General features: G+C 40.8%; 50 protein-coding genes, 3 tRNA genes and 3 rRNA genes (2 of these 56 cut by a window edge). 29 read left to right on the top strand and 27 right to left on the bottom strand.

Annotated features, from left to right (window positions below):
- The 11 genes from bamA to tilS form a co-directional block, all read left to right on the top strand.
- On the top strand, positions 1–1,953 hold the 3' portion of the coding sequence (gene bamA, locus ABE954_RS16820) for an outer membrane protein assembly factor BamA (RefSeq protein WP_042848980.1). Its footprint begins 462 nt before the window's first position; only the last 1,953 of its 2,415 coding nucleotides appear in the window; its start codon lies beyond the left edge, outside the window; it ends in the stop codon at positions 1,951–1,953.
- Positions 1,954–2,042: 89 nt separating this feature from the next.
- Positions 2,043–2,537 (top strand): molecular chaperone Skp, encoded by a 495-nt coding sequence (gene skp, locus ABE954_RS16815; RefSeq protein ID WP_042848979.1) that lies wholly within the window; start codon positions 2,043–2,045, stop codon positions 2,535–2,537.
- A gap of 3 nt (positions 2,538–2,540) precedes the next feature.
- Positions 2,541–3,578, top strand: coding sequence for a UDP-3-O-(3-hydroxymyristoyl)glucosamine N-acyltransferase (gene lpxD, locus ABE954_RS16810; protein ID WP_042848978.1), 1,038 nt, complete (start codon positions 2,541–2,543; stop codon positions 3,576–3,578).
- 128 nt (positions 3,579–3,706) lie between these two features.
- Positions 3,707–4,159: a 3-hydroxyacyl-ACP dehydratase FabZ gene (gene fabZ / locus ABE954_RS16805; protein ID WP_042848977.1), complete on the top strand. Its 453-nt coding sequence runs from the start codon at positions 3,707–3,709 to the stop codon at positions 4,157–4,159.
- 1 nt (position 4,160) lies between these two features.
- The gene (lpxA, locus tag ABE954_RS16800; RefSeq protein WP_042848976.1) at positions 4,161–4,958 is read left to right on the top strand and encodes an acyl-ACP--UDP-N-acetylglucosamine O-acyltransferase; all 798 of its coding nucleotides are present in this window, start codon (positions 4,161–4,163) and stop codon (positions 4,956–4,958) included.
- A 45-nt stretch (positions 4,959–5,003) separates the two neighbouring features.
- Positions 5,004–6,161 carry a lipid-A-disaccharide synthase gene (lpxB, locus tag ABE954_RS16795; protein WP_042848975.1) on the top strand — a complete coding sequence of 386 codons (1,158 nt, stop codon included), beginning with the start codon at positions 5,004–5,006 and terminating at the stop codon, positions 6,159–6,161.
- Positions 6,161–6,754 (top strand): ribonuclease HII, encoded by a 594-nt coding sequence (rnhB, locus tag ABE954_RS16790; protein ID WP_042848974.1) that lies wholly within the window; start codon positions 6,161–6,163, stop codon positions 6,752–6,754. The genes lpxB and rnhB overlap by 1 nt, the downstream gene beginning before the upstream one ends.
- Before the next feature lie 11 nt (positions 6,755–6,765).
- A complete protein-coding gene (gene dnaE, locus ABE954_RS16785; protein ID WP_166687072.1) occupies positions 6,766–10,248 on the top strand; it encodes a DNA polymerase III subunit alpha in 3,483 nt (1,160 codons plus the stop codon).
- Positions 10,249–10,260: 12 nt separating this feature from the next.
- Positions 10,261–11,220 carry an acetyl-CoA carboxylase carboxyl transferase subunit alpha gene (gene accA / locus ABE954_RS16780; RefSeq protein WP_042848972.1) on the top strand — a complete coding sequence of 320 codons (960 nt, stop codon included), beginning with the start codon at positions 10,261–10,263 and terminating at the stop codon, positions 11,218–11,220.
- Positions 11,221–11,359: 139 nt separating this feature from the next.
- Entirely contained in the window at positions 11,360–12,250 is an 891-nt protein-coding gene (locus tag ABE954_RS16775; RefSeq protein ID WP_042848971.1) for a DMT family transporter, read from the top strand.
- A gap of 13 nt (positions 12,251–12,263) precedes the next feature.
- Positions 12,264–13,613 carry a tRNA lysidine(34) synthetase TilS gene (gene tilS, locus ABE954_RS16770; protein ID WP_048606322.1) on the top strand — a complete coding sequence of 450 codons (1,350 nt, stop codon included), beginning with the start codon at positions 12,264–12,266 and terminating at the stop codon, positions 13,611–13,613.
- A gap of 63 nt (positions 13,614–13,676) precedes the next feature.
- Here tilS and rof read toward each other — a convergent pair whose 3' ends face one another.
- On the bottom strand, positions 13,677–13,940 hold the full coding sequence (gene rof / locus ABE954_RS16765) for a Rho-binding antiterminator (protein WP_042848970.1): 264 nt from the start codon (positions 13,938–13,940) through the stop codon (positions 13,677–13,679).
- A gap of 271 nt (positions 13,941–14,211) precedes the next feature.
- Between rof and nlpE the strand changes: the two genes are divergently transcribed.
- The 7 genes from nlpE (at position 14,212) to chbG (ending at position 20,553) form a co-directional block, all read left to right on the top strand.
- On the top strand, positions 14,212–14,868 hold the full coding sequence (gene nlpE / locus ABE954_RS16760) for an envelope stress response activation lipoprotein NlpE (protein ID WP_048606323.1): 657 nt from the start codon (positions 14,212–14,214) through the stop codon (positions 14,866–14,868).
- Positions 14,869–15,243: 375 nt separating this feature from the next.
- Positions 15,244–15,564 carry a PTS sugar transporter subunit IIB gene (locus ABE954_RS16755; protein WP_042848968.1) on the top strand — a complete coding sequence of 107 codons (321 nt, stop codon included), beginning with the start codon at positions 15,244–15,246 and terminating at the stop codon, positions 15,562–15,564.
- Positions 15,565–15,677: 113 nt separating this feature from the next.
- Positions 15,678–17,036 (top strand): PTS N,N'-diacetylchitobiose transporter subunit IIC, encoded by a 1,359-nt coding sequence (chbC, locus tag ABE954_RS16750; RefSeq protein ID WP_042849009.1) that lies wholly within the window; start codon positions 15,678–15,680, stop codon positions 17,034–17,036.
- A 44-nt stretch (positions 17,037–17,080) separates the two neighbouring features.
- Entirely contained in the window at positions 17,081–17,425 is a 345-nt protein-coding gene (gene chbA, locus ABE954_RS16745; RefSeq protein ID WP_048606324.1) for a PTS N,N'-diacetylchitobiose transporter subunit IIA, read from the top strand.
- A gap of 10 nt (positions 17,426–17,435) precedes the next feature.
- A complete protein-coding gene (gene chbR / locus ABE954_RS16740; RefSeq protein WP_080750946.1) occupies positions 17,436–18,302 on the top strand; it encodes a transcriptional regulator ChbR in 867 nt (288 codons plus the stop codon).
- A 108-nt stretch (positions 18,303–18,410) separates the two neighbouring features.
- Positions 18,411–19,766, top strand: a complete 1,356-nt coding sequence (locus tag ABE954_RS16735) for a 6-phospho-beta-glucosidase (protein WP_042848966.1) — start codon at positions 18,411–18,413, stop codon at positions 19,764–19,766.
- Positions 19,767–19,797: 31 nt separating this feature from the next.
- On the top strand, positions 19,798–20,553 hold the full coding sequence (chbG, locus tag ABE954_RS16730; RefSeq protein WP_048606326.1) for a chitin disaccharide deacetylase: 756 nt from the start codon (positions 19,798–19,800) through the stop codon (positions 20,551–20,553).
- Positions 20,554–20,607: 54 nt separating this feature from the next.
- Here chbG and proS read toward each other — a convergent pair whose 3' ends face one another.
- From proS to metN, 6 genes are all read right to left on the bottom strand, one after another.
- On the bottom strand, positions 20,608–22,338 hold the full coding sequence (proS, locus tag ABE954_RS16725) for a proline--tRNA ligase (protein WP_048606330.1): 1,731 nt from the start codon (positions 22,336–22,338) through the stop codon (positions 20,608–20,610).
- Positions 22,339–22,437: 99 nt separating this feature from the next.
- Complete coding sequence (tsaA, locus tag ABE954_RS16720; RefSeq protein ID WP_042848962.1) at positions 22,438–23,157, bottom strand: tRNA (N6-threonylcarbamoyladenosine(37)-N6)-methyltransferase TrmO; 720 nt, start codon at positions 23,155–23,157, stop codon at positions 22,438–22,440.
- A 7-nt stretch (positions 23,158–23,164) separates the two neighbouring features.
- Positions 23,165–23,566, bottom strand: a complete 402-nt coding sequence (rcsF, locus tag ABE954_RS16715; RefSeq protein WP_042848961.1) for an Rcs stress response system protein RcsF — start codon at positions 23,564–23,566, stop codon at positions 23,165–23,167.
- A 127-nt stretch (positions 23,567–23,693) separates the two neighbouring features.
- Complete coding sequence (locus tag ABE954_RS16710; RefSeq protein WP_048606331.1) at positions 23,694–24,515, bottom strand: MetQ/NlpA family lipoprotein; 822 nt, start codon at positions 24,513–24,515, stop codon at positions 23,694–23,696.
- A gap of 59 nt (positions 24,516–24,574) precedes the next feature.
- Positions 24,575–25,228: a methionine ABC transporter permease MetI gene (gene metI, locus ABE954_RS16705; protein ID WP_042848959.1), complete on the bottom strand. Its 654-nt coding sequence runs from the start codon at positions 25,226–25,228 to the stop codon at positions 24,575–24,577.
- A complete protein-coding gene (gene metN / locus ABE954_RS16700) occupies positions 25,221–26,252 on the bottom strand; it encodes a methionine ABC transporter ATP-binding protein MetN (protein WP_042848958.1) in 1,032 nt (343 codons plus the stop codon). Before metN ends, metI begins: the two co-directional genes overlap by 8 nt.
- A 171-nt stretch (positions 26,253–26,423) precedes the next feature.
- Here metN and gmhB point away from each other — a divergent pair, with 171 nt between their 5' ends.
- The 7 genes from gmhB to ABE954_RS16665 all read left to right on the top strand — a co-directional run bounded on the left by gmhB (position 26,424) and on the right by ABE954_RS16665 (position 33,056).
- Positions 26,424–26,990 carry a D-glycero-beta-D-manno-heptose 1,7-bisphosphate 7-phosphatase gene (gmhB, locus tag ABE954_RS16695; RefSeq protein WP_129466371.1) on the top strand — a complete coding sequence of 189 codons (567 nt, stop codon included), beginning with the start codon at positions 26,424–26,426 and terminating at the stop codon, positions 26,988–26,990.
- 529 nt (positions 26,991–27,519) lie between these two features.
- Positions 27,520–29,061: ribosomal RNA gene (locus ABE954_RS16690) — 16S ribosomal RNA — on the top strand.
- A 65-nt stretch (positions 29,062–29,126) separates the two neighbouring features.
- A tRNA-Ile gene (locus ABE954_RS16685) sits at positions 29,127–29,203 on the top strand.
- A 155-nt stretch (positions 29,204–29,358) separates the two neighbouring features.
- A tRNA-Ala gene (locus tag ABE954_RS16680) sits at positions 29,359–29,434 on the top strand.
- A 315-nt stretch (positions 29,435–29,749) separates the two neighbouring features.
- Positions 29,750–32,655 (top strand): 23S ribosomal RNA (locus tag ABE954_RS16675).
- Positions 32,656–32,801: 146 nt separating this feature from the next.
- Positions 32,802–32,917, top strand: a 5S ribosomal RNA gene (gene rrf, locus ABE954_RS16670).
- Together the 16S, 23S and 5S rRNA genes with 3 tRNA genes alongside form the textbook arrangement of a ribosomal RNA operon.
- Positions 32,918–32,979: 62 nt before the next feature.
- A tRNA-Asp gene (locus ABE954_RS16665) sits at positions 32,980–33,056 on the top strand.
- An 82-nt stretch (positions 33,057–33,138) separates the two neighbouring features.
- Here the strand turns inward: ABE954_RS16665 and ABE954_RS16660 are convergent.
- The 7 genes from ABE954_RS16660 to ABE954_RS16630 all read right to left on the bottom strand — a co-directional run bounded on the left by ABE954_RS16660 (position 33,139) and on the right by ABE954_RS16630 (position 40,187).
- The gene (locus tag ABE954_RS16660) at positions 33,139–33,849 is read right to left on the bottom strand and encodes an ArsR/SmtB family transcription factor (protein WP_371025592.1); all 711 of its coding nucleotides are present in this window, start codon (positions 33,847–33,849) and stop codon (positions 33,139–33,141) included.
- Complete coding sequence (locus ABE954_RS16655) at positions 33,809–34,234, bottom strand: amino acid-binding protein (protein WP_042848415.1); 426 nt, start codon at positions 34,232–34,234, stop codon at positions 33,809–33,811. Before ABE954_RS16655 ends, ABE954_RS16660 begins: the two co-directional genes overlap by 41 nt.
- Before the next feature lie 5 nt (positions 34,235–34,239).
- Positions 34,240–34,551 carry an antibiotic biosynthesis monooxygenase gene (locus ABE954_RS16650; protein ID WP_371025591.1) on the bottom strand — a complete coding sequence of 104 codons (312 nt, stop codon included), beginning with the start codon at positions 34,549–34,551 and terminating at the stop codon, positions 34,240–34,242.
- Between the two features lie 145 nt (positions 34,552–34,696).
- A complete protein-coding gene (locus ABE954_RS16645) occupies positions 34,697–34,996 on the bottom strand; it encodes a YfiM family lipoprotein (protein WP_371025590.1) in 300 nt (99 codons plus the stop codon).
- A 101-nt stretch (positions 34,997–35,097) separates the two neighbouring features.
- Positions 35,098–36,453 (bottom strand): CDP-diacylglycerol--serine O-phosphatidyltransferase, encoded by a 1,356-nt coding sequence (pssA, locus tag ABE954_RS16640; RefSeq protein ID WP_339871125.1) that lies wholly within the window; start codon positions 36,451–36,453, stop codon positions 35,098–35,100.
- A gap of 159 nt (positions 36,454–36,612) precedes the next feature.
- A complete protein-coding gene (locus tag ABE954_RS16635) occupies positions 36,613–39,258 on the bottom strand; it encodes a bifunctional acetate--CoA ligase family protein/GNAT family N-acetyltransferase (protein WP_048606336.1) in 2,646 nt (881 codons plus the stop codon).
- Between the two features lie 227 nt (positions 39,259–39,485).
- Positions 39,486–40,187 carry a tRNA-uridine aminocarboxypropyltransferase gene (locus tag ABE954_RS16630; RefSeq protein WP_042848409.1) on the bottom strand — a complete coding sequence of 234 codons (702 nt, stop codon included), beginning with the start codon at positions 40,185–40,187 and terminating at the stop codon, positions 39,486–39,488.
- 171 nt (positions 40,188–40,358) lie between these two features.
- Between ABE954_RS16630 and ABE954_RS16625 the strand changes: the two genes are divergently transcribed.
- The gene (locus ABE954_RS16625) at positions 40,359–41,444 is read left to right on the top strand and encodes a tRNA/rRNA methyltransferase (protein ID WP_131680476.1); all 1,086 of its coding nucleotides are present in this window, start codon (positions 40,359–40,361) and stop codon (positions 41,442–41,444) included.
- Between the two features lie 89 nt (positions 41,445–41,533).
- Here ABE954_RS16625 and ABE954_RS16620 read toward each other — a convergent pair whose 3' ends face one another.
- Entirely contained in the window at positions 41,534–42,097 is a 564-nt protein-coding gene (locus ABE954_RS16620; RefSeq protein WP_129466800.1) for an NAD(P)H-dependent oxidoreductase, read from the bottom strand.
- Positions 42,098–42,200: 103 nt separating this feature from the next.
- Here ABE954_RS16620 and ABE954_RS16615 point away from each other — a divergent pair, with 103 nt between their 5' ends.
- Positions 42,201–42,563: a winged helix-turn-helix transcriptional regulator gene (locus ABE954_RS16615; protein ID WP_371025589.1), complete on the top strand. Its 363-nt coding sequence runs from the start codon at positions 42,201–42,203 to the stop codon at positions 42,561–42,563.
- A gap of 150 nt (positions 42,564–42,713) precedes the next feature.
- Here ABE954_RS16615 and ABE954_RS16610 read toward each other — a convergent pair whose 3' ends face one another.
- The 12 genes from ABE954_RS16610 to nrdH form a co-directional block, all read right to left on the bottom strand.
- Positions 42,714–43,136 (bottom strand): hypothetical protein, encoded by a 423-nt coding sequence (locus tag ABE954_RS16610; RefSeq protein WP_208292086.1) that lies wholly within the window; start codon positions 43,134–43,136, stop codon positions 42,714–42,716.
- Positions 43,137–43,245: 109 nt separating this feature from the next.
- Positions 43,246–44,742 carry a multidrug efflux MFS transporter permease subunit EmrB gene (gene emrB / locus ABE954_RS16605; RefSeq protein ID WP_241105375.1) on the bottom strand — a complete coding sequence of 499 codons (1,497 nt, stop codon included), beginning with the start codon at positions 44,740–44,742 and terminating at the stop codon, positions 43,246–43,248.
- 53 nt (positions 44,743–44,795) lie between these two features.
- The gene (gene emrA / locus ABE954_RS16600) at positions 44,796–45,977 is read right to left on the bottom strand and encodes a multidrug efflux MFS transporter periplasmic adaptor subunit EmrA (RefSeq protein ID WP_042848400.1); all 1,182 of its coding nucleotides are present in this window, start codon (positions 45,975–45,977) and stop codon (positions 44,796–44,798) included.
- 216 nt (positions 45,978–46,193) lie between these two features.
- Positions 46,194–46,709 (bottom strand): transcriptional repressor MprA, encoded by a 516-nt coding sequence (gene mprA, locus ABE954_RS16595; protein ID WP_042848398.1) that lies wholly within the window; start codon positions 46,707–46,709, stop codon positions 46,194–46,196.
- Between the two features lie 663 nt (positions 46,710–47,372).
- The gene (locus tag ABE954_RS16590) at positions 47,373–48,572 is read right to left on the bottom strand and encodes an MFS transporter (protein WP_371025588.1); all 1,200 of its coding nucleotides are present in this window, start codon (positions 48,570–48,572) and stop codon (positions 47,373–47,375) included.
- 134 nt (positions 48,573–48,706) lie between these two features.
- Positions 48,707–49,702 (bottom strand): glycine betaine/L-proline ABC transporter substrate-binding protein ProX, encoded by a 996-nt coding sequence (gene proX, locus ABE954_RS16585; RefSeq protein ID WP_042848394.1) that lies wholly within the window; start codon positions 49,700–49,702, stop codon positions 48,707–48,709.
- A gap of 94 nt (positions 49,703–49,796) precedes the next feature.
- On the bottom strand, positions 49,797–50,960 hold the full coding sequence (proW, locus tag ABE954_RS16580) for a glycine betaine/L-proline ABC transporter permease ProW (protein ID WP_042848392.1): 1,164 nt from the start codon (positions 50,958–50,960) through the stop codon (positions 49,797–49,799).
- Complete coding sequence (proV, locus tag ABE954_RS16575) at positions 50,953–52,152, bottom strand: glycine betaine/L-proline ABC transporter ATP-binding protein ProV (RefSeq protein WP_042848391.1); 1,200 nt, start codon at positions 52,150–52,152, stop codon at positions 50,953–50,955. Before proV ends, proW begins: the two co-directional genes overlap by 8 nt.
- A 727-nt stretch (positions 52,153–52,879) precedes the next feature.
- Entirely contained in the window at positions 52,880–53,851 is a 972-nt protein-coding gene (gene nrdF / locus ABE954_RS16570; protein WP_042848390.1) for a class 1b ribonucleoside-diphosphate reductase subunit beta, read from the bottom strand.
- A gap of 14 nt (positions 53,852–53,865) precedes the next feature.
- Complete coding sequence (gene nrdE, locus ABE954_RS16565; protein WP_131680481.1) at positions 53,866–55,998, bottom strand: class 1b ribonucleoside-diphosphate reductase subunit alpha; 2,133 nt, start codon at positions 55,996–55,998, stop codon at positions 53,866–53,868.
- 12 nt (positions 55,999–56,010) lie between these two features.
- Positions 56,011–56,424 carry a class Ib ribonucleoside-diphosphate reductase assembly flavoprotein NrdI gene (nrdI, locus tag ABE954_RS16560; protein ID WP_042848388.1) on the bottom strand — a complete coding sequence of 138 codons (414 nt, stop codon included), beginning with the start codon at positions 56,422–56,424 and terminating at the stop codon, positions 56,011–56,013.
- A gap of 8 nt (positions 56,425–56,432) precedes the next feature.
- Entirely contained in the window at positions 56,433–56,660 is a 228-nt protein-coding gene (gene nrdH, locus ABE954_RS16555) for a glutaredoxin-like protein NrdH (protein ID WP_042848387.1), read from the bottom strand.
- Between the two features lie 287 nt (positions 56,661–56,947).
- Between nrdH and ABE954_RS16550 the strand changes: the two genes are divergently transcribed.
- Together ABE954_RS16550 and cspE are read left to right on the top strand one after the other, a co-directional pair.
- Positions 56,948–57,406: a methylated-DNA--[protein]-cysteine S-methyltransferase gene (locus ABE954_RS16550; RefSeq protein WP_042848385.1), complete on the top strand. Its 459-nt coding sequence runs from the start codon at positions 56,948–56,950 to the stop codon at positions 57,404–57,406.
- Positions 57,407–57,623: 217 nt separating this feature from the next.
- A protein-coding gene (gene cspE, locus ABE954_RS16545) for a transcription antiterminator/RNA stability regulator CspE (protein ID WP_014657708.1) crosses the window boundary here: on the top strand, positions 57,624–57,671 show its 5' portion. It continues 162 nt past the right edge of the window; the window shows 48 of its 210 coding nt (coding positions 1–48); it begins with the start codon at positions 57,624–57,626; the stop codon falls past the right edge of the window.

The following is a 57,671-nucleotide window of genomic DNA, read 5'->3' as shown; positions in this document are numbered from 1 at the left end:
GTAACGCCTTTACCACGTAATCGTGTTGACCTAAAATTTGTTTTCTCTGAAGGTGTTTCTGCGCAAATTCAGCAAATTAACATTGTTGGTAATAAAAATTACACGACTGCAGAATTAGTCAATAAACTGCAATTGCGTGATGATGTACCATGGTGGAACCTTGCTGCTGACCAAAAATATCAGAAACAAAAATTGGCGGGTGACTTAGAAACACTTCGCAGTTTTTACCTTGATCGCGGTTACGCTCGTTTCAATATAGATTCAACCCAAGTTAGTCTGACACCAGACAAAAAAGGAATTTATATTACGATTAACATTACCGAAGGCGACCAGTATAAAATTTCTGGTGTTGAGGTTAATGGTAATACAGCAGAACACTTAGCTGAAATCCAAGAGCTAATCACTATCACTCCGGGTGAGCTGTATAACGGTGCGCAAGTGACACGCATGGAAAACCAAATTAAAGAAATGTTTGGTCGCTATGGCTATGCTTATCCTAGGGTTATGACTCAACCTGAAATCAATGATGAAGATAAAACAGTTAAGTTGCATCTCAACATTGATGCTGGTAACCGTTTCTATGTACGTGAAATTCGTTTCCAAGGGAATGATACCAGTAAAGATACTGTTCTGCGCCGTGAAATGCGTCAGATGGAAGGCGCTTGGCTTGGTAATGACCTTGTCGAATTAGGTAAAGAACGCCTCAATCGTACTGGTTTCTTTGAAACTGTTGATGTTGAAACTCAACGTGTACCAGGAAGCCCTGACCAAGTTGACGTTATCTACAAAGTTAAAGAACGTAATACGGGTTCTATGAACTTTGGTATCGGTTTTGGTACTGAGAGTGGTGTAAGTTTCCAAGTCGGTGTAACACAAGATAACTGGTTAGGAACGGGGAATGCGGTTGGTATTAACGCAAGTAAGAATGACTATTCAACAAACGTTGAATTCTCATTTACTGATCCTTACTTCACCGTTAACGGTGTGAGTTTAGGTGGGCGCATTTTCTATAATGATTTTAGTGCGAAAGATGCAGATCTATCAGGCTATAACAACAAAACGTATGGTTTAGATAGTTTCTTAAGTTTCCCATTCAATGAGAATAACTCTTTCCGTGTTGGTGCCGGTTATGTACATAACCGACTTTCTGATATGCGTGCACAAGCTGCGATGTGGGATTACCTTGATTCTATGGGTAAAAACCCACCAGTCACAGAAAATGGGCGTAATAAAGAAAGTTTTGATGCAGATGACTTCACGCTTAACTTAGGTTGGACTTACAACTCGTTAAACCGCGGTTTCTTCCCGACATCAGGTAATAAAACTAACTTGTCTGCTAAAGTGACTATTCCTGGTTCTGATAACGAATACTATAAACTGCGTTTTGATACAGCACAGTATTACCCATTGGATGAAGACGAATCGTGGGTGGTTCTTGGCCGTGCACAAGCGGGTTATGGGGATGGTATCGGTAGTAAGCAAATGCCATTCTATGAAAACTTCTATGCGGGTGGTTCTAGCACCATTCGTGGTTTCCGCTCGAACAATATCGGTCCGAAAGCGGTTTACCTGAAGAAAATTAATGGTAAAGATCAACCTGAACCTGGAAGTCCATCAAGTGATGCGGTCGGTGGTAATGCTATGTACGCAGCATCATTTGAGTTAATTACCCCTACACCATTTATTGACGAGAAATATTCGAATTCTGTTCGTACTTCTTTGTTTGTCGATGCTGGTACGGTATGGGACACAAATTGGAACAGTATTCCCGCTGCTTGGCGTGCAGGTATGCCTGACTATGGTAAAGCAAGTAATGTCCGTGCTTCTGCGGGTATTGCTTTACAATGGATGTCTCCTCTTGGGCCATTGGTATTCTCTTATGCGCAGCCAATTAAGGACTACGAAGGGGATAAATCAGAACAGTTCCAATTTAATATTGGTAGAACGTGGTAATCTACTCTAGTTTCTATCTATGAAGGCTCCCATAATTTTGTGGGAGCAACCAAAATTTCCAGCCATACATATGGGTTAAGGAGTTTAGTGTGAAAAAATTGTTGTGTGCAGCGGGTGTTAGTATTGCTTTAGCAATGTCTGCGGGTGCTTATGCTGAGAAAATCGCTATTGTGAATGTTGGTGAAATTTTCCAAAAAATGCCTGCACGTGAAGCCGTTGCTAAACAGCTTGAGAGTGAGTTCAAAAGTCGCGCAACTGAGTTACAAAATCTAGAGAAAGATTTACAAGCTCGAGTTGATAAATTGCGCCGTGATGGTGCAACTATGAAGAAAACTGAACGTGAAAAACTTGAAGCAGAACTCATGACTAAACGTGACCAGTTCGCTGAAAAAGCTCAAAAATTTGAAGAAGACAACCGTCGTCGTCAAGGTGAAGAGCGTACTAAAATTTTAACACGTATTCAGGATTCTATTAAATCTGTAGCTGCTAAAGAAGGCTATGATGTTGTTATCGATGCAAATGCAGTTGCTTATGCAAAAGATAGCGTAGACATCACCAGTCAGGTTCAAAAACAGGTTAAATAATAGATGTCTTCAATTCGATTGGCTGACCTTGCTCAGCAGTTGAATGCGCAACTACATGGTGATGGCGATATTGTCATCACCAGTATTGCTCCAATGCATTCAGCGAATAATCAACAGATTACTTTTCTATCTGATAGCCGTTATAGTGATAAATTGGCTGATTGCCAAGCTGCAGCGGTTGTTCTCACAGCAAAAGATCTTGCAGCCTGTAAAGTCGCAGCATTGGTTGTGGATAACCCATACCTTGCTTATGCGCACATGGCTCAAATTATGGATACAACTCCGAGCCCAGCTGAAAATATCCATCCCTCCGCAGTGATTGCAGAAGACGCAAAACTCGGTGAGAATGTGGCAATAGGTGCAAATGCCGTTATCGAAAGTGGTGTAATCCTAGGCGATAACGTGGTGATTGGCGCAGGTTGCTTTGTGGGTAAAAACACACGTATAGGTGCAGAGACCCGCTTGTGGGCAAATGTGAGTGTGTACCACAATATTGAAATTGGCGAGCAATGCTTGGTTCAATCCGGAACAGTGATTGGTTCCGATGGGTTCGGCTATGCAAATGATCGTGGTAATTGGGTCAAAATCCCCCAATTAGGCACCGTAATTATTGGTTCACGAGTAGAAATCGGCGCAAATACAACGATTGATCGTGGTGCATTGGATAACACAATAATTGGCAATGGGGTTATCATCGATAATCAGTGTCAAATTGCACACAATGTCATTATTGGTGATAATACAGCAGTTGCTGGTGGTGTCATCATGGCGGGCAGTTTAAAAATTGGCCGTTATTGTATGATTGGTGGTGCCAGTGTAATCAATGGCCATATGGAAATTTGCGATAAGGTAACGGTAACGGGAATGGGTATGGTCATGAGACCAATCACTGAGCCGGGAGTTTACTCTTCAGGTATTCCTTTACAGCCTAATAAAGCTTGGCGTAAAACAGCTGCTTTAGTCTTAAATATCAATGAGATGAATAAGCGACTGAAACATGTTGAGCGTGAATTAGATAGCCAAAATCAAAAAAATCAGTAATCATTTTGTAATTCAGGCTAAAATAGTCATCTGAGTTACGTTTTCCGGCCTGCCAGTTAACCTAATTTATGGTTAAAGCGGGCCGATTCATTAATTAAACCGTATTAATAGACAGGAAGAGTATTTCGATGAGTGATAATCATACTCTGAATATAGAAGAAATTTTAGAACTGCTTCCGCACCGTTATCCATTTCTTTTGGTTGACCGTGTATTAGATTTCGAAGAAGGCAAATCTTTGCGCGCAGTAAAAAATGTCTCATTTAATGAGCCATTTTTCCAAGGCCATTTTCCAGGCAAACCTATTTTTCCTGGCGTGTTAATTTTAGAAGCAATGGCTCAAGCCACAGGTATTCTTGCGTTTAAAAGCGCCGGTAAATTAGAACCTGGTGAACTGTACTATTTTGCTGCGATTGATAATGCACGTTTTAAACGTCCGGTTCTACCTGGAGACCAAATGGTCTTAGAGGTTGAATTCATTAAAGAACGCCGTGGTGTAGCACGTTTTAAAGGTGTTGCAAAAGTTGATGGAGAAGTGGCCTGCGAAGCAGAAATGATGTGCGCCCGTCGTCGTGAGGTCTGATATGATTGACAAAACAGCCTATGTCCATCCCTCATCTATTGTAGAAGATGGGGCTAGTATTGGAGCCAATGTTAGAATTGGCCCTTTTTGTTATATTGGCGCGAATGTTGAAATTGGCGAAGGTACAGAGCTGAAATCCCACGTTGTGGTCAATGGCCATACAAAGATCGGCTGTGATAATGTCATTTTTCAATTCGCATCAATTGGCGAAATAAACCAAGACCTTAAATACCAAGGTGAACCAACACGTGTTGAAATTGGTGATAGAAACCGTATTAGAGAAAGCGTAACTATTCACCGAGGCACTGTCCAAGACGTAGGGCTGACCAAAATCGGTGATGATAACCTGTTAATGGTTAACGTCCATGTTGCTCATGATTGCCTGATTGGCAATCGATGCATCATTGCCAATAATGGGACATTAGGTGGTCATGTTACATTAGGTGATTACGCCATAATTGGTGGGATGACAGCTGTACATCAGTTTTGTAAAATTGGTGCACATGTTATGGTCGGTGGCTGCTCTGGTGTTGCACAAGATGTTCCTCCTTATGTTATTGCGCAAGGGAATCATGCGACCCCATTTGGTTTAAACCTTGAGGGTTTAAAACGTCGCGGTTTTGAAAAAGACTCGTTGCATGCAATTCGTAATGCATACAAAACGTTATATCGTTCAGGGAAATCGTTAGAGGAAGCTCGTGAAGAAATCGCGGAAGCTGCAAAGCTTAATGAGTACGTTAAAGTATTCAGCGATTTCTTGGAAGATTCTGCGCAATCTAAACGTGGTATTATCCGTTAATCCCTACTTTGGGGTTAACGAGCTTAGGCCTTTATTAAGGAGCGAATTTCGGTGAATAGCAACCGTCCACTTACTATTGGCCTTGTTGCCGGAGAAACTTCTGGTGATATTCTTGGCGCTGGCCTTATACGAGCGCTTAAAGAGCAAGTCCCTAATGCACGTTTTGTCGGTGTTGCAGGGCCGCTTATGCAAGCTGAAGGTTGTGAAGCTTGGTATGAAATGGAAGAGCTTGCTGTGATGGGCGTGGTTGAAGTCCTTGGTCGTTTACCTCGCTTATTATCCATTCGTAAAGATTTAACTCAGCGTTTTACTCAGTTGCAACCTGACGTTTTTGTTGGTATTGATGCGCCTGATTTTAATATCACCTTAGAAGGTCGTTTAAAGTCAAAAGGGATCAAAACGATCCATTACGTAAGCCCGTCGGTTTGGGCATGGCGCCAAAAACGGGTATTTAAAATCGGTCGTTCCACTGATTTAGTATTAGCATTTTTACCATTTGAAAAAGCGTTTTACGATCGTTTCAATGTCCCTTGTCGCTTTATCGGTCATACAATGGCAGATGCAATCCCATTACATCCAGATAAGCACGCAGCTAGAGTTCGTCTAAATATCCCTGAAAGTGTAAAATGTTTAGCATTATTGCCGGGGAGTCGCCATTCAGAAGTGGAAATGCTCAGCGCAGACTTTCTCAATACAGCTAAAATTTTACAGCAGCGGTTTCCTGACTTGCATGTGGTCGTTCCGTTGGTGAATGAAAAACGCCGTCAGCAATTTGATGCTATCAAGCAAAGTACTGCGCCTGAATTACAGGTTCATATTCTTGATGGTCAAGCACGCGATGCAATGATAGCTGCAGATGCAACTTTATTAGCCTCTGGCACTGCTGCGCTTGAATGTATGCTGACAAAATGCCCAATGGTTGTGGGTTATCGTATGAAACCTTTTACTTTTTGGTTAGCAAAACGCTTAGTAAAAACACCCTATGTTTCTTTGCCTAACTTACTGGCCGAAAAAGAGATAGTAAAAGAATTACTACAAGAAGAGTGTCAACCTGAACAATTAGCACAACAGCTTATTCCATTATTAGATGGCGGAGAGCAGGTTGATAGCTTGAAACAAACCTTTTTGCAATTGCATCAACGTATTCGTTGTGATGCAGATAAACAAGCTGCTGAGGCAGTACTAGATTTGGTTAAAAATTAATGGAATTTATCTATCCAAAAGCCAATTTGATTGCTGGTGTGGATGAAGTAGGTCGTGGTCCATTAGTCGGGGCTGTGGTAACTGCTGCCGTGATCCTCGATCCTAACAATCCAATTATTGGTCTCGCTGATTCAAAAAAGCTCACGGAAAGAAAACGTGAAAAACTATTTGATGAAATCCAGGAAAAAGCGTTGTGTTGGTGCATTGGTCGTGCAGAACCTGAAGAAATTGATAAAATAAATATTCTGCATGCAACTATGTTAGCCATGCAACGTGCAGTCGCAGGGTTAGCAATTGTTCCTGAGTTTGTTTTGATCGATGGCAATCGTTGCCCTGAATTACCGATGCCAGCACAGGCGGTTGTCAAAGGGGATAGCCTTGTACAGGAAATTAGTGCCGCCTCTATATTGGCGAAGGTTATTAGAGATCGCGAAATGGTTGAACTAGATAAAACCTTCCCTGAATATGGCTTTGCTAAGCACAAAGGTTATCCTACGGCTTACCATTTAGAAAAATTAGCGCAATATGGCGCAACCGAATTCCATCGCAAAAGCTTTGCTCCAGTGAGACGAGCTTTAGATATAACACAGTAGGTAGAAATTCGATGGCATCTCCTCGTTTTATTCATTTGCGTGTCCATAGTGACTATTCCATGATTGATGGGTTAGCTAAAACGGGTCCATTAGTTAAAAAAGTGGCCGCTATGGGAATGCCCGCATTTGCAATCACAGACTTTACTAACCTTTGTGGGTTAGTTAGGTTCTATGGGGCTGCCCATAGTGCAGGGATTAAGCCAATTATTGGTGCAGATTTTTATGTTGAAAGTGAATTATTAGGCGATGAAATTTCACATTTAACTATTTTAGCGCGTAATAATGAAGGCTATCAGAACCTAACCTTGCTGATTTCTGAAGCCTATCAAAAAGGTTATGGGGCAATAGGCCCAACAATCCACCGTGATTGGTTAGCAAAACATAAAGAAGGCCTGATTTTACTTTCAGGTGGGCGCAAAGGAGATGTCGGTCAATTTCTTTTAAGAGGTAATCAGGCGCTTGTCGATGAATGTCTTGAATTTTATGAAACCCATTTCCCAGACAGTTATTATTTAGAGTTAATAAGAACTGGTCGACCGGATGAAGAAAGCTACTTACACGCAGCCGTTGAGCTAGCCACTAAAAAAGGCTTACCTGTTGTTGCTACCAATGACGTTTGTTTTATTGAAAGTAGTGATTTCGATGCTCACGAGATCCGAGTTGCCATCCATGATGGGTTTACACTTGTCGACCCTAAAAGGCCTAAAAATTATAGCCCTCAGCAATATTTACGTTCTGAAGAAGAGATGTGTGAGCTATTTGCTGACATCCCTGAAGCGTTAGAAAACAGTGTAGAGATTGCTAAGCGTTGTAACGTGACCATCCGTCTTGGTGAATATTTCTTACCACAATTCCCTACTGGGGATATGAAAACGGAAGATTTTCTGGTTTTACGCTCAAAAGAAGGGCTTGAAGAGCGCTTAGAATTTCTCTTTCCAGATGAAAAAGTTAGGGCAGAAAAGAGGCCCGAGTATGATGAGCGTTTAGATATTGAGCTAAACGTTATTAACCAAATGGGGTTTCCCGGTTACTTCTTGATCGTAATGGAATTTATCCAGTGGTCAAAAGATAATGGTGTCCCTGTAGGGCCGGGCAGGGGGTCAGGCGCGGGCTCACTTGTCGCTTATGCTTTAAAAATTACTGATCTTGACCCTTTGGAATTTGACTTACTGTTTGAGCGGTTTCTTAACCCTGAACGTGTTTCGATGCCAGACTTTGACGTCGATTTCTGTATGGAAAAACGTGACCAAGTGATTGAACACGTTGCTCATATGTATGGGCGCGATGCTGTTTCGCAAATCATCACTTTCGGTACGATGGCTGCAAAAGCGGTTATCCGAGATGTAGGGCGCGTGCTTGGTCACCCTTATGGTTTTGTTGACAGAATTTCGAAATTAGTGCCACCTGATCCAGGTATGACATTGGAAAAAGCTTTTGAAGCTGAACCCCAATTGCCAGAAATATACGAAGCTGATGAAGAAGTTAAAGCGCTTATTGATATGGCGCGTAAGCTTGAAGGTGTGACCCGAAACGCAGGGAAACATGCGGGTGGTGTCGTTATTGCCCCCACGAAAATTACTGATTTTGCGCCGCTGTATTGTGATGCAGAAGGAAATAACCCTGTTACTCAATTCGATAAAAACGATGTTGAATACGCAGGGTTAGTGAAGTTTGACTTCCTTGGTTTACGCACACTGACAATCATCAACTGGGCGTTGGAAATGATCAACGCACGTCGAGCCAAGAAAAATTTAGATCCGATTGATATCGCAGCGATCCCATTGCATGATCAAAAAAGCTTCGATATGTTACAACGCTCAGAAACCACGGCGGTATTCCAGTTAGAATCCCGTGGAATGAAAGATTTGATCAAGCGGTTACGTCCAGACTGTTTTGAGGATATGATCGCCTTAGTTGCTCTTTTTCGTCCCGGCCCTTTGCAATCAGGGATGGTAGATAACTTTATTGACCGTAAGCATGGTCGCGAAGAAATTTCTTACCCTGATGTACAGTGGCAACATGAGTCATTAAAACCTGTTCTAGAACCAACTTATGGCATTATTCTGTACCAAGAACAGGTTATGCAGATTGCGCAAGTTTTGGCTGGTTACACACTTGGCGGTGCAGATATGCTGCGTCGAGCTATGGGGAAAAAGAAACCAGAAGAGATGGCCAAGCAACGGTCCATTTTTGAAGAAGGCGCAATCAAAAATGGTGTTGACGGCGAGCTATCAATGAAAATCTTTGACTTGGTAGAGAAATTTGCCGGTTATGGGTTTAATAAGTCTCACTCAGCTGCATATGCATTAGTTTCATATCAAACTTTATGGTTAAAAGCCCATTATCCAGCCGAATTTATGGCCGCAGTAATGACCGCTGATATGGATAATACAGAAAAAGTGGTTGGTTTAGTTGACGAATGTTGGCGAATGGGATTAAAAGTATTGCCACCGGATATCAATAGTGGGCTTTATCATTTCCATGTCAATGACGATGGTGAGATAGTTTACGGTATTGGCGCGATTAAAGGGGTTGGTGAAGGCCCGATTGAGGCGATTGTTGAAGCTCGTCAACAAGGTGGCTTCTTTAAAGAAATTTTTGATCTCTGTGCCCGTGTTGATATCAAAAAAATTAACCGACGGGTGATGGAAAAACTGATTATGGCGGGGGCCTTTGACCGATTAGGCCCTCATCGTGCGGCATTAATGTCTTCATTAGAAGATGCATTAAAAGCCGCCGATCAACATGCGAAAGCAGAAGCTATTGGCCAAGCTGATATGTTTGGCGTATTAGCGGACGCACCAGAGCAGGTGGAAAGTTCTTACGCTAGCGTACCGAAATGGCCCGAGCAAGTGGTTTTGGATGGTGAAAGGGAAACGCTTGGTTTATATTTAACAGGGCATCCAATAACACGATACTTGAGCGAAATAGAACGCTATACTAACGGTCTTAGATTAAAAGATGTGAACCCAACCCCTCGTGGTCAAGTGACAACTGTGGTAGGTTTAGTACTTTCAGCTAAAGTGATTACAACCAAGCGTGGTAATAGAATAGGTATTTGTACGCTTGATGATCGTTCCGGTCGTCTGGATATTATGCTATTTTCAGATGCACTCGATAAGTACCAGCACCTGCTGGAAAAAGACAATATCCTGATAGCCACCGGTCAGGTCAGCTTTGATGATTTCAATGGTGGTAATAAAATGACAGTGCGTGAGTTAATGGATATTGGTGAAGCAAGGGAAAAATATGCACGAGGGCTTGCAATTTCACTGTCAGACAAACAAATTAACGATCAATTACTGAATCGGCTTCGTAGTACTCTTGAACCTCACCGTTCAGGAACGATCCCGGTTCATTTGTATTACCAGAAGGATGATGCCAGAGCTAAGCTTAAATTTGGCGTTGTTTGGCGTGTGACACCCGTAGATCCCCTTCTGAACGATCTTCGAACTCTGCTGGGTAGTGAGCAGGTAGAATTAGAATTTGACTAAAATAGGAATATTATGAGTCTGGATTTTCTTGATTTTGAACAGCCAATTGCGGAATTAGAGGCGAAAATTGATTCTCTAACAGCGGTTAGCCGTCAAGATAACAACTTAGAAGTCAACCTAGATGAAGAGGTTGCTCGTTTACGTGAAAAGAGTGTTGAACTGACACGTAAAATTTTCTCTGATCTGGGTGCTTGGCAAATTGCTAAACTTGCTCGTCATCCACGTCGTCCTTATACTTTGGATTATATCCCGCGCATTTTTACCGATTTCCAAGAATTAGCGGGCGACCGTGCCTATGCGGATGATAAAGCTATTGTGGGCGGAATGGCACGTTTAGATGGTCGTCCAGTGATGATTATTGGTCACCAAAAAGGGCGTGAAACAAAAGAAAAAATCCGTCGTAATTTTGGTATGCCAGCTCCTGAAGGTTATCGCAAGGCTTTGCGTTTGATGGAATTGGCTGAACGCTTTAATCTACCGATTATTACATTCATTGATACTCCAGGCGCATACCCTGGTGTTGGTGCTGAAGAGCGCGGTCAATCAGAAGCTATTGCTCGTAACTTACGTGAGATGTCACGCCTCTCCGTTCCGGTTATTTGTACCGTTATTGGTGAAGGTGGTTCAGGTGGGGCACTGGCAATCGGTGTTGGCGATAAAGTCAACATGTTGCAATACAGTACTTATTCTGTTATTTCGCCGGAAGGCTGCGCATCCATTCTGTGGAAAAGCGCTGATAAAGCCCCATTAGCGGCTGAGGCGATGGGGATCACCGCACCTCGTCTGAAAGAATTGAAACTAATTGATAATGTTGTGGCTGAACCTTTAGGTGGTGCTCATCGTAATTATGATGAGATTGCAGAGCATTTAAAAGCTCGTCTCACTGAAGACCTTAACGAATTAGAGTTATTAGACGCGGAAGCGTTGAAAAACCGTCGTTACCAACGTTTAATGGAATACGGTTACTGCTAATTGCGAGTCGTTAATTAGTTAAAAAAACGGGAGTTTGCTTTTGCTTGCTCCCGTTTTTTATTTTCTAATATAACCGATAAGTTAAGGTCTAAATTGCCATTCGGTTATCTGCTAAGAAGAACAATAGATAGGAACTAAAGTGAGACAATATAATTACCTAATGTACGCTTTGGCTTGTGTATTGATATGGAGCTTTATTCCTATTGTTTCCCGTTTAGGGCAAGCTGGAATGGATAGTTTTCAGTTTCTATTTTGGTCTAATTTGATATCAGCAATATCTGTCGTGATTGTTGCTTTAGGTTCTGGCTATAAAGTGAGTAAGCTGTTTATTTTACCTAGAAACACGATAAAAAAAGTGTTTATTCTTGGATTTTTGGATTGTTTGTTCTACTTACTATTGTATTACGGTTATTCCATCGAAAATGGAATTGCAGTCTTAGTTATTCAGTACAGTTGGCCATTAATTATTATTTTGCTGTCAGTGGTATTATTAAAGGATAAGTTAGCGGGTAGGCAAATAGTTGGCATTATTATTGGGTTTATTGCCGTGATAATTACCTTTACCAAGGGGCAAATTACTCAGCTGCATGTAGAAAACCCAACGGCGCTATTATTAGTCTTTAGTGGTGCTTTTTGTTTTGCGCTAATGTCCGTTTTTTCTCGGCAATATTCGATCGACCCTTATATCAGTACAGTATGGCTATTTATCTTCTCCACACTGACCTCGCTTGTGCTACTGCTACTGTTTAGCGAAGTACAGTTACCCTCAAAAGCTGCTTTTTGGCCAACACTGATTAATGGTATTTTAATCAACGGCGTTTCGTATATTCTATGGTTTAAAGCAATGAATACGGGACATTCGGCAAAAATCGCCTCTGTCGTGTTTTTGTCCCCTGTACTATCGGTGCTGTGGTTGGTATTAATTTTAAGTGATCCGTTTGAAATCGCCTATATCATAGGGGTGTTGCTTGTGATCATTTCAGGTGTTTTATGTGTTGGTATAAAAGGGAAAGTCAGAAATCGTGAATAAGGGTAGGCTAATAGTGCAGCAATCAAATATCATCATTGAGCGTATTTTAAATAAAATACAGGGTTTTGAGCAGCTATTGGTGGGCTTTAGTGGCGGCATTGACTCAACGGTGTTATTGCATGCCCTTTTTCAAATTCGGCAAACTCACCTTCCTACATTGAGTATCCGCGCAATACATATTCATCATGGGCTAAACCATAAAGCGGATGCGTGGGAACAACATTGTGCTCAGTTATGCTCACAGTGGGATATCCCTTTTATTTGCCGACATGTGACGGTTGACCCCAGCCAAAAAGGGGTTGAAGCAGCCGCACGCGATGCGCGGTATCAAGCTTACCGTGAAGAGTTAATGGCAAATGAAATCCTAGTGACGGCACAGCATCTTGATGACCAAGCAGAAACATTTATGTTGGCGCTTAAGAGAGGCAGTGGCCCCGCAGGGTTATCATCTATGCCTGAATCGTTACCATTTCTTGCTTTGAGTGGGGCTACGTGGCTATTGCGCCCGTTACTTTCAACGCCACGTGTTGAGTTAGAAACTTACATGCAGGAAAACCAACTTGCGTGGGTTGAGGACGATAGTAACCAAGATGATCGCTATGATAGGAATTTTCTTCGTCTACATATCATGCCTGCATTAACAGAACGTTGGCCGCACTTTCCGCATGCTGTTGCTCGCAGCGCAGCTTTATGTGCTGAACAAGAAACGTTACTTGATGAATTATTGAAGGAAACGCTAGAAGGCATGATGGATTATCGAGGTGGGCTATTTATTGATGACCTACAAGATTGTTCATTATCAAAGCGTAATGCATTAATCCGCCGTTGGATAGGTTTGCATCAACTCCCGATGCCACCTTTTAACCAATTAGAACGAATTTGGCAAGAAGTTGCTTTAGCTCGACAAGATGCCGACCCAATTTGCCGATTAGGCCAATTTGAAGTTCGTCGGTACCAAGGGGCATTATGGGTTATTAAGCGTATTAATAGTTTAGCGAACAAGCAGTTTCAATGGCATTATCCAAAACCATTTGAATTGCCAGAATCTCTTGGTGTACTTCATGTTATGGCTGGGCAAGGGCAAATACGCCCTCCGTTGCCTCATGAAACAGCAACTATTCGCTTTGGGTTGCAAGGCACATTGAATATCGTGGGTCGCCATCGTTCAAGAAGTAGCAAAAAGCTATGGCAAGAACTGGGGGTTGCTCCGTGGATGCGTGAGCGAGTGCCTCTAGTTTATTATAATGACCAGCTTATCACGGCTGTAGGTTGTTTTATTACGCCTGAAGGGCTGGCTGATGAGACACAATTAGGGATAGCGATTGATTGGCAGCAAGGCAGTGTATTTAAGGCGCTGTTATAAAGAGAAACCCCTTATGACTGTGATTATCATAAGGGGGGATAGAAGGACTCAATAATGTGAGTATTAGTGAGAGTGGTCGACAACAATTGTGCCGATTTCTGGATGACTGAAGGAGTTTATGCAATCCAGTCGTAGTTCCTTGGTTCCTTCATGCGTTTCAACAATCAGGTACTCGACTTTTTTTCGCAGGAGCAAATCACTGGCCTGCCCTTCAATATTCTCGCCGTCATTAAGTTTTATCTGTAACTTTAATTGACGTTGGCATGCAATTTCTAGATATTCGTAATCATCACAATTGATAGGTTGATATTCAGTATCTGTAGACATATTCCCTCACCACTGTGTTAGTGGCGGTTATTGCCGCCTTGAACATGTTGTATCAAGCAAAAAAGCGCTTGCTACGATAATAGCACAGTAAATTTAATAACTATAATCGTAGCTAGAGGAAAAAGACAATTCTTATTCATTAAATTAATTCATAACGTATTTTATCAGTAATGTCCGAATTTTCTTATCCCTGCCGTTTTTTTAAGTTTTGAAATGTTATGATTGAGAAATCGGTTAACGAATAAAAATGTATGATTTTAAGGGTATTATAATGAAAAAATCACTAATGTTAGTATTAATGGCTGTTGGGGCTGTCACGTTAGCTGGCTGTCAGACAGTTGCAAAAAATACAGAATCATCACCAGTAGATAATGTTTACACAGGTGTACTACCTTGTGCAGACTGTTCTGGTATTGAAGCAACCTTATTAGTTAACCAAGATGGCAGCTATGTTGAGCAATTGATCTATTTAGGAACAAAGGATGGCGATAGTGCTTTCCATGATTCAGGTAAATGGGCTATTGAAGATAACAAATTACGCACAACTAACCCAAAAGGTGAGAATACTTATTTCTCTCAAGCTGCGGATGGGAAGTCGGTTACTTTACTTGATTTAGAAGGTAATCCGATTGAATCGCAAATGAATTATACGTTAGAGAAAGTTAAGCCAAGCAAAAAAATAGGTCAGTACCGTTATATGGCGGACGCTGCTGTGTTCACTGAATGTGAAAGTGGGCGCCAATATTCAGCATCAGGTATTGAATTAGAAAAAGCATATAGTGAAACAGGTGTTGATGGTGGAACACCGGTGTATGTTGAGTTAGAAGGTTATTATACTGTTCGTCCATCAATGGAAGATGGTCAATTTGATCCTGCATTAGTTCCTACAGGTAACATCAATTTCGATAAATCTGCTTCTTGTAACTAATCTTAGTACATCCATTTCTATTAAAGGCTCAATAGTTATATTGAGCCTTTTTCTTTTATTAACTATCTAAAATATCAGCCAAAATCCCTTCGATTTATCAATATATTCACCAGCCTTTGCTTTTTTGATATCAATATAACTTTTTTATTAACGCAAAATATTTGTATAAATGTGAGGGGGGTCATAACGATTAGTCAATGAGAGACAATTCTTGATGACATTGAAATATCGAAAACTAGGGGAAGTACGTATACTTCATTCAACTAGAAAGAATTTTTATTTTTAGTTTGTAGTGTTAGTAAATGCTGTAAGTCTGCAAAAAAACTTATAAATTACAGCGGTAATTAAAAGATAGAACGAATCTAAGGATAAGGAATGAAGAAAAAAAATATCTATTTATTTTGTTCTGCGGGGATGTCTACCTCACTGCTAGTTAACAAAATGAGGCAACAGGCAGAGAAATATGATGTACCAGTCAACATTGAAGCTTTCCCTGAAAGCTTAGCAGCAGAAAAAGGTGTCGATGCTGATTTGGTATTACTTGGGCCGCAAATTGCTTGGATGCAATCTGATATTCAAAAATTATTGCCGAACAAACCCGTTGAGGTGATTGACTCACTTTTGTACGGCAAGGTTGATGGATTAGGAGTGTTAAAAGCGGCCGTGGCAATCATTAAAAACCAAACAGCAGGTTAATATTAGAGCGCTACTAACTACCTCTATTACATAATAACTCCATCGATATTGGTGCTAATACGATCTTTAGCTAATTAAGAATGGAGCATACTCAAAAAATTGAGGGTATTTTTATGAGTCTTGTTATCACTTCGCTTGAAAAGGTACTCCTTCCATTCGCGGTTCGATTGGGAAAGCAGCCTCATGTTAATGCAATAAAGAATGGTTTTATTAGAATAATGCCTCTAACACTCGTTGGGGCTATGTTTGTACTAATTAATAATGTTTTTCTTAGTTTTGATACAGGGTCGTTTTTTTATTCTTTAGGTGTTCGATTAGAACCTTCAACAATCGAAACATTAAACGGTTTTAAAGTGATAGGGGGAAATGTTTATAATGGGACACTAGGTATTATGTCTCTAATGGCCCCTTTCTTTATTGCCATGGCATTAGCAGAAGAACGCAAAGTTGACCCGTTAGCCGCAGGGTTACTTGCTATAGCTTCTTTTATGACAGTAACACCTTATGATGTAAATGGTGCCTATGCCGTTGGGGCGAATTGGTTGGGTGGAGCAAATATCATTTCAGGGATTATTTTAGGATTAGTCGTCGCTGAAATGTTCACTTTTATTGTCCGCCGTAATTGGGTTATCAAATTACCAGATAGCGTTCCGCCATCAGTTTCACGTTCGTTTTCTGCACTTATTCCTGGTTTTATTATCTTATCTATTATGGGAATAGTGTCATGGGCGCTAACGGGGATTAGCACTAATTTTCATCAAATTATCATGGATAGTGTTTCAACGCCTTTAGCATCGATGGGAAATGTGGTTGGATGGGCTTATGTGGTCTTTACGTCGCTGCTGTGGTTTTTTGGTATCCATGGTTCATTAGCATTAACGGCGTTAGATAGCGGTATTATGACGCCTTGGGCATTAGAAAACGTTTCTTTATATGCAGAGTATGGCTCAGTTGACGCAGCAATTGCAGCTGGTAAATCCTTCCATATGTGGGCGAAGCCTATGCTTGACTCCTATGTGTTTTTAGGTGGAACAGGGGCGACATTAGGTCTGATTATTGCAATTTTTATTGCTTCACGTCGTGCTGATCATCGCCAAGTTGCTAAGTTAGCTTTACCTGCAGGTATCTTCCAAATTAATGAGCCTATTATTTTTGGTTTACCGATCATTATGAATCCTGTGATGTTTATCCCCTTTATTTTGATTCAGCCATTATTGGCAGGAATAATGGTGGCAGCATATTCTTTAGGGATCATCCCACCAGTGACAAATATTGCTCCGTGGACGATGCCAACAGGTTTGGCTGCTTTCTTTAACACCAATGGAAGTATTGCTGCCTTATTACTTGCCTTATTCAACCTTGGTGTTGCTGTTCTTGTTTATCTACCGTTTGTGGTCATTTCGAATAAAGCCCAAAACACGATAGATGAAGAAGAAAGTGAAGAAGATATTGCGAATGCACTGAAGTTTTAAAATATGGAGGAGCTTGCTCCTCCCATTTAAGTCGAGATAAAAATATGTTTGAACTTGATGATATCCAAGAAGACGCAAGCAATGAACTAGAAGAAGTTGTCATGGGGTTAATTATTAATGCGGGGCAAGCTCGAAGTTTAGCCTACACCGCGCTGAAAAAAGCCAAAGCGGGTGATTTCGTGACAGCGAAAAATTTAATGGAGCAGTCTCATTCTTCATTAAATGAAGCTCATAAAGTACAAACTCAATTGATTGAAAGTGATATGGGAGAAGGGAGAATCAAAGTGAGTTTAGTTCTTGTTCATGCTCAAGATCACTTAATGAATGCTATGTTAGCCCGTGAATTAATTACAGAATTAATTGAGTTACATGAAAAAATAAATCATTAGAGAGAGGCTCATGATGCAGACACTGATGAATAGAACCGACACTAATGCTGAGATTAAACTGGTTCAAGAAAGTGAACTTTTTAATAATAAAACCTTTCATGTCTTTATTTATAATAAAGTTGAGAGTGCAAGTGGACTGCATCAACACGATTATTATGAATATATGATTGTTCTAACTGGTCGTTGTTATCAAATTATAAATGGAAAAAAAGTTTTATTAGAGCGTGGGGATTTTGTATTTCTACCAATTGGCTCCTACCATGAAAGTGCTTATGACTTTGGTCCTACACGGATATTAAATGTCGGAATTAGCAAAGCATTTTTCGATAAGCATTATTTGCCATTATTACCAAATTGCTTTGTTGCATCACAAAGCTACCAATTAAAAAATGAATTTATGGCTTATATCGAATCGGTAATCGCATCATTGAACTTCCGCGATAGTGAATTTAATGAATTTATTGAATTAGTTACATTTAACGTAGTTAATCGGTTACGCCATTTTCGTGAGAAAAGTATGCGGGATGATGCCCCCCAATGGTTAAAAAGTACATTGGAAGAAATGCATGATATCGCGATGTTTAGTGAAAGTGCGTTGCAAAATATGATAACAATTACTGGCAAATCACAAGAGTATTTAACTCGCGCAACAAAACGATATTATGGCAAAACGCCGATGCAAATTATTAATGATATAAGAATTAATTTTGCTAAAAAACAGCTTGAAATAACTAATTATTCAATTACCGATATTGCATTTGAATCAGGGTATAGTAGCCCCAGTTTATTTGTGAAAAAATTTAAAGAGTTAACATCATTAACACCAAGTGATTATAGAAAAAATCTATTTAGTGTTGAGCAAAAAATGGTGGGTTAATTTTTTATTTAAGTTAATTTTTCTTTTAAGAAAACTCAAGCATAACCATCTTTTGATAAAGATGGTGTGCTTTTCTATATTCATTTTATAAGGTTCAATGAGGTTAATATGACTCAGAAATTAAAAGTTGTCACTATTGGCGGTGGTAGTAGCTATACACCTGAATTGTTAGAAGGTTTTATTAAGCGGTATCACGAATTACCTATTACGGAATTATGGTTAGTTGATGTTGAAGAAGGGAAAGAAAAGTTAGATATTATTTTTAACTTATGTGAGCGTATGGTTAAACATGCAGGAGTCCCTTTAAAATTATATAAAACATTAGATCGAAGAGAAGCATTAATAGATGCTGATTTTGTTACGACTCAATTAAGGGTTGGTCAATTAAAAGCGCGTGAGCTGGATGAGTCAATTCCGTTAAAACATGGTTATTTAGGGCAAGAAACTAACGGTGCTGGTGGGTTATTTAAAGGGTTACGTACCATTCCTGTTATTTTCGATATTATTAAAGATGTTGAAGAGATTTGCCCAAATGCATGGGTGATTAATTTTACCAACCCAGCAGGTATGGTGACAGAAGCAGTATATCGTCATACTGATTTTAAACGCTTCATTGGTGTCTGTAATATTCCAATCGGTATGAAAATGTTTATTACAGATGTTTTGCAACTATCTGAAAAAGATGAGTTATCAATAGATCTATTTGGTTTAAACCATATGGTTTTTATCAAAGATGTTATTGTAAATGGTGTATCACGCTTTGATGAACTATTAGAAGGAATTGCCGCAGGGACATTAAGCGCAAATTCAGTAAAAAACATTACTGACTTAGCCTTTGAAGAAGGGTTAATTAGAGGCTTAAATCTAATCCCTTGCTCGTATTTATTATACTATTTTAAACCTAAAGAAATGTTAGCAATAGAGCTTGGCGAGTATTATAAAGGTGGGGCTCGAGCACAAATTGTGCAAAAAGTTGAGCATCAACTTTTCGAACTTTATAAAAACCCATCCCTCGATGTTAAACCTAAGGAATTAGAGTTGCGGGGGGGAGCATATTATTCGGATGCTGCCTGTGAAGTGATAAATGCAATCTACAATGATAAAAAGACAGAGCACTATGTAAATATCCCACACCATGGCCATATTGATAATATTCCAAGCGATTGGACTGTAGAAATGACCTGTATACTTGGACGTGATGGTGCTATGCCTCATCCAAGAATTACGCATTTCGATGATAAGGTACTAGGGTTAATTTATACATTGAAAAACTTTGAAATAGCAACAAGTAGAGCTGCAACCAATGGTGATTTTAATGATGTCTTATTGGCTATGAATCTAAATCCATTAATTCACTCTGATAAAGATGCTCGTTTAATTTCAAAAGAATTGTTAATTGCTCATAAAAAATACCTGCCTAACTTTGATGAAGTGATAAAAAAATTAGAGCAGGAAAGTAAATAGGGCGATTATATACAGGGTTAAGGGAAATACTATGTCTTCATTACTTATTGTTAATGCTGATGATTTTGGATTATGTCGCGCTGTAAACTATGGGATCATTGAATCCCATCGAAATGGAGTTGTTCATTCAACTACGGCTATGATGAATATGCCTGCGATATCGGATGCCGCAAAATTAAGTCATGATTACCCTAATTTAGCGGTAGGTATGCATTTTGTTTTGACCGCGGGCAAACCTTTTTCATCGATGCCATCTTTGTGTCGTGATGGTTTGCTTGGTAAATGGTTGTGGGATATAGACACAAATGAATTGCCATTAAATGAAATTGAAGAAGAGCTAAATCAGCAATACCAGAAATTTATTGAGGTTTTCGGTCGAAAGCCTAGTCACATAGATAGCCATCACCATGTGCATATGATAGAAGGGGTCTTTCCTATCATTGTTAACTTTGCACAGGAAAAAGGTATTGCATTGCGAGTTGATCGTCAATTAGAAAAAAATTGGCCGCCTTTGTCATATCAAGTTGCTAGCACTGATTCTTTTAGTAGTGAGTTTTATGGTGATAAAATTAGTGAGTCATTATTTTTGCAGATTTTAGACGAAGCGAAACTACATGGAAATCGCTCCATTGAGATAATGAGTCATCCTGCATTTATTGATAATGCTTTATTAAAAAGCAATTATGCCTATCCACGGTTGAATGAATTAGAAGTGCTGACCTCAGAGAATTTAAAGATGCGGATCTTAGAGCGTGGCTTTAAAATTGGTTCATATCGAGATATTTAAAAAAAGCCCCCAATAGTTGGAGAACCAATGGCTGGGGGCTTTTTATTGTTTTGGCTATTTAACTAAACGAGCTGCTAACTTTTCTTTTAAGAAGCTAACCACATTGTCTAGACCAACCAAGTCTTTGTCATCACTGCGACGAGATTTGTATTCAACTTGGTTATTATCTAAATTACGATCACCAATAACAATGGTGTATGGCACACCAATTAATTCCATATCGGCAAACATCACACCAGGGCGCTCTTTACGGTCATCAAAAATAACATCAATACCGTTGGCTTTTAAATCAGCATACAGTTTTTCTGCAACTTCTTTAACGCGGTAAGATTTATGCATATTCATTGGCAAAATTGCAACTTGGAATGGTGCAATCGCATCCGGCCAAATGATCCCACGCTCATCGTGGCTTTGTTCAATAGCTGCTGCAACGATACGAGTTACACCAATACCATAACAACCCATTGTCACGATTTGATTATGGCCTTCTTCATTTTGGACAGAAGCTTTCATCGCTTCAGAGTATTTAGTCCCTAATTGGAAAATATGACCGACCTCGATACCACGTTTAATTTGTAGTACCCCTTTACCATCTGGGCTTGGGTCACCATTAACGACATTACGCAGATCAAAAGTGTCAGGAGTCGGTAGATCACGTTCCCAGTTAATACCGAAATAGTGTTTACCATCAATATTTGCACCCGCGCCAAAGTCGCTCATTATTGCAACACTACGGTCGATAACGATAGGTAATGGCATATTAACAGGGCCTAAAGAACCCGGACCTGCATTTACCGCATTTCTAATTTCTTCTTCAGAAGCAAACTCTAGTGGGCTCGCAACTAAAGGGTGTTTTTCCGCTTTAATTTCATTAAGCTCATGATCACCACGGATTAACAACGCGACCAATGTATGACCAGAATCTTTTTTGGCGTGAACAATTAATGTTTTAACTGTCTTTTCAATAGGTAAATGGAATTGTTCGACCAGCTCAGCAATAGTTTTTGCATTTGGAGTATCGACTAAACGCATTTCTTCTGTTGCTGCTCCACGTGGTGCCGTAGGTGCAACTGCTTCAGCAAATTCAATGTTTGCAGCAAAATCAGATTCCGTTGAGAAAACAACGTCGTCTTCACCACTTTTCGCAAGTACTTGGAATTCGTGAGAAGCGCTACCACCAATTGAGCCGGTATCCGCTTGGACTGCACGGAAGTCAAAGCCAATGCGAGTGAAAATTTTGCTATACGCTTCGTACATCGCATCGTAAGTTTCTTGTAACGATTCTTGATTGATGTGGAACGAATATGCATCTTTCATGATAAATTCACGTGAACGCATGACACCAAAGCGTGGGCGAACTTCGTCACGGAATTTAGTTTGAATTTGGAATAAATTCAAAGGCAGTTGTTTATAAGAGGTGATTTCATTACGTATTAAATCAGTAATGACTTCTTCATGAGTTGGGCCTAGAACGAAAGGCCGTTCACCACGGTCAACAAAACGTAGCAATTCAGGACCATACTGTTCCCAACGCCCACTTTCTTGCCATAAATCTGCCGGTTGAACTACGGGTAAAGATACCTCGATAGCACCTGCATTTTCCATTTCTTCACGAACAATGGTTTCTACTTTTCGTAGTACACGCACGCCAGTGGGTAACCAGTCATACAGACCAGAAGCAAGTTTACGGATCATTCCTGCACGCAGCATCAGCTGGTGGCTGATAACTTCTGCATCCGCAGGGGTCTCTTTTAGAGTTGAGAGCAGATATTTGCTAGTACGCATTGTATAGGTTCCATTAGAACAACAAATTATGATAAGTCGTTTGCTTACCAAGGTATATAGAGAGCTAGTCTACCAGTGACTGACATTTGCCAAAAGGGGTTAACGCGTTTTTTCATACGGTTCAATAGCGAATACTTCAGTCACACCACGAATTACTCGCCAGCGAATATTAAAATCTAATAAATGGACAGCGTAGTCACGAATTTCAGTAGATTGTTTTTTATAAGCAGGACGAGGGTCTTGCATTAGTACTTGTTCAATAAATTGCTTCAATTTAGGGTATTGTCTTTGATAGAGATTTAATTCCTGTTGGGCTTGTACAGTAAATATAACCTGCATATCGTCTGTAGGCGCCTCTTGTGCGTATCCTGCAATGGCTTCTGGTAACGCTTCAGCGAAGGGCAAATAAGGCTTAATATCAATCACTGGCGTACCATCAAGTAAATCAAGGCTACCTAGGTCAAGGATAACTTGATTATCTTTTTCCGTTATCCCTTTTAATTCAACAAGTGACATACCGATAGGGTTTGGTCTAAAAGTTGAACGCGTCGCAAAAACCCCCATTTTCTGGTTGCCACCAAGGCGCGGCGGACGAACTAAAGGCTTCCAACCGCCTTCCATCGTTTGATGAAAAATAAATAAAACCCAAATATGGCTAAATTGCTTGAGCCCTCGAACAGTGTTTGGGTCATTATAAGGCGGGTGTAAATGTAGGCGTCCTACACCGCCTAGAACGAGTCCAGGCTGGCGCGGGATGGCAAACTTTTCTTTATAAGGTGATTCAATATGGCCAATAACATTAAATTGAAAAGATTGCATTGATTTATTATTCAACAATTTGTAATGCACTGCCTTCACAAATGGTTGCCTGATAACAGCCCGGTGAGGTCATTGTTTGGCATTGATGTAAAAGCACTGCATCGGCGGCAATATAAGCAGCTTGGGTTAACATGCTGTTTTTTGCTGTGTTTAGATTTGCCGGAGGGCTTTGAACACTTTCACGGCAAGATTCCCCAGAAACAACACCTAAGTCTTTGAAAGGCATGCCTAACAGCTCTTCAGGGCTATTCATTAATTTGACATTTGCGGTGTCTGGTTCTGTGACACGAGGTACAGGTTTAGACAATTTCATACTAGTGAAACCTTTGTTTTGCCCTGGACTTGTGTATTGGTTAATTCCACACCCGGCTAGCGTAAAAGCCACCAAGGTGAGCAATAACAGTCTCATAAGTTATACCTTTCTTATATGGTTACTAAAATTAAGTTGCTATGTTTTGTAGTCTATAAATTGCAAAAAATACTAGATGGCATTACGCCACCTAGTATTTTAATCGTTTTTTTAATAATAAAAAAGATTACCAGCCTTTAACTGCACCACCATCAAAGACTTCATTAGCTTTGTTAGATACTTCATCCGATTGATATGCTTGGATAAATTTCTTCACATTTTCGCTATCTTTATTATCTTCACGGGCAACAATAACATTCACATATGGAGAATCTTTGTCTTCAACGAATAAACCATCTTTTGCTGGTGTTAATTTTGGTGTTGCGCTACTTGCCCAAGTGGTATTGATAATGGCTAGAGCAATTTTTTGGTCATCCAAAGCTCGTGGTAATTGAGGTGCTTCTAATTCAACAAATTTCAGGTTTTTTGGGTTCTCAACCACATCCAGAACAGTAGGCATTAAACCTGTGCCCTCTTTTAATTTGATCAAACCTTGCTGTTGTAACAATAGTAGAGAGCGGCCTAAGTTAGTCGGGTCATTAGGTAGCGCAATTTGTGAACCATCGGCTAATTCATCAACTGATTTAATTTTTTTAGAATAAGCTGCAATTGGGTAAATAAAAGTATTGCCCACAGGAACTAATTTATAGTTACGATCTTTAATTTGTTGATCAAGGTACGGTTTGTGTTGAAATGCGTTAGCATCAATATCGCCTTTGCTTAATGCTTCATTAGGTAAAACGAAGTCATTAAATGAAACTAATTCAACATTTAAGCCATACTTTTCTTTAGCAACTTTTTGTGCAACCTCAGCAACTTCTAATTCTTTGCCCATGATCACACCAACTTTAATGCTGTTGGCATCTTTTTCTTTCTCACCACAACCTGTGAGAACTAGAGTGCCTAATAGCGCGCCGACAACTGCGATAGATTTTAATTTAATAGACATTGATATACCCCTTTAAAACGGACTTTATAAGCACCCTAACGGCGCAGCTATTTTACTTACTATCGATGTGATACTTTTTTCATTAAGTATTCACCAGTGTATTGAATGATGAAAACTAAAATGATTAACAAAACAAGTACGGTATTCATCACTAATGGATTGTAGGTGTAATACCCATATTGCATTGCAATTTGCCCTAAACCACCAGAACCCACAGCACCGCCCATTGCTGAGTAGCCGACTAACATAATTAATGTGATAGTTGCTGCGTTGATAATCCCCGGTAATGATTCAGGTAACAATATTTTACGAATAATCTGTAGCGGTGTTGCCCCCATAGCCCTTGAAGCTTCAATCAAACCACTTGGTACTTCTAATAATGTATTTTCAACCATACGAGCAATAAAGGGAATTGCGCCAACTGTCAATGGAACAATAGCGCCTTCAATACCAATGGCCGAACCAACCAAGAATTTAGTGAATGGGCTAATCCATACTAATAGAATGATAAACGGGATTGAACGGAATACGTTCACTACCGCTGAAATTACACTATAAAGAGCTGTATTTTCCATCACTTGCCCACGGCGAGTGACATAAAGTAAAACACCTGTCGGTACACCTAATAAAAAACCGAGGATCGCTGATACGAAAGTCATAATGATAGTATCAATCGTTCCTGTTATAAGTAGTGAAATCATTCCCTCAGACATAACCCAAAACCTCTACTTTGACATGGTGTTCTTTTAAAAATGTAATTGTGGACTCTACTCCACCATTGATGCCATGTAGTTCAGCTAACATTACACCAAACTTAACGCCGCCTGCGTAGTCGATTTGGGAGCTCAATATATTAATATCTATATCGAACTTGCGTACAGCCATGGAAATTAAAGGAGCATCAACAGATTGCCCTGTAAATTCTAATTTCACTAATGGCGATAAATCACTGCCTGATTCAGCTTTTAAACGAGCTTTATAGTCATCTGGAATATCAATCACTAATGTTGACTGAATAAATGCTTGGGCAACCGGTGTTTTCGGATGAGAAAACACTTCACTGACTTTATCTTTCTCGATTAACTGACCACCGCTGATGACTGCAACTTGGTCACAGATGCGTTTTACCACATCCATTTCATGGGTAATTAATAAGATAGTTAATCCTAAACGACGATTAATATCCTTTAATAACTCAAGGATAGAGCGTGTTGTCGCAGGGTCTAATGCACTGGTCGCTTCATCACACAATAGAACTTTGGGTGAGTTTGCTAAGGCTCGCGCAATAGCAACGCGTTGTTTTTGCCCTCCAGAAAGATTAGCAGGATAACTATCTTTCTTGTCGGTTAAACCAACCAGTTCGAGTAATTCATTAACGCGCTCATTAATTTTTTCCTTAGGCGTATTATCAAGCTCTAAAGGAAGCGCCACATTATCAAAAACAGTACGTGAAGATAATAAGTTAAAATGTTGGAAAATCATGCCGATGCCACGGCGTGCTCTCGTCAACGTTTTTTCTGTCATTGCTGTTAAATCTTGCCCATCAACGACGACTTGGCCTGAAGTAGGGCGTTCGAGCATGTTTACGCAACGTATAAGTGTACTTTTACCTGCACCTGATGCGCCTATTACGCCATATATCTGACCAGCAGGAACATGCAAGCTAATGTCAGTCAGCGCTTGAATGTTACGGTTTCCTTGCTGGAAAACCTTATTAATATTTGAGAGCTTTATCATTTATATTTTCTAACTTTTATCTGAATTGTTTTTTTAGATAGTGTATCTAATATTGTTGGATGTTAAGGCGTCTAGACGTCTAAGTCAATAAAGATTGTTCTATTTATTCTATTCTCATTTCTTTTCTTTTCATGAGATACTAAAAAGATATTAAATTTGAGGAGCAAATCGGTGAGTAACGGGACCCCCGCAGTCTTTTTAGACAGAGATGGAACAATCAATATCGATCATGGCTATGTTCATAAAATCGATGACTTTGAATTTATCGAAGGCTCGATTGAAGCGATGTTAGAATTAAAAAAAATGGGTTATGCATTAGTCATTGTAACTAATCAATCTGGCATAGGCCGTGGTATTTATACCGAGGACCAGTTTATGCAGCTAACAGAGTGGATGGATTGGTCGTTAGCCGACCGCGGTGTTGACTTAGATGGTATCTATTTTTGTCCTCATCATATCGAAGCGGAAATTGAAGAGTATCGCCAAGACTGCAACTGCCGCAAACCAAAGCCAGGGATGTTACTAGATGCGCAATCATTCTTAAATATAGATATGGCTGCTTCTATTATGGTTGGCGACAAACTCGCGGATATACTAGCGGGAAAAGCGGCTAAAGTTGGTACCACTGTGTTAGTGAAAAGTGGTGAGCAGGTCACTGATGAGGCTATGGAGAATGCAGATATTGTCATTAATAGTATTGCTGAGTTACCAGAAGCCCTAAAAAGAATCAAAAAATAGTCGTTTTGAGTGATAAGTAAGCAGTCAGAAAAAAAATGCAAAAAAAGGGTTGCCAGATTTTTCTGACTCCCTATAATGCGCCACCACTGACCGGGAACAAGACAACGCAAAGCGCGATGAACACTGAAACGGCAGCGAGAGATTCTGAAAAGAAAAAGCAAAAAATTGCTTGACTCTCACAGAGGAAAACGTATTATACGGCTCCTCGCGACAACGGCCTCGAAGTCGAAAATCAAACAGATTTAGTCGCAACGCTCTTTAACAATTTATCAGACAATCTGTGTGGGCACTCACAGGACACTATCAAAAAAATATTTGATTTTAAGTCTTGAAGAGTGACTAACACGTTAATTCATATATATGAAATAAGGTAGTAACGCTTATTTTGGAAGGATAACGCGAAGGAAAGCAGAGATAACCCGAGACAGTACTTAGGTACGGCGAGGGGAAGCGATGTGAAGCCGACAACGTTAGCCGAACAAAAGAACGTTACGGTCAGTAAGACATTCTTTGAGCATCAAGCTACTTTTAATTGAAGAGTTTGATCATGGCTCAGATTGAACGCTGGCGGCAGGCCTAACACATGCAAGTCGAGCGGTAACAGGGGAAGCTTGCTTCTCGCTGACGAGCGGCGGACGGGTGAGTAATGTATGGGGATCTGCCCGATAGAGGGGGATAACCACTGGAAACGGTGGCTAATACCGCATAATCTCTTAGGAGCAAAGCAGGGGAACTTCGGTCCTTGCGCTATCGGATGAACCCATATGGGATTAGCTAGTAGGTGGGGTAATGGCTCACCTAGGCGACGATCCCTAGCTGGTCTGAGAGGATGATCAGCCACACTGGGACTGAGACACGGCCCAGACTCCTACGGGAGGCAGCAGTGGGGAATATTGCACAATGGGCGCAAGCCTGATGCAGCCATGCCGCGTGTATGAAGAAGGCCCTAGGGTTGTAAAGTACTTTCAGTCGGGAGGAAGGCGTTGATGCTAATATCATCAACGATTGACGTTACCGACAGAAGAAGCACCGGCTAACTCCGTGCCAGCAGCCGCGGTAATACGGAGGGTGCAAGCGTTAATCGGAATTACTGGGCGTAAAGCGCACGCAGGCGGTTGATTAAGTTAGATGTGAAATCCCCGGGCTTAACCTGGGAATGGCATCTAAGACTGGTCAGCTAGAGTCTTGTAGAGGGGGGTAGAATTCCATGTGTAGCGGTGAAATGCGTAGAGATGTGGAGGAATACCGGTGGCGAAGGCGGCCCCCTGGACAAAGACTGACGCTCAGGTGCGAAAGCGTGGGGAGCAAACAGGATTAGATACCCTGGTAGTCCACGCTGTAAACGATGTCGATTTGAAGGTTGTTCCCTTGAGGAGTGGCTTTCGGAGCTAACGCGTTAAATCGACCGCCTGGGGAGTACGGCCGCAAGGTTAAAACTCAAATGAATTGACGGGGGCCCGCACAAGCGGTGGAGCATGTGGTTTATAATTCGATGCAACGCGAAGAACCTTACCTACTCTTGACATCCAGAGAACTTAGCAGAGATGCTTTGGTGCCTTCGGGAACTCTGAGACAGGTGCTGCATGGCTGTCGTCAGCTCGTGTTGTGAAATGTTGGGTTAAGTCCCGCAACGAGCGCAACCCTTATCCTTTGTTGCCAGCGATTCGGTCGGGAACTCAAAGGAGACTGCCGGTGATAAACCGGAGGAAGGTGGGGATGACGTCAAGTCATCATGGCCCTTACGAGTAGGGCTACACACGTGCTACAATGGCGTATACAAAGAGAAGCGACCTCGCGAGAGCAAGCGGAACTCATAAAGTACGTCGTAGTCCGGATTGGAGTCTGCAACTCGACTCCATGAAGTCGGAATCGCTAGTAATCGTAGATCAGAATGCTACGGTGAATACGTTCCCGGGCCTTGTACACACCGCCCGTCACACCATGGGAGTGGGTTGCAAAAGAAGTAGGTAGCTTAACCTTCGGGAGGGCGCTTACCACTTTGTGATTCATGACTGGGGTGAAGTCGTAACAAGGTAACCGTAGGGGAACCTGCGGTTGGATCACCTCCTTACCATTGAAGTGTTTTTGTGAAGTGCTCACACAGATTGTCTGATGAAATAGAGTAGCAGTATCAATAGGCTTGTAGCTCAGGTGGTTAGAGCGCACCCCTGATAAGGGTGAGGTCGGTGGTTCAAGTCCACTCAGGCCTACCAAATTTTGTTTATTCGTTGTTGCAGATTAGCTCGTTTACCCAAAAGTAAACTTCGCCAATCCGCGCCTAGACTAAACAAAATTGGTAACTTTAAGCATACTAAAAGCGAGAAGTATAAATTTTATTATTTATCATTGATGCTGAAATTACCTTTATGGGGCTATAGCTCAGCTGGGAGAGCGCCTGCCTTGCACGCAGGAGGTCAGCGGTTCGATCCCGCTTAGCTCCACCATAAATTTTTCTGATTATTCAGAATAGATTAGTCAAATAGTCTATTGCGAATAATTATGCTCTTTAACAATCTGGAACAAGCTGAAAATTGAAAACAACGCACATTGTTTATCGCTTAAACAATGTGAGAGTCTCTCAAAAATCTCAACTTGAATAGTGTACTTTGAACTATCGAGTCGACGAGCGAAATGAGTTCAAGGCAGCCCGCGCACAGCAAGCGCAGCGTACTTAATGTACGTGAGCATTGCGAGCACGGACTAACGCCGAAATCATGAAGCACAGTCACTCGTTGTCAGAAGACACCTTCGGGTTGTGAGGTTAAGCGACTAAGCGTACACGGTGGATGCCTAGGCAATCAGAGGCGATGAAGGACGTGCTAATCTGCGATAAGCGTCGGTAAGGTGATATGAACCGTTATACCCGACGATTTCCGAATGGGGAAACCCAGTGCAATTCGTTGCACTATCGTTTGATGAATACATAGTCAAACGAAGCGAACCGGGGGAACTGAAACATCTCAGTACCCCGAGGAAAAAATCAACCGAGATTCCCCTAGTAGCGGCGAGCGAACGGGGAGCAGCCCAGAGTCTTAATCAGCATTAGTATCAGGAGAACGGTCTGGAAAGTCCGGCAGTAAAGGGTGATAGCCCCGTATCTGAAGATGCTAGTGTTGTGAACTCGACGAGTAGGGCGGGACACGTGTTATCCTGTCTGAATATGGGGGGACCATCCTCCAAGGCTAAATACTCCTGATTGACCGATAGTGAACCAGTACCGTGAGGGAAAGGCGAAAAGAACCCCGGCGAGGGGAGTGAAATAGAACCTGAAACCGTGTACGTACAAGCAGTGGGAGCCTTGATTTATCAGGGTGACTGCGTACCTTTTGTATAATGGGTCAGCGACTTATATTCTGTAGCAAGGTTAACCGTATAGGGGAGCCGTAGGGAAACCGAGTCTTAACTGGGCGAATGAGTTGCAGGGTATAGACCCGAAACCCGGTGATCTAGCCATGGGCAGGTTGAAGGTTGGGTAACACTAACTGGAGGACCGAACCGACTAATGTTGAAAAATTAGCGGATGACTTGTGGCTGGGGGTGAAAGGCCAATCAAACCGGGAGATAGCTGGTTCTCCCCGAAAGCTATTTAGGTAGCGCCTCGTGAACTCATCTTCGGGGGTAGAGCACTGTTTCGACTAGGGGGTCATCCCGACTTACCAACTCGATGCAAACTACGAATACCGAAGAATGTTATCACGGGAGACACACGGCGGGTGCTAACGTTCGTCGTGAAGAGGGAAACAACCCAGACCGCCAGCTAAGGTCCCAAAGTCATAGTTAAGTGGGAAACGAAGTGGGAAGGCTCAGACAGCCAGGATGTTGGCTTAGAAGCAGCCATCATTTAAAGAAAGCGTAATAGCTCACTGGTCGAGTCGGCCTGCGCGGAAGATGTAACGGGGCTAAACTATGCACCGAAGCTGCGGCAGCGATATGCAAATATTGTTGGGTAGGGGAGCGTTCTGTAAGCCTGTGAAGGTGTACTGTGAGGTATGCTGGAGGTATCAGAAGTGCGAATGCTGACATAAGTAACGATAATGCGGGTGAAAAACCCGCACGCCGGAAGACCAAGGGTTCCTGTCCAACGTTAATCGGGGCAGGGTGAGTCGACCCCTAAGGCGAGGCAGAAATGCGTAGTCGATGGGAAACGGGTTAATATTCCCGTACTGGTGATAATTGCGATGGGGGGACGGAGAAGGCTAGGCTGGCCGGGCGACGGTTGTCCCGGTTTAAGGATGTAGGCAGGTGAATTAGGCAAATCCGGTTCACTATATGCTGAGGTCTGATGACGAGTCACTACGGTGGCGAAGTAGCTCATGCCCCGCTTCCAGGAAAAGCCTCTAAGCTCTAGATTATCATTAATCGTACCCCAAACCGACACAGGTGGTCAGGTAGAGAATACTCAGGCGCTTGAGAGAACTCGGGTGAAGGAACTAGGCAAAATGGTGCCGTAACTTCGGGAGAAGGCACGCTGGCGCTAGGGTGAAGTGGTTTACCCATGGAGCTGAAGCCAGTCGCAGATACCAGGCCGCTGCGACTGTTTATTAAAAACACAGCACTCTGCAAACACGAAAGTGGACGTATAGGGTGTGACGCCTGCCCGGTGCCGGAAGGTTAATTGATGGGGTTAGCGCAAGCGAAGCTCTTGATCGAAGCCCCGGTAAACGGCGGCCGTAACTATAACGGTCCTAAGGTAGCGAAATTCCTTGTCGGGTAAGTTCCGACCTGCACGAATGGCGTAACGATGGCGGCGCTGTCTCCACCCGAGACTCAGTGAAATTGAAATCGCTGTGAAGATGCAGTGTATCCGCGGCTAGACGGAAAGACCCCGTGAACCTTTACTATAGCTTGACACTGAACATTGAGCCTTGATGTGTAGGATAGGTGGGAGGCTTTGAAGTGTGGACGCCAGTCTGCATGGAGCCAACCTTGAAATACCACCCTTTAATGTTTGATGTTCTAACGTTGCCCCGTTATCCGGGGTGCGGACAGTGTCTGGTGGGTAGTTTGACTGGGGCGGTCTCCTCCCAAAGAGTAACGGAGGAGCACGAAGGTTGGCTAAGCATGGTCGGACATCATGCGGTTAGTGCAAAGGCATAAGCCAGCTTGACTGCGAGAGTGACGGCTCGAGCAGGTACGAAAGTAGGTCTTAGTGATCCGGTGGTTCTGAATGGAAGGGCCATCGCTCAACGGATAAAAGGTACTCCGGGGATAACAGGCTGATACCGCCCAAGAGTTCATATCGACGGCGGTGTTTGGCACCTCGATGTCGGCTCATCACATCCTGGGGCTGAAGTAGGTCCCAAGGGTACGGCTGTTCGCCGTTTAAAGTGGTACGCGAGCTGGGTTTAGAACGTCGTGAGACAGTTCGGTCCCTATCTGCCGTGGGCGTTGGAAGATTGAAAGGGGCTGCTCCTAGTACGAGAGGACCGGAGTGGACGCACCACTGGTGTTCGGGTTGTCATGCCAATGGCATTGCCCGGTAGCTAAGTGCGGAAGAGATAACCGCTGAAAGCATCTAAGCGGGAAACTTGCCTTGAGATGAGTCTTCCCTGACCCTTTAAGGGTCCTAAAGGAACGTTTAAGACTAAGACGTTGATAGGTTGGGTGTGTAAGCATAGCGATATGTTGAGCTAACCAATACTAATGAACCGTGAGGCTTAACCTGACAACACCGAAGGTGTTTTAGAGATTGAGAGATGAGGTTGATTCAATAAGCGTGAGAAGCCGAGAGGCGAGGGACATGGCAGCTTGTTCAAGATTGCAGTTCTGGTTTAGTGACGAAATGTGCTAAACGGGAACAAACCGAATTTGTCTGGCGGCAATAGCGCGGTGGTCCCACCTGACCCCATGCCGAACTCAGCAGTGAAACGCCGTAGCGCCGATGGTAGTGTGGGGTCTCCCCATGTGAGAGTAGGGAACTGCCAGACATTAATTAAAAATTTATTGCTTATAAGAAGCAGTAAATTGCCGAAAGGCGAAAAGAATAAGTGGAGCGGTAGTTCAGTTGGTTAGAATACCTGCCTGTCACGCAGGGGGTCGCGGGTTCGAGTCCCGTCCGTTCCGCCACTTAATCAAGCCCCGTGATGAAAATCACGGGGCTTTTTTACATATATAAACCGAAGAATGCTAATAATATTAAATAGTTAAATTAGGTGATATCAATTTCAAAATAGCGCTTTAAGGCTTTTTTGCCCGTTGATGTAAAACTTACTTCCCTATAGCCTTTTATTCTGTTTATCCATCCGTTTTGCTCAAATATTTTTAATAATTCAGCGCCAGCGACTCCACTCAGATGCATACTTCGTTCGCTCCAGTCTAAACATTCACACACCATTTTTTTTGTTGTCTTTATTGGTAATTTGATGCCTAGCTGTTTAAAACCGTCAATGCCAAATGTAGAAAGTTTGTTCTCTTCGATTAATATCCAGCCTCTTTTTTGCATAGATTGATAGATTTTTACTGCGATTTCTCCTGCTAGGTGGTTATAACAGGTGCGCGCTTTGCGTAAGGTAATAGGTGTGGTGGTGGGGGGTTGACTCTTCATTTTCATTGAAACCCCCATTAAAGTTTCAATTAGAGCTGCGATATCTGTACCAGCGAGGCGATAGTAGCGGTGTCGCCCTTGAGACAGATAGGTAATTAATTGACTATTTAACAATTTTGCCAGATGGGCACTGGCCGTTGAAGGTGTGACCCCTGCAACGGTACTTAACTCTGTTGCAGTCCAAGCCTTGCCATCCATTAGCGCACAAAGAATACTGACCCTTGAGGGGTCAGCAATTGCAGAGGCAACATTTGAAATTGAGCGTTCTAAGTGTTCATTTTCCTCGGTTAGGAGGTCTGGCTGGGTTGATCTCACGGGGAACACTCCATTTTTTCGTGATTTTAATAGCGAGCTCATTGTTATCGGTTAATAGTATCAACCTATTGTTGTGATCACTATATTGCACAAGGATATTAATATGATAATGAGCGAGGTGTGCAGCTATTTTGCCAAGCTCTCCTGGGCAATCTTGATTGAGTTGACAAATTACAGGTTGTGAAATGCTTTCAAGCTGTAAACCTACGGAGAATAGAGCTTGATGAATATTTTCTGTGTGCTCAATTAAAAAATGTGCATGGCTTTTGCCCTCGACAGAAAAAACACCGCCACCTTCGAGACTGATGCCATGTTGGCCTAATGTAGCGCCAAGTATCGCTAATTTGCCCGGTTGATTATCAAGGATCACATAAATATCATACATAAAGGTTAGTCTCTTTTATTTAATGAATAATCTCTGATAACTTGTGCTACCCGAATATGGTATTGTGAAAAAATGATGCTTTTCCCTTCAAATTGAGCATGTTGGTGTTGCATATTGTTTTTCCATTCAATTATGGCTTCTTCATTTTCCCACCACGATAGAGACAAAATCTTCCCAGTGGTTGTTAGGCTTTGAAAACGCTCAATAGAAATAAATCCTTTAATATTTAGCAACTCTGACTTGAGTTCAGCGGCTAGCTGAAAGTAACGGCTTTGTTGTTCAGGAATTGGATTTGCTTCAAATAGTACTGCGATCATAAAACCCCCTTCAGTTAGAAAGCCTTAATATAGTCAATTTTTTTAGGGATGCTTCGATAGAGAACGAAATGTATAAGATAGTGAAGAGGGGGCATCCGGTAAGGAATGATTTAGTGAAAGGGGACGATAAAGATGAAACCAAAGATTATTTAAATGATTGATATAAGCTATATCCTGCTACAGCTCCAGCAACGTCATAAGTAAAATCATGCCAGCTCCAACCTGTTCCTTCTGGCCGACTATCATATAATTCTTTTGCAGCACCTAGTGAGACTGAAAATAAAATACCGAATTGTGCTGCGTCTCTATGTCGCATATTTTGCCTATCAGCATATGCATTTCCTGCTGCAGCCATTGCTGCGGAAAATGCGAAGTGTTGGGCTTTATCTTTGCCTTTCCAGTTATCATTAGACCAATGATAACCACTACATCCAGTGATTAACATTATGAATATACTAATAATGAATGGCTTAAACATAGTAGGTATCATCACCGAGTCAACGGCCATAAAAAGCGCCACTAAAGTGACGCTGACTTGGACTGGGGTTATAAAATCCGGCTAATTAGCCTATCCACACGTATTCGACGTAATCTGCGGATAAGTTTTTTTACTTTTACTGGGTAGGTTTGAATGCTATCAAGTTCCCGAAAATGGCTTACCACTTTTGTGTGCGTGCGGATGCACTCTAATTCGTGGCTACGTTGATCTTGTAATTCTTGTTTTGGATCGTGGATAAGCACTGCATTTTCAAGATCTAGCCCCCATGCCCGAGGATTCAAGTTATTACCTGTTATTAACTGCCACTGATTATCTACCCACATCCCTTTTAGATGATAGGTATTTTCACCATCTTTCCACAGCCTAACGGTCAGTTGTTGATTATCGATAAAACGTTGCAGACGGCTTACAAAGCGGCGCAGGTTTATCTCATAGAGATAAGGTAGTGCACCTATAATTTTAAATGGTTCTTCAGGTGGGATATAGAAATCATTAGCTGTCTTATCACCAATAATAATTTCGACTTGCTTACCCTCTCTTAGCAACCGACTAATAATTCTAACTAAAACTGCTGGTAGATTAAAATAGGGCGTACAAATTGTGAGCTTTTTATTGGTAGAGCCCATTAAATGAGTGATCACACGGTTTAAATCATTCTTTTTACCAAGACCGACAAATGGAGTTACGGATAGCTCATCGTTTGAGGCATTCCCGATAAATTGATAAGAAGAACCCCTTAACCCCAAACGAAATTGTTTGATTAAGTGTTTAAATTCAGCTGTTTTAGGGCGAGTTGTTGTATTTAGTAAATGAACAGCCTCGGCTTGTAATAACGAGTCATCAATAAATTTTTTCATTGATGCGGTAAGTTGGCTATTTTTGATCAAATGATACCGATCATAACGGTACTTATCATGACGTTGTAAGTAAACATCATTAATACTTGCACCGCTGTACAGTAAAGTATCATCAAACAAGAAACCTTTTAGGTGCAACACACCTAAGGCTTCCCTAGTATTAACAGGAATGCCATAGACTGGAATATCGATATTAGGATAATGCTGAGCAACGTCATAGTACCAATCGGCGTTAGTTGCATTTGCTGCAACGCCTATTCTGCCACGTTGAGCACGGTGCCAGTCTACGAGAATTTTGATATCCAATGATGTATTAGCTTGTTTTGCAGCATATAACGCATGAAGTACGTCTTTGCCTGCATCATCTTTCTCTAAATACAAAGCGGTTATGTAGATAGTATTTTGAGCCTGAGAAATTTGTTTCAGCAGTTCATCACGAAAATCTTCTGTCTTATATAGCGTTTTTACATCAGCAATTTCTTGAGACAGTTTAGGTAAACTAACCAAATATTGTTGATGTTTTGCTTGTTTTAATTTTGACAACATCACAGTGTGAATTTTCTCTTATTAGTCCAATAGCAAATCGCTTTACGCACATTTTCAAGCGAATGATCTATGGATGATAGCATATTTAGCCAAACCATTTAGTACAAATTAACAGCCTGTTTAATTACCATACAAGTTATGTAGTTATACCCAGTTTTTTTACAGATAGAGTGTTAGGTTTACGACCCCATCCTCAAACTGAACATCAATTTCAAAGCCTAATTTTTTTGCCAAGCTGATCATATTTCTATTTTCAGGCATGGTTATTGCCGTCAATTTTTTTATACCGTGGTTACGGGTGTAATTAAGCAGCTTTTGCATTAGCTGGTAACCAAGAGTTTGCCCTTTCATATCTGAGCGCACTAATACAGCAAATTCAGCTTCTTGGTTATCTGGATCGGCCATTGCACGGGTAACGCCAATAATCTCAGGATTAGAACCTTGGTTTTTGACGGCCACGAAAGCCATTTCTCTGTCGTAATCAATTTGAGTCATGTTTGCGAGATCATCATGGGTGAATTCGCTGATCTCGCTAAAATAACGATAGTAAAGATCTTCTTTGGTGACTTGTTCGATAAAGGACTTCAGTAATGGTTCGTCTTCAGGAAGAATAGGCCGTAGCAGGCAGGTTAGGTCTTCTTTTAAGGCGATAGTTTCTTCGAGTTCGCTCGGATAAGGGCGAATAGCAAGCCTCGATGTTGTTGCACTATCTGTTGGACTTAATGTCATAGAGACATCAAGCAAGGTAAATTCGTCACCTGAAGCTAACAATGGATGAATGTCTAAACGTGTAATATTCGGGCAATCAATAATTAGATTTGAAACACGGACCAATAAGCTAGATAGCCCTAGTATATTTAAAGGTTCTAGGGCACTTCTGGATTTGATTTTATATCCTTTAATTGCATTGATTACCAGATAACGGGCCAAAGCCATATTAAGTGGCGGCAAGGCGACGGCTGCTTGGCTTTCTTGTTGCCATTCAATACCGCCTTCTCCTAACATAATTAAGGGACCAAATACGGGGTCTAATTCAACAGCAATTCTTAGCTCTTGGGCCCCAGCTCGGTTTGCCATACTTTGTACCAGTAACCCTTCAATGCGTGCATTAGGGAAATTAGTGGAAACACGCTCAATAATTGCTTTTGCGGCATCCTCGACTTCTTTCGCATTACGTAAATAAAGCATAACCCCCTGTACTTCAGATTTATGGACAATATCTGGAGAACGTAGTTTTAATGCAACGGGATAACCAATTTTTTCTGCAATTTCAATGGCCTCATCACTTGAATGGGCAATCCATGTTGGAAGGCTGTTTAAGCCATATGCCTTTAAGATAGGCTGGACTTCATGGGTATCTAAATGAAGGTTGTTGTTAGTTAATGCTTGTTGGATGTATTCATGAGCTTGCTGAGTGTTTGCCGTAATACCCACAGGGAGCGCTGGAGTTTCTTTGAGTTGTTTTTGATTACGGCGGTATTCCACCATATGCATATAGGCGGTAATAGCCCCTTCAGGAGTACGATAAGTTGGAATACCAGCTTCACTGAAAAGTCGGCGTGATTCTTGAGATGAATATTCGCCGCACCAATTGGTTAGGATGGTTAGCCATTTCCCCCTAGGGTGCTGCTTTATGGCCTTAATAATTTTTTCTGCCATTATTTTGCTTTCAGTGATCGCACTCGGTGTGTGGATCAATAACAAAGCATCGTGGTCGTGGCTATCAAGCATTTTATTTAGCACATTGATGTAGCGTTCAACCGTTGAGTCATCCCCTAAGTCGATAGGATTTTGCGTTGATAAATCAAGAGGCAATAAAGAGCTTAATTCATTTTCGGTTTCAATACTTAGCTTAGCCAGCTTACCATTGCGTAACAGTAGTTCATCTAATGCCATCGCTGCGGGTGCTGAACCATTGCTCATGATAGACAGGCGTTCCCCCCGTAATGGCGTCATATAACTTAATGTTTCTACGGCGGAAAACATTTCATGAGTGTCTTGTACGCGTAAAAGCCCGGCCCGTTGGATAGCCGCATCATAGGCGGCGTCTAAGCTAGGTTTATCACCGAGTAGTTCTTGTGCTTTACGCGTACGACCACTTTTTATGACTAAAATTGGCTTATTACGTGATGCACTACGAGATGAAGACAAAAAGCGCCTTGCATCACTGATGTTCTCAAGATAAAGCAAAATAGCACTTGTTTTACTGTCCCGAGCTAAGTAATCCAATAAGTCATCGATATCGATATCGATGCTATCACCAAGGGCAATAAAGTAGGAAAAACCGATTTCTCTGTGCCTTGCCCAGTCAAGAACAGTGTTTGAGACCGCGGCAGATTGAGAGATAAAGGCGAGTTTTCCTTTTAAAATTGGAATAGGTGAAAAACTGGCATTTAGCCCTTGCCATGGGGCAAGGAAGCCTAAGCTATTTGGGCCAAGTAACCGCATTTGGTACTGTTGAGCAACTTTTTTAAGTTCATTAAATTGAATAGAAGGGGATGATAAAACAATCACAACCTTACAACCAACAGCACCTAATTGATGCAAACAATCGATATTCCGTGAGTAATGAGTGCAAATTACAGCAAGATCAGGTTTAAGAGGGAGTTCATCAACTGATGGATAAGCAAATACACCAAGTACTGAATGACGGTTTGGGTTAACAGGAAGGATTGGCCCTTTGAAGCCACTGGTTAGGAGATTTTTCATCATCACCGAACCTGCACGGTTCGGATTTTCAGATGCCCCAATAACAACAATAGACTTTGGTCTGAATAAAGATTCTAGCTGACTCACTAAACCCATGATTGGTAACCTTCCGTTTTGCTGGAACGAACTAAAAGCTCAATAGATAAAATAGGCTGAGTAATACTTATGAATACTATGCCCTAACTTTGACTTTGCGCTAGTTTATCCTGCCAATTTAATTAATTTATACAAGCACGTTCACGTTTTATGATGATGATGGTCCGAAAGTTAAAATTTCTTGGTACTACGTGCGTAAAATAAATTAAAAAATTACCCAAAAATAGTTAGAGCGAGGTTTCATTTAGCATCATTTGTGCCATTGGATGGTGAGGTTTACCTTCAAGATATTTGTGGCGAAATAGGTTGAAGTGGCTGAACAATTGTTGAGATGCGTTGGTATCCCCAGCTAATTCTAAAACTGTTGCAGCAACTTCCGCTGTACAGTGTTGTTCTTCCCTTGATGGCGTCCGTAATAAATAATCAGTTCTTGCTTTGGTATTGATTGAAAGCATTGGAAGATTATTGAGATAAGGGCTTTTTCGAAACATTTTACGGGCTTCAGGCCAAGTGCCATCCAATAAAATAAACAACGGGGGTTTTTCAGAGATATTTGGTTGATTTACCACGGTGCGTTCACTTTCAGCGTAGCTCTCTGGAAAAATAAGATATGGTTGTTTTGTGGTGTCTTGTAATATAGCTAATAACTGCGCGTCCGGTTCAGTCCTTGACCATTGGAATGCGAGGGTATTAGGCAAAATATCTGCAATCAATTTCCCAGTATTACTTGGTTTAAATACTTCGCCATCAAACATAATTAAGCAAAATTGGCTTTTTGCTTGTGATGATACCGTATCTTTGCATAAGCATTGTGGAACAGGTAACAAGCAATATTCACAGCGTTTTACTCGACAACCTCTGGCTTTAAAAGGCTTAGTTGATAATGCAAGGCGCTGCTGGCGAAGGTGATAAACTGCATTCGGGGTCATGGTTAATTAAGGTTTTTAGGGGATTTAAAATGAGGGGCTTATTGTACGCAAAACGATTTCTATACGATAGAAGTATATTCAATAAGTTTTCGGTGAGATAATAGCGTGAATCGGTGGCGTAGCCTTGCAACATCATGTAATCTTCGCGCCATAGCTTAGTAGGGGATAGTGATGAACGACTCGAATGAATTTAGTGGTAAAAACGGCAAAGTAAAAGTGATGTATGTCCGTAGTGAAGAAGCGGACAACAATAAAAATAATGATAAACGCCGTGGCGGTCGTGACGGAGGGCGTGACGATAGACGTGGTAATGATAAACGCAGTAATGACCGACGTGATGGAAGAAATGACCGTGGTGGGCGCCCTAATCGTCCGGAGCGTCGTTCTGATAGCCGCGATGATGTATCTCGTGAGCGTTCACCATGGCGCACTGTTTCTAAACCAGATAGCGAAGAACTGGTTAACGACCATGGTGGAATTGCGGGTAAAAGCCAAATAGACCCGGAGCAATTACGTAAGCAACGTCAGGAAGAAACGCGTATCTATGGTGAAAACGCATGCCAAGCTATGTTTAAGAACCGGCCTGATGCGATTGTTCGTGCGTGGTTCTTACAATCTGTGACGCCACGTTTTCGTGATGCATTAAAATGGATGGCGGCAAACCGTAAAGCTTACCATGTTGTTGATGATGAAGAGTTATCAAAGGCATCGGGCACTGAACACCATGGTGGTGTCTGTTTTATCATCAAAAAGCGTGGTGGAATGAGCGCAGATGCTTATATACAGCAAGCGGCAGAGAAAGATTGTGTATTAGCACTAGAAGATGTAGGTAACCCACATAACCTAGGCGGAATGATGCGTAGCTGTGCCCACTTCGGTGTGAAAGGCGTTATTTTGCAAGATGCTGGCATGCTAGAGTCTGGTGCAGCAATTCGTACCGCAGAAGGCGGCGCTGAGCATATTAAAGCGATTGATGCTGACGGTTTAACCTCAACGTTGGATAAATTTCGTCAAGCAGGTTATACCATTGTGACTACCTCTAGCCATAAAGGAAGCCAAGATTTAGCGAAAGCTAAGTTACCCGCTAAAATGGTCTTAGTATTAGGCCAAGAAAGTGATGGCTTAAGTGATAGCACGTGGGATCAAGGGGATATGAGTCTGTATATTGGCGGTACAGGTAAAGTAGAAAGCTTGAACGTGTCTGTTGCAACTGGAATTATGTTGGCGCAATGGTGGCAGCAAAACCAAGTTAAGTAATAGCGCACTGAGTAAAAATTAAATCCAGGCTAGCTAAATGTAAAGCTAGTTCTGGATTTACATTTAGCTCGTATAAAGTGAGAGCTAACTTAACGATTTATTGATTCAATAAATTCTAAATATTGGGTCATTTGTTTATCCGTAATATTCCCTTCAGGTGATAATTCAGTTAGTCCTTTTTCGTCATATGTTTCGGTACCATAAAACCCAAAAAAGCCGCCCCATTTAGCATTAATGTATAAGACGGTAACTTCGAACGGCCGCAATATCTCAGCGAGTGTATACTGATATTTTCCTTCAGCATGGTAGTCCTCATCCCTAATTCCAGCGGTAACGGCTAAAGCGATCGTTTTTTCTTTCAGTCTGTCGTGACTTTGTGAACCATATGCCCACCCATAAGTAAATACATCGTCTAGCCATTTTTTAAGTAATGGCGGAGAGTTAAACCAATAAATAGGAAATTGTAAGATCACATTGTCATGGGCTTCAATTAGCGCTTGCTCTCTAGCAACATCAATATTCCAATCTGGATAAGCTTCATAAATATTATGGATCGTAAAGTTATTGGTTTGTTTGGCGGCTTGTTCTAATAGATGACGATTAATAACAGAGTCTTGCATATTAGGATGAGCGACGACGATTAAAGTTTTCACTAAATTATTCCTTTGTTTGAAAGTATTGGCAGTATAAAATCCAATTTCAAAAAAGAAAATACGCACACTGACGACACATACTTACCTAAAGGATAGTGATAATATGAAAAATAGAAAGGAAATATTATGTGCTTTGAGTGGTATTAACCCGCAAGAAACTGGCTTCGGGTATACGCTTTCCGTGATCAATGGCAAATATAAAATGATCATTTTGTATTGGTTAGCCCAACATAAAGAAGTGATCCGTTTTAATGAGTTACAACGTTGTATCGGAACGATTACTTACAAGACATTAAGTTCGACGCTTAAAGAGTTAGAAAAAGATGGTTTAGTATTTAGAGAGGAATACCCTCAAATCCCCCCTAAAGTAGAATATAGTTTAACTCCCCGAGGAAAAACGTTAATTCCAGTTCTCAATATGATGTGTGAGTGGGGGGAACAAATACGTGACGAAATAGCAAATTAAAAGTCATGCGGGCTTAACTTCTATTATGGGGGGTATTTTTAGCAATAGCCGATTAATTATTTATGGCTTAATGAGTTTCACTCGTTGAGTTGTTATTGCGCTATAAGCCTATGACTGAGCAAATATGTAATATTTTTTGTATAAAGAATATTATTTATGCAATAAGCAAACTAGCTCAGTTAATTTAGGGGCTAAAAATTCCTCTTCGGAATAATTACATGAATAAGCTTCTAGCAAATGATTTGCGAATTGAATAAGGTCTAAGCGGGTTAATGGTGTTACTTTTGTCACGATTTTATAAGCTGCAGAAATTTCATTTAAACTGATGCAGTATTCATAATAGCCTGTTTCGATGGCTTGAGTAATTTCTTGTGGAATACAAGTAAAATCAAGGTCATCAGCTTCAAGTTTTAGCTGCAGATAAGCCTGAACATCGTCCAATATATCGAAAGGGTAAATTTCTTGGTATTGATTGACATAGCAAATAAGTTTTTTGCGGTATTGCTCTGCTTGGAAGTCATCTAAGGTGTTGATCAGTTCTACTAGCTGGCTATTTTCAACCCATGATTTCATGATAATTTACCTGAGCAATCTGATTAGTGAATTAGTGTATTGGTTAGAAAGGCGATAAGCAAAAAAATAACCCCACATAAAAAGTGGGGCTAGGATGATAAATCGGGGGCTAATGTGCACCACCACCTTTTGAACCTGCACCGAATGGGGGTTTTGCAAACCAAACAATGACCATTAATAAGATAAAAATCCCTGCGGATAACCAAAAGATCTCATTTGCGGAGATAATAAGCCCTTGGTCTGTAATAGTTTTCGCTAAATATGCAGCACTTTGTTGCTCATTCAAACCAATCTTTGCCAGTTCATGATACATATATTGGGCATTAGGGTTGTAAGGGTTGACAAACTCTGTGAGGTTTTCATGGTGCATTGATTCCCTTTGTGTCCACATCGTGGTAGTAATCGATGTCCCTATTGCCCCTGCTAATGTACGGGTAAAGTTGGATAGGCTGGATGCTGAAGCCATTTTCTCAGGCGGTAGGCCTGATAAGGTAATGGTTGTTAGTGGCATAAAGAAACAGGCGATGGCTAGGCCTTGTACAAATTGTGGCCATGCTGCTGCTGCGAAACTCATATCCGGTTCAAAGGTATAAGCTCGCCAATAGTAACAAACAGCATAGATAATAAAGCTGAATGTAACCAGATAGCGCATGTCAATTCGGTTACCAAAACGACCAATTATTGGGGTAATTAACAAGGGTAATAAACCAACGGGTGCAGAAGCCAAGCCTGCCCATGTTGCGGTATAGCCGTAAACCTCCTGCAATAATTGGGGCAGTAATACAATGGTCCCAAAATATAGCATGTAAGCGAGGCTTAGGGATAAGCAGCCAATAGTAAAATTCCGTTCTTTAAATAGTGAAAGGTCAATTACGGGGTGTTCATCCGTGAGCTCCCATACGATCAGGAAAGCAAGAGCAACAACGGCAATTATGGTCAAAACAATAATTTCGGTAGAGTTAAACCAATCGAGTTCTTTGCCTTGGTCAAGCATGATTTGTAATGCGCCAATCCCTACTACAAGCAATACTAAACCAATAGTATCAATGCGTTGTATCGATATTTTTGTTTCACGACCTTTTAGTGTTTTCATGATGGCAAAAATAATCGCGATACTAAATGGTACGTTGATAAAAAATATCCAGCCCCAATGATAGTTGTCACTAATGTACCCACCAAGAATTGGCCCGCAAATAGGCGCAATGACAATGGTCATTGACCAAAGAGCTAATGCCATATTTCGCTTAGCTGGTGGGTAGTTATTAAGAAGCAGGCTCTGAGATAATGGGATCAGTGGTCCCGCAACTAAGCCTTGCAATACACGGAATAAAATTAGCATTTCTAAACTACTAGAAATGCCACATAGCCATGAAGTTAAAGCAAATAGCCCTGTCGACCACAAAAATAACCTTACTTCGCCTATCCGGCGAGCTAGCCAGCCAGTGATTGGAATTGAAATTGCATTAGCGACACCAAAGGAGGTAATTACCCAAGTTCCCTGTGAGTTAGAAGCACCTAAGTTACCCGCAATAGTTGGGATCGCTACGTTAGCAATCGTAGAGTCAAGTACTTGCATAAAGGTTGCCAATGAAAGGGCAATAGTCATCCAAGCAAGTTTTGATCCTGTTAACGGTGCTGGCGTCACGGTTGCTCCCTCACTTATTTATTCCCTGAGTTATTATTAATTATCTCAGTAACTATTTTATCGGCAGGTGACATATCAACGGCTAATGCTGCAGTGTGGTATGCAGGTGTATCGCGCATGCCTTTAGAAAGCACTTTGCCATCTTTATTTAAAGTATCGACGGTCACTTCAGTTGATAACCCTATGCGCAGGGGATGCTCTTCAACTTGATTAGCATCTAAGGCGATACGAACGGGGAGACGTTGTACGACTTTGATCCAATTACCGCTCGCATTTTGTGCGGGGAGTAATGAAAAGGCACTCCCTGTCCCCATATCTAAACCGACGACGGTTCCATTGAAAACAATATCTTTACCGTAGAAATCAGTGGTGACCTTTGCAGTTTGGCCAATACGCATATCCGCAAGTTGAGTTTCTTTAAAATTAGCGTCAATCCACATGCCACTAGAAGGGACGATAGCCATTAATGGTGTTGAAGGCGTAATCTGTGAACCTACTTGTACACTGCGGCGGGAAACATAACCATCGACGGGGCTGACGATTTTAGTTCGTTGTAAGGTTAACCAAGCGTTTCTCACTTGTGTTGCGGCTTGTTCTACAGCGGGTTGTTTTGCTATTGGGGTGTTAAGAACAATGGCTTGATTGGCATTGTACTGTTCAATTGCCATATCTAATGCGGCTTTTGCACTGACGACAGCCTCTCTGGCATGTTGTAGTTCTTCTTTGCCGATAACATTGCTACTACCTAGAACTTCTCTGCGTTTTAAATCATTTTGTAATCGGTTAAGTTCTGAACGCTTAACGGCAATGTTCGCTTGCAATTGGCGGCTGTTAATTATGTGTTGGCGTGTTTGGCGCACACTATTGGCAAGTTCTGTTTTTGCTTTTTCAAGTGCTATTTCTGCATCCCTAGGGTCGAGCGTGACTAGCGTGGTCCCACTTTTGACGAAGTCAGTGTTATCAACATTGACCGTCATGACACTTCCAGAAACTTGAGATTGAATTTGTACTTGGTTACCTGCGACATATGCATTGTCTGTAGACTCATAATGACGAAGTACGAGATACCAGTAAACAGCCCAGCCAACGCCAATAGCAATAAAAATAATGGTTAAAAACACGAGCGCATTTCTACGTTGTCTTTTTTTATTTGGTTGGGGAGTCTGCGTTTGTTGCATTTCCTCAGGGGAACTCATACTCATATTCTCCATGTTCGATGGATAGGGATCACAATTGTTTCCAGTAGTTAGGGATTAACCACTGGAAACTAAGACTACAAATGATTTTGCTGCTCGATGGAATATCGCAAAGCATAAGAATGAAAGGATAACGAAATATTGTTAGCTGAAAAGTTTTTTTTCACCTTTGAGCGTAAGAATGCCTCAAATACATTAACCCTATAAAGATCATGGTTAATCTTTTATCGTATCCAGTTTGGTGAGTAATTTACGCATCAGCATATCCAGCTGTTGTTTTTCATTAGCATCCAAAACAGACCAAATATCAATAAGGGCGCCATGCTGAGGTGGCAATAAACCATTTAAGAATTCAGTTCCTTTCTCAGTCAAATGCAAGTGTAGGCAACGTCTGTCGTTATGGCTTTCTTTACGTTCAATCCAACCATTTTTTTCAAGCTCATCGGCTATGCGTGTGGCGTTGGTTCGTGAGGAACCGAGTGCTGCACTAAGTTCAGAGGGCTGGATACTACGGGAGTCTTTTGTATCAAGGATCATTAATGCCATGAATAAAGTTTCATTAATACCTTGAGCTCTTAACATGTTATTACGTGATTCAAGTAGCTTGCCATGAACATGCATACATAGGCGTGTTAAGAGAATTTCTTGATACGGAATCGGTGCTTCATGTGAATCTTGCTGTGCAACACGAGCGTTTAGTAGTTCTTCAGTCGGTGTAAATGAACTTTCCATTATTTGGATACCTTATTAGTTTCAGTTGGTAAGATTACAACTGTCATCAACCACCTAAATGGTATATTAAAAGATAGAATTAGCAATTATACTTACTTAATACCGTCGATTTTATTTTGATTATGATACATCATTCATAAATTTTATGAATGTAATTTACAGGTTTCAGTATAGCGTAACCAATCATTTTTGCTTTTTTAGACATGATTGGTTATGAAGCAACCAAAAATAAATCGATTTAGGCACTAAATATAATCATATAAAACAATATATAATCACATCACATTAACTCAATACCACTTTTTTTATTACTCAATAATTACAAGTTAGATGGAACATTTTAATTATTACGTATAAATACCGAGTTTTGTTTAATTTATATATTATTCTATGTGTTAATAATTGCCACAACTAACTATTAGTATACCTTTTAATTAAGATATAGTATTTGTTTAACAGTGTCATTTGCTAACTTTCGCCTTAGTGATTATAACAAATAAAACTATTTAATGAATATATGAATATTTATTAATTCAATATTCAAAATATTTATTTGATAAACTTATAGGGTATCACTTTGATATGTTAGGTTTGTTTATGTGTTAAAGCACTGCAGCTAGCATTTTGTCTGAAATGTTAGCTGCGTTTTTATCTGCAGAAACGTTATTGATCCTGCGCGGTGATGGTAGGGTCAAAACGAATACCAATTGCCCAAATAATTAAACTGATTGCAGTTAAGATAACACCGGAAATGGCTACGCCTTCCCATCCTGCATGTTCATAAGCATAACCCGAAAGTAGTGAGCCTAGCGCTCCACCAATAAAATAACTGGTCATATAACCGGCAGTAAGCCGATTACGAGCCTCTGGTAAAATACGGTATAACGTACTTTGACTTGTTACGTGAACAGCTTGTACTGCAAGGTCGAGAACTAAGACGCCAATAATAAATGCAACGAGAGAGTGTTTAGCTAACCCTATAGGTATCCACGATAACAACAACAAAACGAGCCCAATTGTGGTCAGGAGTTTGCCTTTCCCTTTATCAACAAGATGTCCTGCCTGAGATGCCATGAATGCTCCAGCAGCCCCAACCAGACCAAATAAGCCAATAGTGCCTTCAGAGTAATTAAACGGTGGGCTTGCCAATAAAAAAGCCATCGCTGTCCATAGTAAACCAAAATTAGCAAATGAAAGTGCTCCGAGCGAGGCTCTTACGGCAAGCACGGGAGTACCAAAAAATAAGCGACCGATAGAGCCAAGTAACTGAAAATAGTTCAGATTGGTTTTTTGGTGATAGCGAGGCAATTTGATGGCTAGCACAATCATCAATAGGATCAATAAAGCGAAAGCTACCCAATAGATAGCTCTCCAGCCACCCACCATGGCGACAGCCCCTGAAACTGTCCTTGCAAGTAAAATTCCAAGCAGTAACCCACTCATAATGATACCAACCGCTTTACCGCGTTGATGTGGTTTGGCGATAGATGCTGCTAGTGGAATAAATACTTGAGCGACCACTGAAAATAAACCAGTGAGAGCTGTACCTAATAATATTTGCCATACATGATTTGATAAAGCTGTAATTAGGAGACCTAACGCGGAAAGAAAGGTCATAACCAAAATTAAGCGTTTACGTTCAAATAAATCCCCTAAAGGGACTAAAAATAGTAAACCAGCAGCGTACCCCAACTGGGCAGCGGTCACAATAAACCCAGCCATATTGGTGGTAAGGTTAAATTGCTCGGCAATAGTCTCTAACAGAGGTTGAGCATAGTAATTACTAGCGACAACTAAACCTGTCGAAATTGCCATTAAAATGGTTAGGCCAGTAGTGAGTTCAGCCGTTTGTGGTTGTTTCATTTTTTATTACCAATCATCAATTAGGCAAATACTATAAACAAAATTCAAAAGCTTGGTTTATTTCTTTTCGCTATTTATAAAAAAAACCATCTTCAAGAAGAAGATGGTTTTTAGTTTTTGCTCAGTAGTTTAACTTATTTGGCTGCTTGTTTTGCTTCTTCAACCCAGCCATCGAAAGTGGATTGGTGTGCTTTAATCCATCCATTCACATGGCGTTCAATATCAGCTTGAGAAGCTTCTCCATTATGCATCCTTAAGTTTTGCGCATTCACATCGGCAATAGGTAATTTCATAATGGAAAACAATTTCGCCGCAGCAGGGTTATCGGCAGCCCATTTTTTATTCGCTACAATGTGCATTGTGTTTGGTGGGAAACCATAGTTTTTGCCATTAGGAAGCGTAGTATCTGTTTTTTCACCATTCGGCATTGCCGAGAAAGGCACTTCTAACCAAACTACATCACGGCCTGGTTTTAACACATCACTGATCCAGTAAGGGGTCCAGGTATAGTAGAAAATAGGTTTCCCTTCTTTGTAGCGCGTGATGGTATCGGCCATCATAGCCGCGTAGTTTCCTTGATTGTGATCGATAGATTTTTCAAGGTCGTAAGCTTTTAAATGTGTATTGATCGCAGCTTCACAGCCCCAACCGGGGTTACAGCCAGTTAAGTCCGCTTTACCGTTACCGTTAGAGTCAAATAATTTTGCGATTTTTGGGTCTTTTAATTGCTCAATGTTGGTAATGTTATATTTATCAGCGGTTTTTTTATCAATTAAATAGCCTTGTGCTGCATTGACAACATAGTCCCCTTGGCGATAAAAGGCTTTATCACCACCGGCAGCTTCATATTGTGCATCATGTAAAGGTACCCAACTTACGGCTAGGAAAGTTGCGTCTCCATTGGCAATAGAGGAATAGGCAACGTTGTAATCCACTTCTTTGATAGGGTTAATATCATAGCCGAGCTTTTCAAGGGCTTTTGAGACAATTAAGGTTTGGAATGTTTCCTCACTGATGGTGCTTTGTACAGGGTTTATTTTAATTCCTTTACCCGGTAATGACTCCGCATACGCGAGTGAAGAGCTAAGAATAGCAGTCAGGGCAGTTGCAAGAATAATTGGCTTTCTCATTATGTTTATCCTTCTATTTTGGTTCGTCGCTTGGCTTTGCAAGCGAAGAGCCAAATAATGGCTCTATCGTGGATGGAGGATGTGTTGAACGTGTTTATTTTTTACTGAATGGGCGAGTGATTAACCCAATAGGGCCTTTTTGATACCAGCGTGATAGTGCTTTGCCACGTGTATCTTGGCCTAACGATTGTGTAAAGCGGTCTAATACGATAGCAAGGATGACAATCCCAACCCCACCAACAGAGGCTAATCCCATATCTAAGCGTCCTATCCCGCGTAGTACCATTTGTCCTAAGCCCCCGACAGCAATCATAGAGGCGATCACCACCATGGATAGTGCTAACATCAATGTTTGGTTTACCCCTGCCATAATTGTCGGCATAGCTAAAGGTAACTGGACTTTGAATAGCATTTGGCTAGGGCTGGCTCCGAATGACTCTGCGGCTTCAATTAAGTCTGCTGGGACTTGTTTAATACCTAAAATGGTTAAACGAATGATCGGGGGTAATGCAAAAATAATGGTGACCACCACGCCAGGTACATTACCAATACCAAATAACATCACAATGGGGACTAGGTAGACAAACGCGGGTGTTGTTTGCATGGCATCGAGTAGTGGACGGACTACTTTTGCTGCTCTATCACTACGTGCAAGCCATATTCCGAGGGGTAACCCGATAACAATACAAAATAACAGAGACGTTAATACTAATGATAATGTGACCATGGCTTCTGACCATGCTCCGATTGCCCCGATAACAATCATTGAAACGAATGTTGCAATACCCATTGCTCTTCCTGCGAATTGCCATGCTAATAAAGCAAATAAAATAATGGCAACGGGGGAGGGCAGGGAGGTTAAAAATTGCTCGAACCCACTGAGAATAAAATCAATTGGTGCACGAATAGCTTGGAATACTGGGCGAAAATTTTGTACTACCCAATCAATACCGTGAGTTACCCACGAATCTAATGGTAACAATGTGTGCTGAAATGGGTCCATAAAGTTAAATTGATCAATTGATACGCCATCTGTTGGCGCTGCATCTAACCAGTCGTTGCTGCCAGATTCCGCTGGTGCATCTGTTGTTGGGGCATTACCCCATGGGTCATCTGAAGATGTTTGGCTATTATCGGAGCTCGCAGCCCATGGATCATCAGCAGCAGTTTCTGGGGTTTGTGTTGGGGCTTCTTGCACTGAAGCATCCGCCCATGGATCTTGCTGGTTAGTTGTTTGTTCTTGATTATGTTTACTCATTTGGCGTCTCCTTATCCAGTGCTTGCAACAGCATTCCTTTCGAAATTACCCCCAAATAACGATTTTTTTCGTTAATGACTGGTACCGCACAAGGAGCTTGCGCTACAGTTGAGATAACTTCATTCAAAGATGTATCGCCTTGAATAGGCTCGATATCGGTTAAAATTGCAGATTCAATACCGGCTTTTTCACGGAGCGCTTTTTCGAGGGATTCAACAGAAACGACACCGACAAAGGTATGACCTCGAGAGATCAAATAACCATGATAGCGGTCCTCGTCATTTAGAACTTTAAGGGCAGAACGCGGACCAAAACCCGGTGCGATATGTAAAAGAGCATCAGGTCGCCGACGAGCAATATCTTTGGCGCTAAAGACTTGGCTAATATCAACGCCACGGAAGAATGTTTTGACGTAATCATTCGCAGGGTTATTCAGAATTTCATCTGGAGTGCCTATTTGAACAACGACTCCCCCTTGCATGATGGCAATGCGATCACCAATTCTCATGGCTTCATCAAGGTCATGGGAAATAAAAACAACGGTGCGCTGTTTATCCCCTTGTAAAGAGAGCAACTCATCTTGCATTTCAGTTCGGATCAAGGGATCTAGCGCAGAAAAAGCCTCATCCATTAATAGGATATCAGGGTCATTGGCTAGTGCTCTTGCCAACCCTATACGTTGACGCATACCTCCTGACAGTTCATCAGGGTATGAGTTAGCCCATTTCTCTAGGTTGACTTGTTGAAGGGCATCCATTGCTTTTTTATGCCGTTCTTCTTTCGAAATACCAGAAAGTTCCATACCAAAAGCAGTGTTATCAATCACGTTCATATGCGGCATAAGTGCAAATGATTGAAACACCATACTGATTTTAGTTCGTCGAACTTCACGCAGTGCTTTGTCAGTAATTCCGGAGATGTCTTCTCCATCAATCATGACTTGGCCACTTGTCGGTTCTATCAGGCGATTGAGGAGGCGTACCAACGTGGATTTCCCTGAGCCAGAAAGCCCCATCACGACAAAGATCTCGCCTTCTTCAATCGTCAGATTAACATCTTGAACACCTACGGTTAGGCCTGTTTTTTCAAAGATATCATCTTTACTCATTCCTGATTTCAGTAGCTTGAAGGCCGGATCAGGATTTTCCCCAAAAATTTTATATAAATTTTTAACTTCTAATTTTGTTGCCATATATTATTTACCCAACTTTCAATCAATAAGGAAGAATGATTGCCCATATTGAATGTGATTAATTCTGTCGTGATAGCTTAAACAATATTTTAAAATTGCGACTATCGGTTGAAAATTATTAGGGCAGAAATTCCTATTTTAGTTTAATGGGTTCGATCATTATGGTTTAAATTTAATTATTCCTGTTTTAGTTATTAGCAAAACTTGCAAGCAATAAACCCTAGCATAATAAAATCGACTGACAACCCTCGGTTAAGCATAATTAATCAAAAAAATCACATGCAGAAAAGACGAATTATTCTTGCTGATTAAAGAAATAATTAGCCTAATTCGTTAGTGCGTTAATTTAAGATCCTATAGGTTAACTAACTGGTGAGACTGAATTTATTAGATAGCGCATTTAATACAATCTATTGGAGTAATAAGTTTTTAATTTATTATTAATACGGATAAAAATTAACATTTAGAGTAGAAAAATAAATGTAATATACACTAGTTTATATTAATTTATCTTATCAAAAATAATTGAAATATGGATTATTTTCAAATAATTTGCCAGATTGACTCATTAAAAATGAGTAATTAAACAGATATACATATAAAAAACGAAATAAATCGTCTGTTTTTTGAGCTAAAAAATATCATGATAAATAAAATCATTATTATTCATCATGATATAGTTTTTTAGGGGATTTGCTTTGATAGATAAACTAAATTTACTGGTTTATTAGAAGTTCCAATCATCATCCTCGGTACTTACTGCCTTTCCAATAATATAAGATGAGCCAGAGCCCGAAAAGAAATCATGGTTTTCATTCGCATCTGGGGATAATGCGGATAATATTGCAGCACTAACATCTGTCACTGTATCTGGGAATAATGCTTCATAACCTAAATTCATTAATGCTTTATTCGCATTATAATGAAGGAATTTTTTTACATCTTCTGACCAACCCACCGAGTCATACAGTTCTTGCGTATACTTAACTTCATTTTCATATAAATCAAGTAATAATGAAAAAGTGAAATCTTTAATTTCTTTTTGTACTTCATTATCATATTGTTGTAATGAGTTTTGAAATTTATAGCCAATATAATATCCATGTACAGCTTCATCCCTAATAATTAATCGAATGAGGTCTGCGGTATTAGTTAATTTACCTCGACTTGACCAATACATAGGTAAATAAAACCCTGAATAAAAAAGGAATGATTCTAAAAATACACTCGCAATTTTTTTCTTCAGTGGATGTGAATTGCAATAATAAGAAAGGATGATTTTGGCTTTATTCTGTAACGCTGTATTTTCTTCACTCCAACGGTATGCGTCATCGACATCAGTGGTCGAGCACAATGTTGAAAATATTGAGCTATAAGACCGAGCGTGTACCGCTTCCATGAAGCTAATATTAGATAATACGGCTTCTTCATGAGGGGTTTGAGCATCAGGCATTAAACAAGGAGCACCAACCGTATTTTGGATGGTATCGAGTAACGTTAAGCCAGTGAATACTCGAATAGTGAGCTGTTTTTCTGCCGCAGTAAGCGTGTTCCAAGATGGTGTGTCATTGGAGAGCGGGATTTTTTCAGGTAACCAAAAGTTGGTGGTTAACCGGTTCCAAACTTCTAAATCTTTATCGTCTTGAAGTCGGTTCCAGTTGATAGCTTTAACAGGTGTATAAGATGTGCTGGTGGTCATTTGATTTTTTCCTATTACAGAGTGCAAGATACGCAGCCTTCGACTTCGGTTCCTTCTAGGGCGGTTTGGCGTAACCTAATGTAATACAGTGTTTTTATCCCTTTTCGCCATGCATATATTTGCGCACGATTGATATCTCGGGTAGTGGCATCATCTTTAAAAAATAGGGTTAAAGATAAACCTTGGTCAACATGTTGAGTGGCCATTGCATAGGTATCAATAATTTTTTCTGGCCCGATTTGGTAAGCATCTTGGTAATACTCTAGATTTTTGTTATCCATAAAAGGAGCAGGGTAGTAGACGCGCCCAATTTTACCTTCTTTACGAATTTCTATTCGTGAAACGATAGGATGAATGCTAGATGTTGAATTATTAATATAGGAAATTGAACCTGTCGGAGGGATAGCTTGCAGATTCTGGTTGTAAATTCCGTGGGTCATAATTGACTGTTTCAAGGCTAGCCAATCTTCACGACTTGGAATTTCGATACCCGAACGTCGGAATAATTCCTGCACATTCTGTGTCTTTGGTAACCAAAGGTTGTTGATATATTTATCGAAATATTCACCAGAGGCATATGTAGAGTGTTCAAAGCCAATAAATGCAGTTTTTCTTTCTCTGGCTAATTGGTTGGATGTTTTTAGCGCATAATAAGTGACACAGTAAAAATAAATATTGGTAAAATCCAACGCTTCTTCAGAACCATAATGAATGTGCTCCCTTGCAAGGTAGCCATGTAAATTCATTTGCCCTAAGCCAATGGCATGGGATTGGCGGTTACCTTGTGCAATAGAAGGGACTGAGCGTATATCACTCATATCTGAAACTGCACTTAAAGCCCGCACAGCAGCCTCAATAGACTGAGCAAAATTAGGGGAGTCCATTGTTTTAGCGATATTCATTGAACCTAAGTTACAGCTAATATCTTTACCAATCTGTTGGTAGCTTAAATCATCTTCATAAGTACTAGGGCGATTAACTTGCAGTATTTCCGAACACAAGTTGCTCATGTTAATTCGCCCTGCGATTGGGTTAGCCCGGTTGGCAGTGTCCTCGAAGAGAATATAGGGATATCCCGATTCAAATTGAATTTCAGCTAAGGTTTGGAAAAATTCTCGCGCATTAATTTTGTATTTTTTGATCCCCTTGTTATTTACCATTTCATGGTATTTCTCTGTCACACTAATTTCGGACATTGGAACACCATATATGCGTTCAATATCATAAGGAGAGAACAAATACATATCTTGATTATCTTTTGCCAACTGGAAAGTGATATCAGGAATAACAACCCCTAGAGAAAGCGTTTTGATGCGTATTTTTTCATCGGCATTTTCCCGTTTAGTATCAAGAAAACGCATAATGTCAGGATGATGCGCGTGTAAATAAACGGCTCCGGCACCTTGACGAGCCCCTAATTGGTTAGCGTAGGAAAAGGCATCTTCTAGCATTTTCATGACAGGGACTACACCAGATGATTGATTCTCAATCAATTTTATTGGAGCGCCTTGTTCACGTAAGTTGCTCATTAAAAATGCGACACCACCGCCGCGCTTGGATAATTGTAATGCTGAATTTACGGAGCGACCGATGGATTCCATGTTGTCTTCGATTCTCAAAAGAAAACAAGAAATTAGTTCACCTCTTTGCTTTTTACCGCAATTCAGGAATGTGGGGGTAGCAGGTTGAAAACGACCGCTGATGATCTCATCCACATATAACATCGCGAGGCTTTCTGAGCCTTGTGCAAGTGTTAATGCCACCATACAGACACGATCTTCATAACGCTCTAAATAACGTTTACCATCAAAGGTTTTTAGGGTATAGCTGGTGTAATATTTGAAGGCACCTAAAAAAGTCTGGAAACGAAATTTATGCGCATAAGCTTGTTTAAATAATGATTTGATAAACTCAAAATCATATTGACCTAATACGCTACTTTCGTAATAGTTTTCTTGCACTAAGAAATCTAATTTTTCTTTTAAGTCATGAAAAAATACAGTGTTTTGATTTACATGTTGCCTAAAATAATGATGTGCAGCTTCCTTGTCTTTATCAAATTGAATGTGGCCTTCGCTATCATATAAATTCAACATAGCATTAAGTGCGTGATAATCTATATCAGTGGTATTTTGCATTTTATCCATTTTGAAATAACTCTAGTTGTCAGTACGCTGCCAAAATATTTGAAGGCCTTGCTTAACGGATTGAACATCTTTTTCTGTGCCAAGAAGCTCAAAACGGTAAAGGTAAGGAATACGGCACTTTTGCGCGACAATATCCCCAGCAATGGCATAGGCATCGCCAAAGTTGGTGTTACCCGCAGCGATCACTCCACGGATAAGTGAGCGATTGGCTTCAATATTTAGAAATTGGATCACTTCTTTTGGGACGGCACCCTTTAAGCCTCCACCACCATAAGTAGGCAGCAACAAAACATAAGGTTTTGTTGCAATTAGGCTGTTTTCTTGGCGACCAATGGGGAGCCGTGTTGCTGGAAGGCCTAACTTTTTAACAAAGCGATGGCAATTTCCAGAACGACTGGAAAAATAGATAAGCGCTTCCGTTGCCATAAGAACCTCTAGGCCGCTAATAAGCTAATCATATCTGGACGAAACCCAGACCAATGTTTGTCCCCAGCAATGACTACTGGGACTTGTTGATAGCCTAATTTTTTAACTAGCTCAAGGGCTTGGTCATCTTGAGTGAGGTCAATTACCTGATAGGAAATTTGTTTGCGATCTAGCGCTTGGTATGTTGCATTACATTGAACGCAATTAGGCTTACTATAAATGGTAATCTCAGTCATATTATTTACCTTTTGATTTTTTAACGTGTCATAGCCAACAAGATTAATAAGTAAATACTATATATGGGTGAGTTATTTATCAACCACACAATATGTAGTGGATATGAAAAGTTGAATGATAATTATTCTAATTATTTGCTAGGTTGTTATTAACATTGAAAATAAAAAATAAGTGGATTTAGTGATTCAGTTGGTGACACTAAGAAAAAAGATTATTGCAAAGCGGAAATAATTTACTCTATAACTGTATATACAATCAGGTAATTGATTCCTTTTAAGGAGATACTATGTACCATCAATATTTAGAAACACCGGAAAAGTTTCCTAAACCGTGGATCCATATTACGGCTGATGATGACGGAATAACGAGCCTGTACTTTGTTGAAGAAAAAACAGAAAAAGAAATTAAGAATGAACACTCCAAACTTTGCGTGAAAGAGTTAAAAGAATATTTTAGTCATAAAAGAAAAGTTTTTACGGTTGCTTTAAATCCTCAGGGAACTGAGTTTCAAAAGAAAGTTTGGAAGCATTTATGTGGGATACCTTATGGTGAGCGATGGAGCTATAAGGATTTGGCTTTAAAGTTAGGTTCTGTAAATTACTGTCGTGCTGTTGGAATGGCTAATTCACGTAACCCCATTTCTTTAATTGTACCTTGTCATCGTGTATTAGGGCATGATGGAAAGCTAGTCGGTTATACTGGCGGCCTAGATATTAAAGGTTGGTTACTATTGCATGAGAAGTAATATCTAAATAATTCACTATAGCTAATACTATTAGTTGTAATAATTGCTATTTGTAAGAATTATGGGTGGAATTTGCACAGATAATACCGATAAATAATATATTTTTACTTTTTTAGTCAATTTTCGTGATCTAGGTTGTAGACAAGTAACTTAGATATCTGATGTACTGAGCCTGATACAGATGGTGTGTCTATTTTATTTTAAAGGTAATAATTTGATGTCTAAAGTTAAAGGTAACGTTAAGTGGTTCAACGAGTCTAAAGGT

Source organism: Providencia sp. TYF-12, assembly GCF_041344805.1.
Classification (GTDB): domain Bacteria; phylum Pseudomonadota; class Gammaproteobacteria; order Enterobacterales; family Enterobacteriaceae; genus Providencia; species Providencia huashanensis.
Note: the sequence above shows the minus strand (reverse complement) of the source record. Positions and strands in the feature narration are given on the sequence as shown.

Coding starts and splice junctions, on each gene's coding strand:
- lpxD (WP_042848978.1), top strand. CDS start 2,541: ATGTCTTCAATTCGATTGGCTGACCTTGCTCAGCAGTTGAATGCGCAA.
- fabZ (WP_042848977.1), top strand. CDS start 3,707: ATGAGTGATAATCATACTCTGAATATAGAAGAAATTTTAGAACTGCTT.
- lpxA (WP_042848976.1), top strand. CDS start 4,161: ATGATTGACAAAACAGCCTATGTCCATCCCTCATCTATTGTAGAAGAT.
- rnhB (WP_042848974.1), top strand. CDS start 6,161: ATGGAATTTATCTATCCAAAAGCCAATTTGATTGCTGGTGTGGATGAA.
- dnaE (WP_166687072.1), top strand. CDS start 6,766: ATGGCATCTCCTCGTTTTATTCATTTGCGTGTCCATAGTGACTATTCC.
- accA (WP_042848972.1), top strand. CDS start 10,261: ATGAGTCTGGATTTTCTTGATTTTGAACAGCCAATTGCGGAATTAGAG.
- rof (WP_042848970.1), bottom strand. CDS start 13,940: ATGTCTACAGATACTGAATATCAACCTATCAATTGTGATGATTACGAA.
- nlpE (WP_048606323.1), top strand. CDS start 14,212: ATGAAAAAATCACTAATGTTAGTATTAATGGCTGTTGGGGCTGTCACG.
- ABE954_RS16755 (WP_042848968.1), top strand. CDS start 15,244: ATGAAGAAAAAAAATATCTATTTATTTTGTTCTGCGGGGATGTCTACC.
- chbC (WP_042849009.1), top strand. CDS start 15,678: ATGAGTCTTGTTATCACTTCGCTTGAAAAGGTACTCCTTCCATTCGCG.
- chbA (WP_048606324.1), top strand. CDS start 17,081: ATGTTTGAACTTGATGATATCCAAGAAGACGCAAGCAATGAACTAGAA.
- chbR (WP_080750946.1), top strand. CDS start 17,436: ATGATGCAGACACTGATGAATAGAACCGACACTAATGCTGAGATTAAA.
- ABE954_RS16735 (WP_042848966.1), top strand. CDS start 18,411: ATGACTCAGAAATTAAAAGTTGTCACTATTGGCGGTGGTAGTAGCTAT.
- chbG (WP_048606326.1), top strand. CDS start 19,798: ATGTCTTCATTACTTATTGTTAATGCTGATGATTTTGGATTATGTCGC.
- proS (WP_048606330.1), bottom strand. CDS start 22,338: ATGCGTACTAGCAAATATCTGCTCTCAACTCTAAAAGAGACCCCTGCG.
- tsaA (WP_042848962.1), bottom strand. CDS start 23,157: ATGCAATCTTTTCAATTTAATGTTATTGGCCATATTGAATCACCTTAT.
- rcsF (WP_042848961.1), bottom strand. CDS start 23,566: ATGAGACTGTTATTGCTCACCTTGGTGGCTTTTACGCTAGCCGGGTGT.
- ABE954_RS16710 (WP_048606331.1), bottom strand. CDS start 24,515: ATGTCTATTAAATTAAAATCTATCGCAGTTGTCGGCGCGCTATTAGGC.
- metI (WP_042848959.1), bottom strand. CDS start 25,228: ATGTCTGAGGGAATGATTTCACTACTTATAACAGGAACGATTGATACT.
- metN (WP_042848958.1), bottom strand. CDS start 26,252: ATGATAAAGCTCTCAAATATTAATAAGGTTTTCCAGCAAGGAAACCGT.
- ABE954_RS16655 (WP_042848415.1), bottom strand. CDS start 34,234: ATGTATGATATTTATGTGATCCTTGATAATCAACCGGGCAAATTAGCG.
- ABE954_RS16650 (WP_371025591.1), bottom strand. CDS start 34,551: ATGATCGCAGTACTATTTGAAGCAAATCCAATTCCTGAACAACAAAGC.
- ABE954_RS16645 (WP_371025590.1), bottom strand. CDS start 34,996: ATGTTAATCACTGGATGTAGTGGTTATCATTGGTCTAATGATAACTGG.
- pssA (WP_339871125.1), bottom strand. CDS start 36,453: ATGTTGTCAAAATTAAAACAAGCAAAACATCAACAATATTTGGTTAGT.
- ABE954_RS16635 (WP_048606336.1), bottom strand. CDS start 39,258: ATGGGTTTAGTGAGTCAGCTAGAATCTTTATTCAGACCAAAGTCTATT.
- ABE954_RS16630 (WP_042848409.1), bottom strand. CDS start 40,187: ATGACCCCGAATGCAGTTTATCACCTTCGCCAGCAGCGCCTTGCATTA.
- ABE954_RS16625 (WP_131680476.1), top strand. CDS start 40,359: ATGAACGACTCGAATGAATTTAGTGGTAAAAACGGCAAAGTAAAAGTG.
- ABE954_RS16615 (WP_371025589.1), top strand. CDS start 42,201: ATGAAAAATAGAAAGGAAATATTATGTGCTTTGAGTGGTATTAACCCG.
- ABE954_RS16610 (WP_208292086.1), bottom strand. CDS start 43,136: ATGAAATCATGGGTTGAAAATAGCCAGCTAGTAGAACTGATCAACACC.
- emrB (WP_241105375.1), bottom strand. CDS start 44,742: ATGACTATTGCCCTTTCATTGGCAACCTTTATGCAAGTACTTGACTCT.
- emrA (WP_042848400.1), bottom strand. CDS start 45,977: ATGAGTTCCCCTGAGGAAATGCAACAAACGCAGACTCCCCAACCAAAT.
- mprA (WP_042848398.1), bottom strand. CDS start 46,709: ATGGAAAGTTCATTTACACCGACTGAAGAACTACTAAACGCTCGTGTT.
- ABE954_RS16590 (WP_371025588.1), bottom strand. CDS start 48,572: ATGAAACAACCACAAACGGCTGAACTCACTACTGGCCTAACCATTTTA.
- proX (WP_042848394.1), bottom strand. CDS start 49,702: ATGAGAAAGCCAATTATTCTTGCAACTGCCCTGACTGCTATTCTTAGC.
- proW (WP_042848392.1), bottom strand. CDS start 50,960: ATGAGTAAACATAATCAAGAACAAACAACTAACCAGCAAGATCCATGG.
- proV (WP_042848391.1), bottom strand. CDS start 52,152: ATGGCAACAAAATTAGAAGTTAAAAATTTATATAAAATTTTTGGGGAA.
- nrdF (WP_042848390.1), bottom strand. CDS start 53,851: ATGACCACCAGCACATCTTATACACCTGTTAAAGCTATCAACTGGAAC.
- nrdE (WP_131680481.1), bottom strand. CDS start 55,998: ATGGATAAAATGCAAAATACCACTGATATAGATTATCACGCACTTAAT.
- nrdI (WP_042848388.1), bottom strand. CDS start 56,424: ATGGCAACGGAAGCGCTTATCTATTTTTCCAGTCGTTCTGGAAATTGC.
- nrdH (WP_042848387.1), bottom strand. CDS start 56,660: ATGACTGAGATTACCATTTATAGTAAGCCTAATTGCGTTCAATGTAAT.
- ABE954_RS16550 (WP_042848385.1), top strand. CDS start 56,948: ATGTACCATCAATATTTAGAAACACCGGAAAAGTTTCCTAAACCGTGG.